This is a genomic window from Actinocorallia aurantiaca, assembly GCF_039533685.1.
Lineage (GTDB): Bacteria > Actinomycetota > Actinomycetes > Streptosporangiales > Streptosporangiaceae > Actinocorallia > Actinocorallia aurantiaca.
The window spans coordinates 158,717-214,091 of sequence record NZ_BAAATZ010000025.1 but is presented as its reverse complement, the minus strand read 5'-3'; the positions used below and the strand labels follow the sequence as shown (position 1 = coordinate 214,091).

Annotated in this window: 56 protein-coding genes (1 of these 56 only partly in view); 39 read left to right on the top strand and 17 right to left on the bottom strand. The window is 71.6% G+C overall.

The window, feature by feature from the left end:
• Nucleotides 1–832 carry the 3' portion of a glycosyltransferase family 2 protein gene (locus ABD327_RS27050; protein ID WP_344454141.1) on the top strand. 86 nt of this gene lie to the left of the window's left edge, so 832 of the gene's 918 nt are visible here — the last part of the coding sequence; the start codon falls outside the window, past its left edge; the stop codon is at nucleotides 830–832.
• Complete coding sequence (locus ABD327_RS27045) at nucleotides 829–1,899, top strand: glycosyltransferase family 4 protein (protein WP_344454139.1); 1,071 nt, start codon at nucleotides 829–831, stop codon at nucleotides 1,897–1,899. The genes ABD327_RS27050 and ABD327_RS27045 overlap by 4 nt, the downstream gene beginning before the upstream one ends.
• Here ABD327_RS27045 and trxA read toward each other — a convergent pair.
• Nucleotides 1,880–2,203: a thioredoxin gene (gene trxA / locus ABD327_RS27040; RefSeq protein WP_344454137.1), complete on the bottom strand. Its 324-nt coding sequence runs from the start codon at nucleotides 2,201–2,203 to the stop codon at nucleotides 1,880–1,882. The two genes, ABD327_RS27045 and trxA, sit on opposite strands and share 20 nt — an antisense overlap.
• Nucleotides 2,200–3,141: a lysylphosphatidylglycerol synthase transmembrane domain-containing protein gene (locus ABD327_RS27035; protein WP_344454135.1), complete on the bottom strand. Its 942-nt coding sequence runs from the start codon at nucleotides 3,139–3,141 to the stop codon at nucleotides 2,200–2,202. The genes trxA and ABD327_RS27035 overlap by 4 nt, the downstream gene beginning before the upstream one ends.
• A 57-nt stretch (nucleotides 3,142–3,198) precedes the next feature.
• Between ABD327_RS27035 and manB the strand changes: the two genes are divergently transcribed.
• From manB to ABD327_RS27020, 3 genes are all read left to right on the top strand, one after another.
• Nucleotides 3,199–4,296 carry a mannose-1-phosphate guanylyltransferase gene (gene manB / locus ABD327_RS27030; protein WP_425547227.1) on the top strand — a complete coding sequence of 366 codons (1,098 nt, stop codon included), beginning with the start codon at nucleotides 3,199–3,201 and terminating at the stop codon, nucleotides 4,294–4,296.
• A gap of 16 nt (nucleotides 4,297–4,312) precedes the next feature.
• Nucleotides 4,313–4,741: a GNAT family N-acetyltransferase gene (locus tag ABD327_RS27025; protein WP_344454130.1), complete on the top strand. Its 429-nt coding sequence runs from the start codon at nucleotides 4,313–4,315 to the stop codon at nucleotides 4,739–4,741.
• Between the two features lie 98 nt (nucleotides 4,742–4,839).
• The gene (locus ABD327_RS27020; protein ID WP_344454127.1) at nucleotides 4,840–7,383 is read left to right on the top strand and encodes a bifunctional FO biosynthesis protein CofGH; all 2,544 of its coding nucleotides are present in this window, start codon (nucleotides 4,840–4,842) and stop codon (nucleotides 7,381–7,383) included.
• Nucleotides 7,384–7,617: 234 nt separating this feature from the next.
• On the opposite strand, the gene ABD327_RS27015 is transcribed toward ABD327_RS27020, so the two are convergent.
• Entirely contained in the window at nucleotides 7,618–8,466 is an 849-nt protein-coding gene (locus ABD327_RS27015) for a hypothetical protein (RefSeq protein WP_344454125.1), read from the bottom strand.
• A 245-nt stretch (nucleotides 8,467–8,711) separates the two neighbouring features.
• On the opposite strand from ABD327_RS27015, the gene ABD327_RS27010 reads away from it, so the two are divergent.
• Nucleotides 8,712–9,203 (top strand): VOC family protein, encoded by a 492-nt coding sequence (locus ABD327_RS27010; protein ID WP_344454124.1) that lies wholly within the window; start codon nucleotides 8,712–8,714, stop codon nucleotides 9,201–9,203.
• A gap of 211 nt (nucleotides 9,204–9,414) precedes the next feature.
• Here the strand turns inward: ABD327_RS27010 and ABD327_RS27005 are convergent, their stop codons facing one another.
• Entirely contained in the window at nucleotides 9,415–10,077 is a 663-nt protein-coding gene (locus ABD327_RS27005; protein WP_344454122.1) for an HAD family hydrolase, read from the bottom strand.
• Nucleotides 10,078–10,516: 439 nt separating this feature from the next.
• Between ABD327_RS27005 and ABD327_RS27000 the strand changes: the two genes are divergently transcribed.
• The 3 genes from ABD327_RS27000 to ABD327_RS26990 all read left to right on the top strand — a co-directional run bounded on the left by ABD327_RS27000 (nucleotide 10,517) and on the right by ABD327_RS26990 (nucleotide 12,581).
• Nucleotides 10,517–11,101, top strand: coding sequence for a hypothetical protein (locus ABD327_RS27000; protein ID WP_344454120.1), 585 nt, complete (start codon nucleotides 10,517–10,519; stop codon nucleotides 11,099–11,101).
• The gene (locus ABD327_RS26995; protein ID WP_344454118.1) at nucleotides 11,085–11,441 is read left to right on the top strand and encodes a winged helix-turn-helix domain-containing protein; all 357 of its coding nucleotides are present in this window, start codon (nucleotides 11,085–11,087) and stop codon (nucleotides 11,439–11,441) included. The genes ABD327_RS27000 and ABD327_RS26995 overlap by 17 nt, the downstream gene beginning before the upstream one ends.
• Nucleotides 11,442–11,759: 318 nt before the next feature.
• Nucleotides 11,760–12,581 (top strand): MerR family transcriptional regulator, encoded by an 822-nt coding sequence (locus tag ABD327_RS26990; RefSeq protein ID WP_344454116.1) that lies wholly within the window; start codon nucleotides 11,760–11,762, stop codon nucleotides 12,579–12,581.
• An 11-nt stretch (nucleotides 12,582–12,592) separates the two neighbouring features.
• Here the strand turns inward: ABD327_RS26990 and ABD327_RS26985 are convergent, their stop codons facing one another.
• From ABD327_RS26985 to cofD, 3 genes are all read right to left on the bottom strand, one after another.
• Entirely contained in the window at nucleotides 12,593–12,991 is a 399-nt protein-coding gene (locus ABD327_RS26985; RefSeq protein ID WP_344454114.1) for a hypothetical protein, read from the bottom strand.
• A gap of 685 nt (nucleotides 12,992–13,676) precedes the next feature.
• A complete protein-coding gene (locus ABD327_RS26980) occupies nucleotides 13,677–14,945 on the bottom strand; it encodes a coenzyme F420-0:L-glutamate ligase (RefSeq protein WP_344454112.1) in 1,269 nt (422 codons plus the stop codon).
• Nucleotides 14,942–15,889 (bottom strand): 2-phospho-L-lactate transferase, encoded by a 948-nt coding sequence (gene cofD, locus ABD327_RS26975; RefSeq protein WP_344454109.1) that lies wholly within the window; start codon nucleotides 15,887–15,889, stop codon nucleotides 14,942–14,944. The genes ABD327_RS26980 and cofD overlap by 4 nt, the downstream gene beginning before the upstream one ends.
• A 138-nt stretch (nucleotides 15,890–16,027) precedes the next feature.
• Between cofD and ABD327_RS26970 the strand changes: the two genes are divergently transcribed.
• The 4 genes from ABD327_RS26970 (at nucleotide 16,028) to ABD327_RS26955 (ending at nucleotide 22,500) form a co-directional block, all read left to right on the top strand.
• Nucleotides 16,028–16,918: a hypothetical protein gene (locus ABD327_RS26970; protein ID WP_344454107.1), complete on the top strand. Its 891-nt coding sequence runs from the start codon at nucleotides 16,028–16,030 to the stop codon at nucleotides 16,916–16,918.
• A 193-nt stretch (nucleotides 16,919–17,111) separates the two neighbouring features.
• Nucleotides 17,112–17,378, top strand: a complete 267-nt coding sequence (locus ABD327_RS26965) for a WhiB family transcriptional regulator (RefSeq protein ID WP_344454104.1) — start codon at nucleotides 17,112–17,114, stop codon at nucleotides 17,376–17,378.
• A gap of 89 nt (nucleotides 17,379–17,467) precedes the next feature.
• Nucleotides 17,468–20,677 (top strand): glycosyltransferase, encoded by a 3,210-nt coding sequence (locus tag ABD327_RS26960; RefSeq protein ID WP_344454101.1) that lies wholly within the window; start codon nucleotides 17,468–17,470, stop codon nucleotides 20,675–20,677.
• The gene (locus tag ABD327_RS26955; RefSeq protein WP_344454099.1) at nucleotides 20,674–22,500 is read left to right on the top strand and encodes a DUF5719 family protein; all 1,827 of its coding nucleotides are present in this window, start codon (nucleotides 20,674–20,676) and stop codon (nucleotides 22,498–22,500) included. The genes ABD327_RS26960 and ABD327_RS26955 overlap by 4 nt, the downstream gene beginning before the upstream one ends.
• Here the strand turns inward: ABD327_RS26955 and ABD327_RS26950 are convergent.
• Nucleotides 22,497–22,895 carry a metallopeptidase family protein gene (locus tag ABD327_RS26950; RefSeq protein WP_344454097.1) on the bottom strand — a complete coding sequence of 133 codons (399 nt, stop codon included), beginning with the start codon at nucleotides 22,893–22,895 and terminating at the stop codon, nucleotides 22,497–22,499. The genes ABD327_RS26955 and ABD327_RS26950 overlap by 4 nt on opposite strands.
• A 300-nt stretch (nucleotides 22,896–23,195) precedes the next feature.
• Here ABD327_RS26950 and ABD327_RS26945 point away from each other — a divergent pair, with 300 nt between their 5' ends.
• The 7 genes from ABD327_RS26945 (at nucleotide 23,196) to ABD327_RS26915 (ending at nucleotide 29,694) form a co-directional block, all read left to right on the top strand.
• Entirely contained in the window at nucleotides 23,196–23,561 is a 366-nt protein-coding gene (locus ABD327_RS26945) for a DUF3499 domain-containing protein (RefSeq protein WP_344454095.1), read from the top strand.
• 122 nt (nucleotides 23,562–23,683) lie between these two features.
• Entirely contained in the window at nucleotides 23,684–25,042 is a 1,359-nt protein-coding gene (locus ABD327_RS26940) for a phosphomannomutase/phosphoglucomutase (RefSeq protein ID WP_344454093.1), read from the top strand.
• Nucleotides 25,039–25,212, top strand: a complete 174-nt coding sequence (locus ABD327_RS26935) for a Trm112 family protein (protein WP_344454091.1) — start codon at nucleotides 25,039–25,041, stop codon at nucleotides 25,210–25,212. Before ABD327_RS26940 ends, ABD327_RS26935 begins: the two co-directional genes overlap by 4 nt.
• Nucleotides 25,209–26,255: an SIS domain-containing protein gene (locus ABD327_RS26930; RefSeq protein ID WP_344454089.1), complete on the top strand. Its 1,047-nt coding sequence runs from the start codon at nucleotides 25,209–25,211 to the stop codon at nucleotides 26,253–26,255. Before ABD327_RS26935 ends, ABD327_RS26930 begins: the two co-directional genes overlap by 4 nt.
• A complete protein-coding gene (locus ABD327_RS26925) occupies nucleotides 26,256–27,239 on the top strand; it encodes a cation diffusion facilitator family transporter (protein ID WP_344454087.1) in 984 nt (327 codons plus the stop codon).
• Between the two features lie 284 nt (nucleotides 27,240–27,523).
• Entirely contained in the window at nucleotides 27,524–28,948 is a 1,425-nt protein-coding gene (locus ABD327_RS26920) for a sensor histidine kinase (RefSeq protein WP_344454084.1), read from the top strand.
• Nucleotides 28,949–29,007: 59 nt separating this feature from the next.
• Nucleotides 29,008–29,694 (top strand): response regulator, encoded by a 687-nt coding sequence (locus ABD327_RS26915; RefSeq protein ID WP_344454082.1) that lies wholly within the window; start codon nucleotides 29,008–29,010, stop codon nucleotides 29,692–29,694.
• On the opposite strand, the gene ABD327_RS26910 is transcribed toward ABD327_RS26915, so the two are convergent.
• The gene (locus ABD327_RS26910; protein ID WP_344454080.1) at nucleotides 29,674–30,003 is read right to left on the bottom strand and encodes a MerR family DNA-binding transcriptional regulator; all 330 of its coding nucleotides are present in this window, start codon (nucleotides 30,001–30,003) and stop codon (nucleotides 29,674–29,676) included. The genes ABD327_RS26915 and ABD327_RS26910 overlap by 21 nt on opposite strands.
• A 118-nt stretch (nucleotides 30,004–30,121) precedes the next feature.
• On the opposite strand from ABD327_RS26910, the gene ahcY (ABD327_RS26905) reads away from it, so the two are divergent.
• The 3 genes from ahcY (ABD327_RS26905) to ABD327_RS26895 are packed head-to-tail and all read left to right on the top strand — an operon-like array spanning nucleotide 30,122 to nucleotide 33,378.
• Nucleotides 30,122–31,552, top strand: a complete 1,431-nt coding sequence (ahcY, locus tag ABD327_RS26905; protein WP_344454078.1) for an adenosylhomocysteinase — start codon at nucleotides 30,122–30,124, stop codon at nucleotides 31,550–31,552.
• 16 nt (nucleotides 31,553–31,568) lie between these two features.
• Complete coding sequence (gene ahcY / locus ABD327_RS26900) at nucleotides 31,569–32,831, top strand: adenosylhomocysteinase (RefSeq protein WP_425547223.1); 1,263 nt, start codon at nucleotides 31,569–31,571, stop codon at nucleotides 32,829–32,831.
• Between the two features lies 1 nt (nucleotide 32,832).
• The gene (locus tag ABD327_RS26895) at nucleotides 32,833–33,378 is read left to right on the top strand and encodes a hypothetical protein (protein WP_344454075.1); all 546 of its coding nucleotides are present in this window, start codon (nucleotides 32,833–32,835) and stop codon (nucleotides 33,376–33,378) included.
• 111 nt (nucleotides 33,379–33,489) lie between these two features.
• Here the strand turns inward: ABD327_RS26895 and ABD327_RS26890 are convergent, their stop codons facing one another.
• A complete protein-coding gene (locus ABD327_RS26890) occupies nucleotides 33,490–34,095 on the bottom strand; it encodes a TetR/AcrR family transcriptional regulator (RefSeq protein ID WP_344454073.1) in 606 nt (201 codons plus the stop codon).
• 102 nt (nucleotides 34,096–34,197) lie between these two features.
• Here ABD327_RS26890 and ABD327_RS26885 point away from each other — a divergent pair, with 102 nt between their 5' ends.
• The 4 genes from ABD327_RS26885 to ABD327_RS26870 all read left to right on the top strand — a co-directional run bounded on the left by ABD327_RS26885 (nucleotide 34,198) and on the right by ABD327_RS26870 (nucleotide 39,120).
• The gene (locus ABD327_RS26885) at nucleotides 34,198–35,178 is read left to right on the top strand and encodes an NADP-dependent oxidoreductase (RefSeq protein ID WP_344454070.1); all 981 of its coding nucleotides are present in this window, start codon (nucleotides 34,198–34,200) and stop codon (nucleotides 35,176–35,178) included.
• Between the two features lie 108 nt (nucleotides 35,179–35,286).
• A complete protein-coding gene (locus ABD327_RS26880) occupies nucleotides 35,287–35,694 on the top strand; it encodes an ArsR/SmtB family transcription factor (RefSeq protein ID WP_344454068.1) in 408 nt (135 codons plus the stop codon).
• 1 nt (nucleotide 35,695) lies between these two features.
• Nucleotides 35,696–36,613, top strand: coding sequence for a cation diffusion facilitator family transporter (locus tag ABD327_RS26875; protein WP_344454066.1), 918 nt, complete (start codon nucleotides 35,696–35,698; stop codon nucleotides 36,611–36,613).
• Nucleotides 36,614–36,666: 53 nt separating this feature from the next.
• Nucleotides 36,667–39,120 (top strand): DUF3376 domain-containing protein, encoded by a 2,454-nt coding sequence (locus ABD327_RS26870; RefSeq protein WP_344454064.1) that lies wholly within the window; start codon nucleotides 36,667–36,669, stop codon nucleotides 39,118–39,120.
• Between the two features lie 6 nt (nucleotides 39,121–39,126).
• Here the strand turns inward: ABD327_RS26870 and ABD327_RS26865 are convergent, their stop codons facing one another.
• Complete coding sequence (locus ABD327_RS26865) at nucleotides 39,127–39,585, bottom strand: MarR family winged helix-turn-helix transcriptional regulator (protein WP_344454062.1); 459 nt, start codon at nucleotides 39,583–39,585, stop codon at nucleotides 39,127–39,129.
• Between the two features lie 78 nt (nucleotides 39,586–39,663).
• On the opposite strand from ABD327_RS26865, the gene ABD327_RS26860 reads away from it, so the two are divergent.
• Nucleotides 39,664–40,215: a VOC family protein gene (locus ABD327_RS26860; RefSeq protein ID WP_344454059.1), complete on the top strand. Its 552-nt coding sequence runs from the start codon at nucleotides 39,664–39,666 to the stop codon at nucleotides 40,213–40,215.
• Between the two features lie 57 nt (nucleotides 40,216–40,272).
• Nucleotides 40,273–41,559, top strand: a complete 1,287-nt coding sequence (locus tag ABD327_RS26855) for a YibE/F family protein (protein WP_344454057.1) — start codon at nucleotides 40,273–40,275, stop codon at nucleotides 41,557–41,559.
• Nucleotide 41,560: 1 nt separating this feature from the next.
• Here the strand turns inward: ABD327_RS26855 and ABD327_RS26850 are convergent, their stop codons facing one another.
• From ABD327_RS26850 to ABD327_RS26840, 3 genes are all read right to left on the bottom strand, one after another.
• Nucleotides 41,561–42,157: a TIGR03086 family metal-binding protein gene (locus tag ABD327_RS26850; protein ID WP_344454055.1), complete on the bottom strand. Its 597-nt coding sequence runs from the start codon at nucleotides 42,155–42,157 to the stop codon at nucleotides 41,561–41,563.
• Between the two features lie 199 nt (nucleotides 42,158–42,356).
• Entirely contained in the window at nucleotides 42,357–43,418 is a 1,062-nt protein-coding gene (locus ABD327_RS26845) for a DUF2804 domain-containing protein (protein WP_344454053.1), read from the bottom strand.
• Nucleotides 43,415–44,101 carry a TetR/AcrR family transcriptional regulator gene (locus ABD327_RS26840; protein WP_344454051.1) on the bottom strand — a complete coding sequence of 229 codons (687 nt, stop codon included), beginning with the start codon at nucleotides 44,099–44,101 and terminating at the stop codon, nucleotides 43,415–43,417. The genes ABD327_RS26845 and ABD327_RS26840 overlap by 4 nt, the downstream gene beginning before the upstream one ends.
• Before the next feature lie 78 nt (nucleotides 44,102–44,179).
• Here ABD327_RS26840 and ABD327_RS26835 point away from each other — a divergent pair, with 78 nt between their 5' ends.
• From ABD327_RS26835 to ABD327_RS26820, 4 genes are all read left to right on the top strand, one after another.
• The gene (locus ABD327_RS26835) at nucleotides 44,180–45,436 is read left to right on the top strand and encodes an MFS transporter (protein ID WP_344454049.1); all 1,257 of its coding nucleotides are present in this window, start codon (nucleotides 44,180–44,182) and stop codon (nucleotides 45,434–45,436) included.
• Nucleotides 45,426–47,177, top strand: a complete 1,752-nt coding sequence (locus tag ABD327_RS26830) for a glycoside hydrolase family 2 protein (RefSeq protein ID WP_344454047.1) — start codon at nucleotides 45,426–45,428, stop codon at nucleotides 47,175–47,177. Before ABD327_RS26835 ends, ABD327_RS26830 begins: the two co-directional genes overlap by 11 nt.
• 227 nt (nucleotides 47,178–47,404) lie before the next feature.
• Nucleotides 47,405–48,304 carry an oxygenase MpaB family protein gene (locus tag ABD327_RS26825; RefSeq protein ID WP_344454045.1) on the top strand — a complete coding sequence of 300 codons (900 nt, stop codon included), beginning with the start codon at nucleotides 47,405–47,407 and terminating at the stop codon, nucleotides 48,302–48,304.
• Nucleotides 48,305–48,528: 224 nt separating this feature from the next.
• Nucleotides 48,529–48,996, top strand: a complete 468-nt coding sequence (locus ABD327_RS26820; protein ID WP_344454043.1) for a YxiG-like protein — start codon at nucleotides 48,529–48,531, stop codon at nucleotides 48,994–48,996.
• 122 nt (nucleotides 48,997–49,118) lie between these two features.
• On the opposite strand, the gene ABD327_RS26815 is transcribed toward ABD327_RS26820, so the two are convergent.
• Nucleotides 49,119–49,322: a DUF397 domain-containing protein gene (locus tag ABD327_RS26815; RefSeq protein WP_344454041.1), complete on the bottom strand. Its 204-nt coding sequence runs from the start codon at nucleotides 49,320–49,322 to the stop codon at nucleotides 49,119–49,121.
• Nucleotides 49,279–50,136 carry a helix-turn-helix domain-containing protein gene (locus ABD327_RS26810; RefSeq protein ID WP_344454039.1) on the bottom strand — a complete coding sequence of 286 codons (858 nt, stop codon included), beginning with the start codon at nucleotides 50,134–50,136 and terminating at the stop codon, nucleotides 49,279–49,281. The genes ABD327_RS26815 and ABD327_RS26810 overlap by 44 nt, the downstream gene beginning before the upstream one ends.
• A 216-nt stretch (nucleotides 50,137–50,352) precedes the next feature.
• Here ABD327_RS26810 and ABD327_RS26805 point away from each other — a divergent pair, with 216 nt between their 5' ends.
• Nucleotides 50,353–50,796 (top strand): ATP-binding protein, encoded by a 444-nt coding sequence (locus tag ABD327_RS26805; RefSeq protein ID WP_344454037.1) that lies wholly within the window; start codon nucleotides 50,353–50,355, stop codon nucleotides 50,794–50,796.
• 121 nt (nucleotides 50,797–50,917) lie between these two features.
• Here ABD327_RS26805 and ABD327_RS26800 read toward each other — a convergent pair whose 3' ends face one another.
• Entirely contained in the window at nucleotides 50,918–51,430 is a 513-nt protein-coding gene (locus ABD327_RS26800; protein ID WP_344454035.1) for a GNAT family N-acetyltransferase, read from the bottom strand.
• Nucleotides 51,431–51,545: 115 nt separating this feature from the next.
• Here ABD327_RS26800 and ABD327_RS26795 point away from each other — a divergent pair, with 115 nt between their 5' ends.
• The 5 genes from ABD327_RS26795 to ABD327_RS26775 all read left to right on the top strand — a co-directional run bounded on the left by ABD327_RS26795 (nucleotide 51,546) and on the right by ABD327_RS26775 (nucleotide 55,243).
• On the top strand, nucleotides 51,546–52,655 hold the full coding sequence (locus ABD327_RS26795) for a serine hydrolase domain-containing protein (RefSeq protein ID WP_344454033.1): 1,110 nt from the start codon (nucleotides 51,546–51,548) through the stop codon (nucleotides 52,653–52,655).
• Nucleotides 52,656–52,728: 73 nt separating this feature from the next.
• Complete coding sequence (locus ABD327_RS26790) at nucleotides 52,729–53,487, top strand: enoyl-CoA hydratase/isomerase family protein (RefSeq protein WP_344454030.1); 759 nt, start codon at nucleotides 52,729–52,731, stop codon at nucleotides 53,485–53,487.
• A complete protein-coding gene (locus tag ABD327_RS26785) occupies nucleotides 53,484–54,014 on the top strand; it encodes a flavin reductase family protein (RefSeq protein WP_344454028.1) in 531 nt (176 codons plus the stop codon). The genes ABD327_RS26790 and ABD327_RS26785 overlap by 4 nt, the downstream gene beginning before the upstream one ends.
• A complete protein-coding gene (locus ABD327_RS26780; protein WP_344454026.1) occupies nucleotides 54,011–54,505 on the top strand; it encodes a MaoC family dehydratase in 495 nt (164 codons plus the stop codon). Before ABD327_RS26785 ends, ABD327_RS26780 begins: the two co-directional genes overlap by 4 nt.
• Nucleotides 54,506–54,604: 99 nt before the next feature.
• Nucleotides 54,605–55,243, top strand: coding sequence for a TetR-type transcription factor C-terminal domain-containing protein (locus ABD327_RS26775; protein ID WP_344454024.1), 639 nt, complete (start codon nucleotides 54,605–54,607; stop codon nucleotides 55,241–55,243).
• Nucleotides 55,244–55,375: the final 132 nt, after the last annotated feature.

The window sequence follows — 55,375 nt, the reverse complement described above, 5'->3', positions numbered from 1 at the left end:
GGTCGAGCGCATCTCCAAGGCCATGGACGCCAGCGGCCTGACCTACGAGCTGCTGGCCTACGACGACTGCTCCACGGACGACACGCTCCAGCGGCTGCGTGACGCCGAGCCGCTCTACCCGGCCCTGAAGGTCGTCTCCTTCCACCACAACAGCGGCTCGGGCACGATCCGCCGCATCGGCAGCCAGCAGGCGCGCGGCGACGTCGTGGTGTGGACCGACGCGGACATGACGTACCCGAACGAGCGCATCCCCGAGCTGGTGCGGATCCTGGACTCCGACCCCTCCGTCGACCAGGTGGTGGGGGCCCGGCTCACCGAGGAGGGCAGCCACAAGGTCCTGCGGGTGCCGGCCAAATGGGCGATCCGCAAGATAGCCGAGCGGCTGTCGGGCTCGAAGATCCCCGACCTGAACTCGGGGCTGCGGGCGTTCCGCAAGGACGTCGCCCGTCCCTACCTGCGGCTGCTTCCCCCCGGCTTCTCCTGCGTCACCACGATCACGCTGGCGTTCCTGTGCAACCAGCACCCGGTGATGTACCTGCCGATCGACTACTTCAAGCGGGCCGGGAAGTCGAAGTTCCACTTCACCAAGGACGCCTACCGCTACATCCTGCAGGTGCTGCGGATGGTCATGTACTTCAACCCGCTCAAGGTGCTGATGCCGCTCGCGCTGTGGCTGCTGGGCCTGGCCGTGCTGAAGGGCGTCGTCGACCAGTTCCGGCACAACCTCCTGTACTTCTCCAACAACACGATGCTCATGTTCATGAGCGGGCTGCTCATCGCGTCGCTGGCGCTGCTGGCGGACCTCATCGTGCGCTCCCGAGGCGACGAGTGAGGATCGCGCTGGTCGGCCCCGCCTTCCCCTACAAGGGGGGCGGGGCGCAGCACACGACGGAACTGGCCCACCGGCTCCGCGCGGCGGGGCACGAGGTGGTGCTGGAGTCGTGGAAGGAGCAGTACCCGAAGTTCCTGTACCCGGGGCAGCAGACGATCGACGTGCCCGAGGGGGAGGTGTTCCCCGGGACGCGCCGGGAGCTGTCATGGCGGCGTCCGGACGGGTGGTACCGGACGGGAAGGCGGCTGCGCTCCTGCGACCTCGTGGTGTTCGCGGTGCTGTCGTCCGTCCAGGTGCCGGCCTATCTGGGGCTGCTGCGCGGGATCGGAGGCCGGGCCAGGACCGTCGCCCTGTGCCACAACGTCCTGCCGCACGAGCCGAAGCCCTACGACCGGCCGCTGATGCGGGCGCTGCTCAAGCGGGTGGACGGGGTGCTGGTGCACTCGGAGCAGCAGGCGGAGCTCGCCCGGCTCCTGGGCGGGGCCCCGGTCGCGGTGGCCGACCTGCCCGCGCATCTCCCCGTGACGCGGCGGGCGGAGGCGCCTTCGCCGGAGGGGGTGCGCGGACGCCTGCTGTTCTTCGGGATCGTCCGCCCCTACAAGGGCCTGGACGTCCTGCTCCGCGCGCTGCCCGAAGGCGTGGGCCTGACCGTGGCGGGGGAGTTCTGGGGCGGCCTGGACGAGACCCGCGCGCTGATCGGGGAACTGGGACTGGCGGAGCGGGTGGAGCTCCTCCCCGGCTACGTCCCGGCCGAGCGGATCGGCGGGCTGTTCGCCGCCTGCGACGCCCTCGTGCTGCCCTACCGCTCGGCGACCGCGTCGCAGAACGTCCTCATGGCCTTCGAGCACGGCGTCCCGGTGATCGCCACCCGGGTCGGGAGCTTCCCGTCCCAGCTGCGCGAGGGAGTGGACGGGCTGCTGGCCGACCCCGGCGACGTCACGTCGCTGCGCGAGGCGATCACGGCCTTCTACCGGGACCCCGGGAGGCTGCGCGCCGAGGTGCGCAGCCCCGACCACGGGCCGGTGTGGGAGGCCTACCTGCGGGCCCTCAAAGGTGCGGGTCGATGACCTGGAGGATGGCGCGCTTGGGCTTGGCGCCCACGATCTGGGTGACGACCTCGCCGTCCTTGTAGAGGTTGAGGGTGGGGGCGCCCATGATGCCGTAGGCCCTGGCCGTCTCGGGGCTCTCGTCCAGGTCCACCTTGGCGATGCGCAGTCTGCCCTCGTACTCGGCGGCTATCTGGTCGAGGACCGGGGCGACCATCCGGCAGGGGCCGCACCAGGTGGCCCAGAAGTCGACCAGGACCGGGAGGTCGGACTTCAGGACCTCCTCCTCGAAGGTCGCGTCGGTCACGGGGAACGGTGCGCTCACGGGGACTCCTCCAACGGGCGTTGATCGTCATCGGGGACAAGCCGCTCATTGCCCGTTTCATTCCCACTTATAGGTGGTTTCGAGAGATTTCCGATTCCTGCCCACAGGAGGTCGGCGACGGTGAGCACCGCCCGCGAGGCCAGCGCGACGAGCAGCGCCTCGGCCTGGGAGAGCACCGGCGAGAGCGCCAGCACCAGCGCGGCCTCCCGCGCGCCCAGCCCGCCGGGGGCGAGGATGACGAGGAAGCCGACCACATAAGCCAGGGCGTAGGCGCCGCAGGCGAGCGCGGGGGAACCGGTCGGCAGCAGCAGCCAGGTGTGCAGTCCGAAACAGGCCCAACCCAGCAGCGTCCACAGGACGGCCGTGCTCATCTGGACGAACCCCATGGTCCCGGCCAGAGGCGGCCGACGGATCAGCCGCAGCGCGAGGTTCAGCGCCCAGGTGACGATCCGCGGGTGCAGGCAGGCCAGCATCACCGGGGCGAGCGCCAGCGCCCACCAGTAGTCGCGGGCGGCGTCCCCCGAGGTCAGCGGGAGGGTGAGCGCGGCGGTGACGCACCCCGTCGCGACCGTCGTCGCCATCGCCAGGAGCGTCGCGCTGCCCGACGCGACCCGGGCGACCCCGTACGGGCGGGCGAGCTCCACCTGGCCCAGCAGCGCCCACACCGACCCGGGGACGTACTTGCCGAGCTGGCCGAGGAACATGATCCTGGTGGTGGCCGGTACCGGCAGGGGGGCGCCGAACCCGGCCAGCAGCGTCCGCCAGCCCAGCATCCAGCAGCCCAGCCCCGCCATGCCCGCCAGCAGCGCCCCGCCGAGCTGGGGGAACGACAGCCGGGAGACCGCCTCCGCGAAGGCGCCCCACTGCGTCACCACGCCGTACGCGCAGAACCCCAGGGCGACGAGCACGAAGAGCAGGCGGGTCCAGCGTGAGGTCACCGGGACAGACTACGCGGGCGGGGGCCAAGTAGGCTCTGTGATCTACCGCGACCGGCGGTGGGGGTGACCGGGGCGAAAGGGCGAGGCGTGGAAGCGATTCTCTTGGTCGGTGGCAGGGGTACCAGGCTGAGGCCTTTGACGATCTCCACTCCCAAGCCGCTCCTGCCCACCGCGGGAGTGCCGTTCCTGGCCCACCAGCTGGCCAGGGCCGGCGCGGCGGGCATCACGCGCATCGTCTTCGCCACCTCCTACCGCGCGGAGATGTTCGAGGCGGCCTTCGGCGACGAGGCCTACGGGGTCGAGCTGGTCTATGTGGACGAGCCCCGGCCGCTGGGCACCGGCGGGGCGATCCGCAACGCCGCGCAGGCGCTGCGCGGCCGGGAGGACGACCCCGTCCTGGTCCTCAACGGCGACATCCTGTCGGGGCACTCGATCCCCGACCAGGTGGCGATGCACCTCAAGGCCGACGCGGCCGTCACGCTGCACCTCAGCGAGGTGGACGACCCGTCGAGGTTCGGCTGCGTGCCGACCGACGACGCCGGGCGCGTCACCGCCTTCCTGGAGAAGACCAACAACCCGGTCACCAACCGGATCAACGCCGGCTCGTACGTGTTCCGCCGGTCGGTGATCGACACGATCCCGTTCAACGAGGTCGTGTCGGTGGAACGCGAGACCTTCCCGGCGCTGATCGCGTCCGGGCAGACCGTCATGGGCTTCGTGGACCCGCAGTACTGGCTGGACGTGGGCACGCCGTCGGCGTTCGTCCGCGGCTCGTGCGACCTGGTGCTGGGCAGGCTGGACTCCCCGGCGCTGCCCGGCCCGACCGGCCCGGTGCTGGCGCTGGAGGGCGCGAACGTCTCCCCGCGCGCGGTCGTGACCGCGGGCACCGTCGTCGGCGCCGACGCCACGATCGAGGCGGGCTCGACGGTCTCGGGCAGCGTCCTGTTCGACGAGGCGGTCGTCGCCAAGGGCGCGTGGGTGCGCAACTCCGTGCTCGGCCGGGGCGCCCGCGTGGCGTCCGGCGCGATGCTGGACGGCGCGATCCTGGGCGACGGAGCGGTCGTCGGCCCCGGCAACGAGCTGGGCGACGGCCTGCGCCTGTGGCCGGGCATAGAGCTCCCGCCCACGGCGGTGCGCTTCTCCAGCGACGTGTAGGCGCCGGATGGAGGGCATGGAATTCACGTTCTCGGACGAGGTCAGCGGCGAGCTGGCCGACCTCGTCCTGGCGGAGTTGAAGGCCGAGAACCGGCGGAGGTCCCCCGAACTGCGCGCGGCCCTGGAGCGGCACGGCGAGGAGCAGCCGCTGCACGTCTACGCCCTGGAAGGCGGAAGGCCGGTCGGCGGGATGGTGGGCCGCACCTGGGTGGGCTGGCTGCACGTGGATCTGCTGTGGGTCCGCGAGCGGGGCCGGGGCCTGGGCTCGCGGCTGCTGGCGCGGGCGGAGGAGCTGGCCGCGGCCCGCGGCTGCGTCGGGGTGAGGGTGGAGACGTGGAGCTTCCAGGCTCCGGGCTTCTACCAGCGTCAGGGCTACCGGATCGCCGGAGAGGTGCCCGGCCACCCGCCGGGCGCCGTGGACTACACCCTGATCAAGGAGCTGTGAGGCGGAGCCCTCGCGGAATTTTTCGGGTGAGCACGTGCTTGTCTCGTACAGGGGTACTGCCCTGTCGCCATTATGACGCTTGGCATAGAGTGCGCCCTATGGAGAGCGCTGTGAGTGAATCGGGGCTGCGGCGAGCGCTCGCACGGGCCCGAGACGGCAAGACCCTCGACCAGGCCGAGGCGGCGATCCTGCTGCACGCCAGAGGCCCCCAGCTCGACGACCTGCTGACCTACGCCTCGCGGACGCGCGACGCCGGCCTCGACGCCGCCGGCCGTCCCGGAGTGATCACCTACAGCCGCAAGGTGTTCATCCCGTTGACGAGGCTCTGCCGCGACCGGTGCGGCTACTGTACTTTCGCCACCGCGCCGAACAGGCTCCCGGCCCCCTTCCTCAGTCCCGACGAGGTGCTGGAGATCGCGCGGCAGGGCGCCGCCCTCGGCTGCAAGGAGGCGCTCTTCACCCTCGGCGACCGGCCCGAGGACCGCTGGCACCAGGCCCGCGAATGGCTCGACGAGCAGGGCTACGACGACACGCTCTCCTACGTGCGGGCCATGGCGATCCGCGTGCTGGAGGAGACCGGGCTGCTGCCCCACCTCAACCCCGGCGTGCTGAGCTGGCGCGACTTCCAGCGGCTCAAGCCCGTCGCGCCGTCCATGGGCATGATGCTGGAGACCACCGCGACCCGGCTGTTCAGCGAGAAGGGCGGCCCGCACTACGGCTCGCCCGACAAGGACCCGGCCGTCCGGCTCCGGGTGCTGGAGGACGCCGGGCGCTGCAACGTCCCGTTCACCACAGGCATCCTCATCGGCATCGGCGAGACCATCGAGGAGCGTGCCGACGCGTTGTTCGCCATCCGGCGGACCATGCGCGAGTACGGGGCGATCCAGGAGGTCATCGTCCAGAACTTCCGCGCCAAGCCCGACACGGCGATGCGCGGCACCCCCGACGCCGAACTGGAGGAGCTGGCCGCGACGATCGCCGTCGCCAGGCTCGTCCTCGGCCCGAAGGCGCGCATCCAGGCGCCGCCGAACCTGGTGGACTCCGAGTACGCGCTGATGCTCCGCGCGGGCATCGACGACTGGGGCGGCGTCTCGCCGCTGACACCCGACCACGTCAACCCCGAACGCCCCTGGCCGCAGATCGACGAACTCGCCTCACGGACCGCCGAGTCCGGCTTCCGGCTGCGGGAACGGCTCACGATCTACCCCGAGTACGTCCGCAAGGGCGAACCCTGGCTGGACCCGAGGCTGCTCGCGCACGTCCGCGCCCTGGCCGGCGACGACGGCCTGGCGAACGAGGACGCCGTCGTGGAAGGACGCACCTGGCAGGAGCCCGACGGCGGCTTCTCCGCGTCCGGACGCACCGACCTGCACATCGAGATCGACACCGAGGGCCGCACGTCCGACCGCCGCGACGACTTCGACGAGGTCTACGGCGACTGGGACGCGCTGCGCGAACGCGTCAACGCTCCCCAGCGTTTCGACGCCGACGTGAAGGCCGCGCTCGCCGCCGCCGAGCAGAACCCCGGCGGCCTGTCGGACGAGCACGCCCTGGCCCTCCTCCACGCCGAGGGCCCCGAGCTGGAGGCCCTCGCGGCCCTCGCGGACGACCTGCGCAAGGAGGCCGTCGGCGACGACGTCACCTACGTCGTCACGAGGAACATCAACTTCACCAACGTCTGCTACACCGGCTGCCGCTTCTGCGCCTTCGCGCAGCGCCGCACCGACGCGGACGCCTACAACCTGTCCCTCTCCCAGGTCGGCGACCGCGTGGAGCAGGCGTGGGAGGCGGGCGCCACCGAGATCTGCATGCAGGGCGGCATCCACCCCGACCTCCCCGGCACCGCCTACTTCGACCTCGCCCGCGAGGTGAAGAAGCGCGCCCCCGAGATCCACCTGCACTCCTACAGCCCGATGGAGGTCATCAACGGCGTCTCCCGCACGGGCCTGTCCCTGCGCGAGTGGCTGATCGCGGCGAAGGAGGCGGGCGTCGACTCCCTGCCCGGCACGGCCGCCGAGATCCTCGACGACGACGTCCGCTGGGTCCTGACGAAGGGCAAGCTCCCCACCTCGGCGTGGGTGGACGTGGTGACGACCGCCCACGAGGTCGGCCTGCCCACGACGTCGACGATGATGTACGGCCACGTCGACACCCCCGCCCACTGGGTCGGACACCTGAAGCTGCTGCGCTCCATCCAGGAGCGAACGGGCGGCTTCACGGAGTTCGTCCTGCTCCCGTTCGTCCACCACAACGCCCCCATCTACCTGGCCGGCCTGGCCCGCCCCGGACCCACCGTCCGCGAGAACCGCGCCGTCCACGCCCTGGCCCGCATCCTGCTGCACGGCGCCATCCCCAACATCCAGACGTCCTGGGTGAAGCTCTCGGACGACCTGTGCACCGAGGTCCTCCAGGGCGGCGTCAACGACCTCGGCGGCACCCTGATGGAGGAGACCATCTCCCGCATGGCCGGCTCCGACAACGGCAGCTTCAAGACGATCTCGTCCCTGGAGGAGATCGCCGCCCGAGCCGGCCGCCCCGCCGTCCAGCGCACCACCGGCTACGGCCGCCCCACCGCCGAACGCATCGAGGCGGCCCGCAAGACCGACGGGGTGGGGCACTTCCTTCCCCTGGCGGTCAAGTAGGAACCCCCGCACGACGAGCAGGTCCCCGTCCGCGAAGGCGGGCGGGGACCGAAGAACAGAGCGGTCGGCGGCGGTCATCCCCCGCGCGGAGCGACCGCGTGAGCGCGTGGAACGCGGCTTTGCGGACAGGTCCATCGCCTTCACCTCGCCGTACACGAGCCGCTGGAGCGGCTGCTCGGCCGTGATGCCGGTCTCGAACGCGCGCCGAACGCCGAGCCGGCGGGATCGTCTGCGTCACCATTCGCCTTCGAAGAAGGCGAGGAGTGCCGGTGCCGGGTCCGCCGCGGTGGCCGTGTTCGCCACGGCGACGACGATCATGGCCGGTGACAGCAGCGCCGAGAGGACGCCGAACGACCCCAGTACGCGCCTGGCCGGCCTGCCGGACGGCTCCGTTCTCGCGAACCTCCTCCACAGCGCCACGCTGACGCCGATGAGGACGATCGCCACGATCGCGGCGATCACGGCCATCGCCACGTGGTACCGGTAGAAGTCGCTGATCATCACTTCGAGGGCCGGCGAGGCGTGGCCGCTCGTGCCCGGGTAGACGGCCAGTTCCCGCCGAACCTGATCGAGCGTGCCGGTGAGCCGCGTGCCGGTCGCGTCGGCCGTCAGCATCGGCAGCAGCGAGGCGAAGGGCGCGACCGTGCCCTGGACGTTGGCCATCACCGCCAGCAGCGAGACCAGTGCGAGCATCGTGACGAGGGCGCCGGCCGTGGCGAGGGCGGCCCTCTTTCCCGTCTTGGGACCGCCGGCGCTCAGGAACGCCTTCCAGAGGCGAACGCCGAGCGCGACGAGCACGATCAGCAGGATCGCGGCGATCGTGGCCTTGGCCAGGTGGTAGCGGAACCAGTAGTCGACGACCCTCTCCAGATCCGGGGACGACTCCCGGTCGCCGGAACCCCAGTACCCGGTGAACGACCCGCGGAGGGCTTCCACGAGGTCGCGCTGCCCGGCGAAGCCGCCGCCCGCCAGCATGCCCGGGGCCGCGACGAAGGCGGCGGCGAGAGCGGCGGCGAGGGCGGCGAGAGCGGCGAGGGCGCGACCGGGGACGCCTGCGGACGGCAGGACTGCGGGAGCGGACATGGGGATCCCTTCGGCTGAGAGCGAGGACTCAGTGGAGGATGCAGCTTCGGAGAGGTGATCCACATCGGCCTCCGGCGTGATCCGCGCATCGCTCTCCGGCATGATCCGGCCCGGCTCCCTTCCACCCCGCCTTGGACGACCGGACCGCCGCCTCGGAGAGCCGGCAGGCGCGCACGTCGGAGCCGTACGGCTCGGCGGGCGCCCGGGGTTGACCCTGACGCGGCGGGAGGCCGGAGGGTCGGGGCATGAACACCTACACCAGCCCGGTTCCCATGCCGGCACTCGACGCGACCGCTCCCGAGATCTACCGGGAGATCTACGGGATGCCGATGTTCGTTATCACGCCCACCCTCGATCTCGAGGCCTCGAAGGACTTCTGGATCCGCGGACTGGGGTTCGTCGACCTCTTCTCCATTCCGGGTCAGCTGACCCACCTGCGGCGGTGGGCCTTCCAGGACGTTCTCCTCGTGCTCGGAGAGCGGATGGGCGAGGCTCCGGCGATGAGCGTCAATTTCTCGTGCGTCCTCAGCGAGATCGAGGCGACCGCCGCCCGCTGCGAAGAACTCGTGCCGGGGTGCGCCAGTGAACCGAGGGAGATGCCCTGGAACTCCGTCGAGCTGACGGTCGTGACGCCGGAGAACACGCGGGTCGTGCTGACGGCCGCCCGGCCGATCGATCTGGACGGCCCGCAGGCGGCGGCCCTCCGGGAGCAGGGTTTCCACTTCCTCAAGAAATGAGCGTCCCGCAGTTCCGCCTCCGGGAGGCGGCTCCGCGCCCCGGCGGGACGGGCGACACTGGGCCGATGACGAAGGGCGAGGCCACTGGCATGCGGTTGACCCCGGAGGACTGGGAAGAGACCGCGGCCGACACTCACGCCTTGGACGCCGACCTCTCCTGTGCGAAACACGCGGATTCGTCTGAGAGTCCGCTCCTCAGGGACGAGGACGGTCAGCGCCGCTCCCTTTCGCCGATGAGCAGTTCGATCGCCGCAGCTCCGTCGGAGACGACGAAGTCGGGTCGAGGGGCGTCGGGGGAAAGAGGGCGGCCGCGGTCGATCCAGATGGTGCGCAGGCCCGCTTCACGTCCTCCGCGCACGTCGGCCGCCAGGCTGTCGCCCACCATCCAGGCTCCGGGGGTCAGCGCTGCTCCGCACCGTTCGGCGGCCAGTTCGAACAGGCGCCGTGCGGGTTTGCGGACACCCTCGGCTCCTGAGATGGCCGATCCGTCGACGCGCTCGGCCAGTCCGCCGGCGATGATCGTGGCGAGTTGTACGTCGGCTTCCCCGTTGGTCACCAGGCCGATCCGCCATCCTCGTGCGCGCAGCCGCTCCAGACCGTCAAGGACGCCGGGGCACGGTGGGATCAGCGCGGGCTTCCGCGTCCGGTACTCGTCGCACAGCGAGGCCACCGGTTCCTGGATCCCGAACCGCTTCCGCACCCTGTCGAAGAAGACCTCCTTGGGAGTCAGCCCGTCCCCGTCCGCCTCCTCCAGCCACGGAACCTGGTCGGCGTCGAGTCTCCACCGCGAGCAGAACTCCAGCGCCCACCGCCGGAATCCCTCCGCGCGGTCGACGAGCGTGTTGTCCACGTCGAAGAGCACCAAGGGGCGCACGCCGTTTCCTTTCTGACGACCGGGCCGCTGCTCATCGAGGTCGACCTGCGGGTCGAGGCATTGGCGGAGGGGAGGGGCAACGGCCCCTGCGAACTACTCAAGAACATCAGAGCCGAACCTGGTCTGCCAGTCCCCGCCTCTGGCAAGGAGATCGCCGTCTTCCGCCTGACGCTCCCGACGAACCTGGGAATGAAGCGGGGCATGGAAAAGACCGGCTTCATCCAGAGGGCCGAGGGCGGGTCGGACGGAAACCTCCGGAATCCGGAACGCCTCCGTCCTTCCTGTGGCGTTCCTTCGTGAACGGCCAGGTACGGAGGTCGGGAGGCCCGGGGCGGAGGAGGCCTCCTTCGGTCCGGATTAGGTTTGTAGCGCAGACTGGTTGGCAAGTAGGGATCGGCTATGTATGTTTGCGGTACAAACCAGTTTGGGAGGTGAGGATTTGGAGCGTGGAAAGCTGGAGGCGGTGGCGGCGGGCTACACCTACCTGCGAGGGCTGTTCCTGATTCCGGCGGGTGTCGTGATCGTCCTGTCAGGGCTCACGAACATGGAGTGGGTTCCTTCTCTTCGCGGCTGGCTCTTCGTGGGCGCCGTGTCGCTGGCCGGTCTGGCGTCCTGGGGCATCGCCCGTTACTACGCCAGGACTTACGGGCGAGTCGTCCCCCTGAGGGTGGCGTCGGTGAGGGTCGCCCTGGTGACGGTGGCCGGGGCGCTGGTGGTCGTCGGCGGGGTGCAACTGGACTGGTCCCTTGATCTGCCGGTCGGCGGGACCGTTGCCGCATTCGCCCTGGTCATGCTGGTCAGCTGTGTGCTCACCCTAGGGGTGAGGGCGCACCAGGTGATCATCTGGGGGGTCCTGCTGGCCGTCGCGCTCCTGCCCCTGTGGGGCGGGGCGAGCGGGGACGTCAAGATCAATGCCGGTCTCGTGCTCGTGGGAGTGACGACCGCCCTGGCGGGGATCTTCGACCACAGGGCATTGGGCCGCGCCTTCGAATCCCTCGGGAGCGGTCATGCCGGAAGCGGGTGACGGGCCGGTCCTCGACCGGCTGATCCATGAACCGGCACGGTTGGCGATCATGACATTGCTGTCGTCGGTGGAAGCGGCGGACTTCGTCTTCCTGCAACGCGCGACCGGGCTCACCAAGGGGAACCTCTCCAGCCATCTGACGAAACTGGAGGAAGCCGGCCTGTTGGAGATCGAGAAGAGGTTCATCGGCAAGAAGCCGAACACCAGCGCCGCCCTGACCGAGGCCGGCAGGGAGCGCATCGCCCGCCACTGGGACCAGCTGGAACGCTTGAAGAACCTCTCGACCAGGACCGTTCCGGAATGGGACGACGCCCGGCGAGAACGGAATACCGTCGAGTAGACGAGAGGACTGCGGCTTTTCAGAACAGAGGCGTTGCGGACTCGCCGAGTCGGGAGGACTCGGCGGAGTCGGCCTGGACGTGGCGGTGAGTGAGGGCGGTCGGGGTTGACCCTGACGCGGCGGGAGGCTGGAGAGTCGGGGCATGGACACCTACACCAGCCCTGTTCCCATGCCGGCGCTCGACGCGATCGATCTGGACGGCCCGCAGGCGGCGGTCCTCCGGGAGCAGGGTTTCCACTTCCTCAAGAAATGAGCGTCCCGCAGTTCCGCCTCCGGGAGGCGGCTCCGCGCCCCGGAGGGATGGGCGACACTGGGCCGATGGGGAAGGACGACCACGAGTGGGAAACGGCCGGCCTCGACGGCCTCACCGTCGGGCGGGCCGCCGCGCTCGTCGGGGTCAGCGTGCGGACGCTGCACCACTGGGACGCGGTAGGCCTCGTGCGGCCGAGCGGGCGCACCTGGGGCGGATACCGGCTGTATTCGGGCGACGACGTGGCCCGGATCCACCGGGTCCTCGTCTACCGGGAGCTCGGGTTCCCGCTCGCCGAGATCGCCAGACTTCTCGACGACCCGGGCACCGGTGTGCGCGCCCACCTGCGTCGGCAGCGGTCTCAGCTCCTGGAGCGCATCTCCCGCCTGCAGAGGACGCTCGGCGCGGTCGACCGCATGCTGGAGGCGGAGGCCACCGGCATGCGGTTGACCCCGGAGGAGCAGGTCGAGATCTTCGGCGACGACTGGCAGCCCGCCTGGATCGAGGAGGCCGAAGAACGCTGGGGCGACAGCGCGCAGTGGGCGCAGTACGCCGAACGGGCCGCGGGGAGGACCCCGGAGGACTGGAAGGAGCTCACGGCCGAGACCCACGCCCTGGACGCCGACCTCGCCGCCGCGAAACGCGACGGCGTCCCTCCCGGCTCCGAGGAGGCGAACGCCCTCGCCGAACGGCACCGCGTGCTGCTCTCGACGTACTTCGACTGCACGCACGGGATGCAGGTGTGCATCGGCCGGACGTTCGTCGACGATCCGGGATTCGCCGCGCACTACGACGCGATCGCGCCCGGCCTGTCCGTGTGGTTCCGCGACGTGATCTCCGCGAACGCCGAGGCCCACGGCGTCGACCCGGAGACCGCGACCTGGGAGTGACCGCGCCGGTGCTACGGGTTGGCGCCGCCGGTCCTGAAATAGACGATGGGGGAAGCAGGAGCGATGTTGTATTCGTCGGTCCAGGTCACTTTGAAGTAGATCTGGCGCCCTTCCACCATCTCGACGTTGATGACGCGCGGGCTCTGGTCATGGAATACCGTGCCGACGTTCTTCCAGCTGTCATCGATGTCCTTGTAGTTCCAGGATACGAAGGCGCGGCCTCCGGCGACGTTGTTCCAGACCTTGAAGTTGTCGCCGTAAGGGTAGAAGACGACGCCCGCGTAGTTTCCGGCGACCTGTGTCGAGTTCTTGTAGACGTACGTTTCGGCGTGGGCGGGAAGTGCGGACAGAGGCACGATCACTGCCGTCGCGACGGCGGAAAATGCGAGCATTCTCGTCTTGGCGCGCAATTACATTCCCTTCTCCGGGTCGCGTTTCTGGCGGTGTCCCCCTGGTCCACGCGGCCGCATGGGCAACTTGGTTGCAGAGTCAAAGTCAGTGCGAGGGGGATGTCAATGTCAAGCCGGGTCCTGAAGATCAACGAATGTCCGGACCCGGACGGAAGATTTTTTGATTCAGCGGGTCCGCTTCGGGGGGAGGGTCCGAGGAATTCGAGGTGGGGTCTGTGGTGAAGCCTGATGCGCCGTGGCGGACGAGTTGATGACAATTAAATGAACGGGTCGACGATGCGGCCGGATTCCGCCACCGAAATCTCCGCCGAAGGCGGGATTCGGCTTGATCGTTCTTGTCTCGGCTCTGGGAAACGCAGGAGCGCATCTGCCGGACGTTCATTGACGGATCAGGGATTCACCGCGCACTACGACGCGATCACGCCCGGTCTGTCCGTGTGGTTCCGTGGCGTGATCTCCGCGAACGCCGAGGCCCACGGCGTCGACCCGAGACCGCGACCTGGAGATGACCACGCCGACGGTGGCCGGCTCTCCCTGCTCCACCGGCGTGCCCCGGCCTCAGGCCTGAGCCCGACGATGTGATCTTCCAGGACGGCCGGAGCGGAGCCCGGGCGCGGGCAGTGGCCGCGTCGGGGCGAAACTCGGCCTCTTCACCGTTTGACGGCGGCGCCCGAAACCGGGTGGGTCAGCGGACCTCGATGAAGGCGTCCGGGGTGCGGGGGGCGCGGTCCCGGGGCGGGGCGGCGGGGTGGCCCACGCCGATGGTGCCCATGGGGTCCCAGTCGGCGGGGAGGTCCAGGACGCGGCGGACCGTCTCGCGGCAGAACATGGTGCTGGAGACCCAGCAGGAGCCGAGGTTCTCGACCGTGAGCCCTATCAGGAGGTTCTGGACGGCGGCGCCCGTGGACACCAGGAACATCTCGCGTTCGGCGGCGGCGCGGCGCTCGTCGGGGTAGGTGTGGGCGCCGGCCGTGGTGACCAGGCAGGGGATGATCAGGTAGGGGGCGCGGCGGAGGACGTCGCCTCGGCGTAGGCGCTTGGTGACGGACTCCTCGGTGAAGCCGTCGCGTTCCAGGTCGGCGCGCCAGGCGTCGCGCATCGCGTCGAGGAGGCGGGTGCGGATCTCCTCGGTCTCCAGGAGGACGAAGCGCCACGGGGTGGTGTGGTGGGGGGCGGGGGCCGTGATCGCGGCGGCGACGGCGCGGCGGACGGCCTCGCCGTCGACCGGTTCGTCGGTGAACTCGCGGATGGTGCGGCGGGCGTGGACGACCTCGGCGGAGCCCCAGCGGAACAGGTCCTCCGAGGGGGCGCGGACGAGGGCGCGGGCGCCGGGGCCGTCGGTGTCGACGACCAGGTGGGACAGGCCGCGGACGATCGCGACGGGGACGCCGTCGAGCTTGCCCTTCACCAGTTCGGCGGCGGCGGCGATCTCGTCGGCGACCGCGGTGACGGTGGCCTCCAGGAGGTTGCCGTAGGCGTCGGTGCGGCCGCGGAAGTCGTCGACGGGCAGGACGCCGGAGGCGCCGATGGCGATGTCGGTCTGGCCGGAGCGCCAGGGGCGGCCGAAGGTGTCGGAGAGGATCACGCCGACCCTGGCGGGCAGGGCGGCGCGCAGCGCCGAGGCGGAGGCGTCGGGGTCCTCCGGCAGGAGCAGGACGGTGCCCGGTTCGGTGTTGGAGGCGTCGACGCCGGCGGCGGCCATCACCAGCCCCTGGCGGGTCTCGACGATACGGGTCCTGCCCTTGCGGGCGACGACGCGCACGGTCTCGGCGTCGATGGCCTTCTCGCGGTCGTCGGCCTGGAGGATCCGGCCCTCGGCCTTGCTGACGATCTTCGAGGTGACGACGAGGACGTCGCCGTCGCGCAGGCCGGGGGCGGCCGCGGTGATGAGGGCGGCCAGGTCGTCGCCGGGGCGGACCTCCGGCAGGCCGGGCACGGGAATGATCTCGATCATGAGAGCTCCAGCGCCAGGTCCACGGCGGCCTTCGCGAGGGCGCGGGTGGCCTCGGGGTCGGACATCAGCAGCGGGTGGGCCCGTACGGTCATCGGCTCCAGGCCGGGCGAGACGAAGTGCGGGGCGTCCTCGGGCGCGACCAGCCACCCGTTCACCAGTTCGGGCCCGTAGAAGGAGGCGACTCCGGCGGCGGACGTCTCCACCCCGATCGCGGTGAGGCAGGCGTCGGCCATGCCCCGGACGGGCGCGCCGCCGATGATGGGGGAGACCCCCACGACGGTCTTGGCCTTCAGCGCGTCCCTGATCCCGGGGATGGAGAGGATCGTCCCGACGCTGACCACCGGGTTCGACGGCGGGAACAGCACGAAGTCGGCCTCTTCTATGGCCTTCAGGACACCCGGCGCGGGTTTGGCCTCGTCCGCTCCCACGGGGGTGATGGCCAGGGCGGGCAGGGAGGCCCGCAGCCGGACCCACCACTCCTGGAAGTGGATCGCGCGCTTGCCGCCCTCGTCCTCGATCACCACGTGCGTCTCGACGCGCTCGTCGGTCATCGGCAGCAGCCGGACCCCGGGCTCCCAGCGGGCGCACAGGGCCTCGGTCACCTGGGAGAGGGGGTATCCGGCGTCGAGCATCTGGGTGCGGACGATGTGGGTGGCGAAGTCCCGGTCGCCCAGGCCGAACCAGGTGGGCTCCATGCCGTAGGCGGCGAGCTCCTCCTTGACGACGAAGGTCTCGTCCAGCCGGCCCCAGCCCTGCTCCTCGTTGATGCCCCCGCCGAGGGTGTACATCACAGTGTCCAGATCGGGACAGACCTTGAGCCCGAACAGGTAGATGTCGTCTCCGGTGTTGCCGACGACCGTCACTTCGGCGTCCGGCGCCGCCGCCTTGAGGCCGCGCAGAAAGCGCGCCCCACCGATCCCTCCGGCCAGAACCACGATTCTCACACGGGCAAGTCTTCCATCCCCGCTGTGATGATCTGCTGGCGCCTGACGCTGAGGGAAGTATGTGCGAAGCTGTCGTTGACAAACGGTAGTCTTCCCGCCCCGGACAGACCGCAATCCCCCGCATGGAGTGATTCTCCCGTGAACACCGAAGCGCTGCAGAAGCTGCGCGAACCAGCTGCCTTCGCCCTGCTCGGGGCCGCCGGTCTCCAGTTGCTGGCCGGGCTCATCAGACTCTTCTCCTCGGGCGGGTTCACGTCCAACGCCTACGTCGAGTCCGCCGGCTACGGATTGTTCACCAACCTCACCCTGGCGCTCGTCGTGGCCGGATCCGTGATCTTGGTCACGGTGGGGCAGGCGACGCCGCAGGCGCGCAACGTGGTGACCGCGGCCCTGGCCGTGGCGGGCGTGGCGCTGCTGTTCGGCCTGCTCTCGCTGCTGGCGGGCCTGGTGGCCGACATCGGCGGCGGCGCGGACAAGGCCTCGATGTTCTTCGCGGGCGTGAGCAAGCTGGTCGTGTGCGGAGCGGCGGGGTACTTCGCCTTCCTCTACTTCCAGTCGATGAAGCCGGCCCGCCCGGCGGCGATGCCCGGCGCGGGCGGCCAGGTGTACGGGCAGCAGTACGGCGCCCAGGACCCCTACGGCCAGCAGCCCCAGTACGGGCAGCAGTACCCGCAGGACGGCGGCTACCAGCAGTACGGCCAGCCGGGACAGCCGGGACAGCCGGGACAGCCCCAGTACGGCGCCCAGGACCCCTACGGCCAGCAGCCCCAGTACGGGCAGCCGCAGCAGGGCCAGCCGGACTACGGCCAGCAGCCGGGCCAGCCCCAGCCGGACTACGGCCAGGGCCAGCCGCAGCAGGGTCAGCCCGACTACGGCCAGCAGCAGTACGGCCAGCCGGGACAGCAGTACGGTCAGCCGCAGCAGCAGGCCGACCAGGGCCAGTGGACCCGCCAGTTCGGCGAGGAGCAGTCGTCCCAGCCCCAGCAGAACGACCAGAACTGGTATCGCGGCGATCAAGGACCGCAATAATCCCCTTCCCCAGGCCCCTGCTTTCGTCAGGTAAGGCCCCAGTCCATCCCGCTTTACTCCTGGAGTGCTTGACGCGCAAGGGACTACACACGTGTAATTTCTCGTGTGTAGTTCTGACGTCATTCCCCGTGGCCGAGCACTCTCGGGGGAGGCGGTTGTCCGGGGGCTCCACGGGGGCGGCTAGGAGGTGCGCGTGAGCGAGGTCGTGATCCCGCTGGCGCACGGCACAGATGACGGCGAAGAGTTGGGTTGGCAGGAGCGCGCCCTGTGCGCTCAGACGGATCCGGAGGCGTTCTTTCCGGAGAAGGGCGGCTCGACCCGCGAGGCCAAGAAGGTGTGCCGGGCTTGCGAGGTGCGTGCGGAATGTCTGGAGTATGCGCTCCAGCATGACGAGCGGTTCGGTATCTGGGGTGGGCTGTCGGAACGGGAGCGGCGCAAACTGAAGCGCGCGGCCGTATAGAGGCCCCCCGCAGTACTTGTGAGTAGAGTGGTCAGCCGCGCGGACCCCCGCGCGGCTGATCCGTTCTCCCCGCCCCCTGCGAGTTCCCCGTGGCGCTCAATCTCGACCGGCATGTGGTCACCGCCGTACTCGTGGCCCATGACGGGGCCCGGTGGCTGCCGGAGACCCTGAAGGCCCTGCTCACCCAGACCCGCCGGATCCAGCGCCTCGTCGTCGTGGACACCGGCAGCACCGACAAGGGCCCCGCCGTCATCGGCGGCGTCGTCGGCCCCGGCAACCTGCTCACCCTGGAACGGGACGTCCCGTTCGCGGAGGCCGTCGCCCGCGCGCTGGAGCAGCCCGCCGCGAACATCCCGATCACCCCGCTCGACCCGGCGGATCCCGACGCCCCCGAGACCGTCGAGTGGATCTGGATCCTGCACGACGACTCCGCGCCCGCCCCCCGCGCCCTGGAGAACCTTCTCGCCGAGGCCGACACCGACCCGCGCATCGGGCTCCTCGGCCCCAAGCTGCGCGACTGGGAGGACCGCCGGAGGCTGCTGGAGGTCGGCGTCACCCTGGACGGCCAGGGCAGGCGCGAGACCGGCGTGGACCGCGACGAGTTCGACCAGGGCCAGCACGACGGCGTCCCCGACGTGCTGGGCGTCAGCACCGCCGGGATGCTGATCCGCCGCGACGTCTGGAACCGGACCGGCGGCCTCGACCCGCGGTTCGGCCTGTTCCGCGACGACGTCGACCTCGGGTGGCGGGTGCACGCCTCGGGCCACCGGGTGGTGGCCACCAGCGACGCCGTGGTCTTCCACGCCGAGGCCTCCGCGCGCGGCCTGCGCGAGCAGCCCGTCTCGCACCGCAGGCTGGACCGCCGCAACGCGATGTACGTGCTGCTGGCCAACCAGCCGCTGCGCCCGGCCCTGGTGACCCTCGCCCGGCTGCTGTTCGGCTCCCTGGTCCGGGTGGTCGGGCTGCTGATCGCCAAGAAGCCGCTGGCGCTGCGCGACGAGCTCAACGCGGTCAAGGACGTGCTCCTGCACCCGGGCACGCTGAGATCCCTGCGCGCGGCGCGGGCGCAGAACAGGGCGAAGGTCTACCGCTCGGTCCGCCAGTTCCAGCCCCGCCTGGTCACCCTGCGCAAGCTGGCCGACCGCCTCGCGTCGATGATCGCGCCCAACGAGTACGGACTCGACCTGGGGGCGGAGGACGACGAGCCGCCGCCGGACCGGGGACTGAGCCTGGGCCTGGGCGTCGTCCGCCGGGTCCTGGCGCACCCCAGCGCGGTCGTCCTGCTGGTGCTGTCGGCGGTGGCGTTCCTGGCCGAGAGGTCGCTGCTGGCGGCCGGCGGGCGGCTGGGAGGAGGGGCGCTCGTCCCGGTCACGCAGAGCGCGGGCGAGCTGTGGGCCTCCTACACGTCCGGCTGGCACCCGTCGGGGCTCGGCTCGGCCGACGCCTCCCCGCCGTGGACGGCGGTCCTGTCCGGCCTGTCGGTGTTCACGCTCGGGCGGCCCTCCCTGGTGGTGACCGGCCTGCTGCTGGGCTGCGTGCCGCTGTCGGGGCTCACCGCCTACCTGGTCGCCAAGCGGCTGGTGCCGGTGGGGCTTCCGGTCGGGCGCCGCGCGGCGAGGCTCATCGGCCGCCGCCGGGTCCCGGCGAGCGCGATCCGCGCCTGGACCGCGGTCGCCTACGCGCTGCTGCCCGTGGTCAGCGGGGCGATCGCGTCCGGCCGGTTCGGCACCTGCGCGGTGTACGTGCTGCTGCCGCTGATCGGCCTGGCGGGCGCCCGGGTGCTGCGGCTGCCGGAGGGCCGGGTGGACGCCCGGCACGCCAGGCGCGCGGCCTGGGCGCTGGCGGCGCTGCTGACGGTCGCGATGGCGTTCGTGCCGCTGACCTGGCTGATGCTGGCGGTCCTCGGCTGCCTGGCGCTGTGGTGGCCGGGCACGGCCCGGATCTCCGACGTGGCGATCGCGCTGGCGGTCCCGCCGCTGCTGTTGCTCCCGACGACGATCGGCCTGGTGCTGCACCCGTCCCGGCTCCTGCTGGAGGCCGGGCTGCACCGGCCGGAACTGGTGGACCGCGACCTGTCCGCGCTGTCCGTCCTCACCCTCGACCCCGGCGGCCCCGGCACCGATCTGGGCTGGGCGACCGCGGGGCTGCTGGCGCTGGCCGTCGCCGCGCTGCCGCTGCGCTCCCGCCGCACCGCGGTGCTGGGCGGGTGGGCCCTCATCCTCCTGGGCTTCCTCACCGCGGTCGCCGTCTCGGCGATCACCGTCACCGAGGCGGCGGGGGAGGGCGCTCCCGCCTGGCCGGGCGTCCCGCTGGCGGTCGCGGCCGGCGGGCTCATCCTCACCGCGGGCGCGGCGCTGCAGCGGGCCGTCGAACTCTGGTCGGGCCGGGACTGGATGTACCGCGTCGGCGGCGTCTGCTCGGTGCTGATCGCGGTGAGCACGCCCGCGCTGGCGGGAGTGGTCTGGATCGGCTCCGGGGTGCGCGGCCCGGTCGGCGAGGTGGAGGGCGGCCCGCTGCCGGCGTTCGTCTCCGCCTCCGCCTCCGTCGACGGGAGCCGGGCCCGCACGCTCGTCCTGGGCCTGCGGGAGGACGGCGGGGTCGCCTACGCGCTGCTGCGCGGCGCCTCCCCCCGGGCGGGCGAGGAGGAGCTGCGGCCCTCCGACGCGGCTCGCGAACGCCTCGACGGGCTGGTCGCCCGGCTGGCGGCGGGGCAGGGCGCGGACGGGCTGGGGCGCATGGGCGTGCACCACCTGGTGGTCCGCGTGCCGGAGCGCCAGGCGTCCCTGCTGGCCGTGCTCGACGCCGTCCCCGAACTGGTGCGGCTGAGCCGGGGCGCGGACTTCGCGGTGTGGCGGCTGGCGGAGCCCGGCGGCCGGCTGATGCTGGCGGACGGCGCGGAGATCACCCCGCTGGAGTCCGGCGAGGTCTCCGCGAGGGTGCGGATCCCGGCGGGCGAGGAGGGCCGGGAACTCCTGCTGGCCGAGCCCGCGGGCGGCTGGACGGCCAGGTTCGACGGGGTCGCCGCCGAGGCGGAGACCGCGGACGGCTGGGCCGCCTCCTGGAAGGTCCCGGCGGGCGGAGGCACCTTCACGCTGGAGCGGGAGGACCGCGTCTGGCCCAAGTGGGTCATCGTCCAGGGCGTGGCGTTCCTGCTCGTGGTGGTGCTGGCGCTGCCCGGCGGCGAGCTGCCCGCCAGGCGCCCGGACCGGCCCCGGCGCGGGCCCGGGCGGCGCCGGGCGACGGAACCGCCGCCCGAGACGCCCGCTGAGACGACCGAACCCGCGGAGCTTCCGGCATGAACGACGACCAGCGCGACATCGAGTTCGGCAGGCCGGCGCGGCCGCCCCGGCGGCGGCGCGCCGAGCCCCCCGAGGAGCCCTTGACCGGCCCCTACGCGGCCCTGGAGCAGTCCGACGAGACGGGCGCGTGGGCGCGGGTGTTCCCCGCCCCGCCGCAGGCGAACGAGTCCTTCACCTCTTTCGGCGAGCCTTCCCCCGAGCCCTTGGAGACGCTCGTCGACGGGTCCTCCACGGGCCCCTTTTCGGAAGCGCCGGAAGCGCCGGAGGCCCCGGAGGCTCTGGAGGCCCCGGAGGCTCTGGGAGCGGAGCGGCGGGAAGAGGCCGCGCAGCGCGCGCACGGGCGCCGCTCCCGCAGGGCCCGCGAGCGGACGGAACCGGCGCTGGGCGGGGCGCTGCAGTCCTTCGGGAGGTTCGCCTCCCACCGGTACGGGACGGCCGCGTTGATCCTGCTGGCGGCGGCCGCCCTCTACGGAGTGGCCGAGATCTCCCGGCCCGGCCCCGCGCCCGCGCACCTGGGCGAGGTCGTCCCCGTGGAGGAGGCGCTGGTCGTCTGCCCCGACGCCGCCAAGGCGAAGCTGGTCGTGGCCTCCTCCGGCGAGGGAGCCGGAGAGGCCGTCCTGCGCGACCCGGTGGGCAAGGCCATGACGACCCTCGACGATCCCGGCACGGTCTGGTCCTCCACCCCGGCCCAGACGGCCAAGCGCAAGGGCCCCCTCGTCGTCGACGCGACGGGCGCGCACGCCGCCGGGCTCTCGGCCGTCCAGACGACCAGGGAGAAGCGCTCCCTGACCGGGGCGGGCTGCTCCGCGCCGGGCACCGACCACTGGTTCGTCACGCCGGGCCCCGGCGAGGGCACCGTCGACCTGTACCTGGCCAACGCCGACGAGGAGCCCGCGACGGTGGACGTCCACGCGATCTCCGACGAGGGGTCGCTGGCCACCACGGACGGGAAGTCCCTGGAGGTGCCCGGCCAGGCGAGCCGGGTGGTGAAGATCGGGCGCAGCCGCGACGGGCTGGGCTCCATCGCCTCGACGACCGGGGCGATCGCGCTCCGCGTGACGGCCTCCGGGGGCCGGGTGGCGGCCGCGGTGCGGACGGGCCTGGGCTCCCGGGGCGCGGACTGGGTGCCCGCGACCGCGGGGCCGTCGCGCGAGGTCGTCCTGCCGGGCGTGCCCTCGGGCAGCGGCCGGCGCACCCTCTACGTGGGCGTCCCGGGGGAGGTCGACGCCGAGGTCCGGATCAAGGTGATCACCGAGGACGGGGTCTTCGCGCCCGAGGGCCAGGACACGCTGGACGTCCCCGCCGGCACCGTCGTCTCGCTGGACCTGGAGACGTCGCTGGGCGGCCGGGCCGCCGCGGTCGTGCTGGCCTCCGGGCAGGAGCTCGTCGCGGGCCTCCAGGCGGGCGGGGACGACGTCAGCTTCGCCGCCGCGACGCGGCCGCTGGGGTCGGGCACCACCGTGGCGGACGCCAGGAAGGGCTCCACGCTGCTGCTGACGGCCCCGGAGACCGCCGCGCGGGTTCGGGTCACCCCCCTGGGCGCGACGGGCGCTGAGGCGCCTCAGGAGGTCCGCCTTGAGGCGGGCCGGACGGTCGAGGTGCCGGTGGCCGCGGAGGCCGTGCGGATCGAGCCGCTGCCGGGCTCGGGACCGGTGCACGGGGCGAGGTTCCTCACCGTGAGGTCCGGCGGGTTCCGGACGGCCACCCTGCTGGCGCTGGGCCCCGCCCCCGGAAGCATCCGGCTCCCGGCCGTCGGCGGATCCCTGACCGCGGTGGTCTCCGATCCGGGCTCCCCGGACTCCGCGCCCCGCGAGCGCCCTTAGGGCTCCACGTCCTCGGGCGGCATCCCGAGGAGGGTCGAGACCTCCTCGACGACCAGGTCGTGGATCAGCCTGGTCAGCTCGCGCTCGCCCTGGCCGGAGGAGCCGGCCCGGCTCTCCACCGGGCGGCGGAAGATCACGACCCGCGAGGTGCCGCCGATCTCGCGGGTGGCGCTCAGCGGGACCCTGGTCTCGTCGGGGTCGGGCGACGGGACGTCCTCGACCGCGAACTCCACGCCCGCCAGGCGCTCTGTCCAAGGGGCGACGACCCGCTGGACCTCCTCGCGCACCAGGTCGTCGAACTTCTCCGAGCGGGTGAGCGAGATGGGCACCTCGGGCGGGGCCAGCGGGCCGCGCAGCCCCCGGCCGTGCCGGTCGCGACGCTTGGCTCTGCTCACCCGACGAGTGTACGCGCCCGCGCCCGGGAGGACGGGCCCTGGAAGACGAGCGAAGACCGACAGAACCTCGTACGCGCCCGCGCCCGGGAGGACGGGGGTCCTTTGGCGCGGTGGTGCGCATCGGGACCGCGCCCGCGCCCGCGCCCGGGGCGGGGCCGGAGAGCGGTGCGGGAGGGCCCCCGGACCAATTCCAGATCCCGGACGAAAGGCCGCCCGAATCATGCCCCTTAGGTAGGAAACGCGAGACACGATCACTCGGATACTGGCGGCGCGGCCCGGAAAGGCGTACGTTCAGCCATCGTGAGCTCCGTTCGACTCTGTTCCCGCACCGCGTGCAAGGCGCCCGCGGTGTTCACGCTCACGTACGTCTATCGCGACTCCACCGCGGTCCTGGGTCCGCTGGCCGCGTACGTGGAGCCGCACTGCTACGACCTCTGCGCCGACCACGCCGACCGCCTCACCGCCCCGATGGGATGGGAGCTGCTGCGCCTGCCCGCCGAGGAGGGCGCGGAGCAGCCCAGCACCGACGACCTGGAGGCCCTCGCCGACGCCGTGCGCGAGGCCGCGAGACCCGCCGGACCGTCGGTCGAGCCCGTGGGCCAGGGCACCGAGGTGGGCCGCCGCGGCCACCTGCGGGTGCTGCGGTCGGACCAGCCGCGCCAGTAGGGGCCGCCCCCCGACGACCCCCCGGGCACCCCCGGCACCCCCCGGCGACCTGAGCATGGCCCGGCGGCCCCCCGGCGGTAGGCTCGAAGTTCAACCGAGCCGAGCTGGAGAGGGACTACCGAGTGGGCGATCTCGCCAAGATCTTCAAGGCCTATGACGTCCGGGGCGTCGTCCCCGACGAGTTCGACGAGGAGATCGCGGAGGCCACCGGAGCCGCCTTCGTCCGGGTCACCGGCGCGGCCCGCGTCGTCACCGCGCACGACATGCGCGCCTCCTCCGCTCCGCTGGCCGCCGCCTTCGCCAGGGGCGCCGCCTCCCAGGGCGCCGACGTGCTGGAGGCGGGACTCGGCTCCACCGACCTGCTGTACTACGCCAGCGGCAGCCTGGACCTGCCCGGCGTCATGTTCACCGCCAGCCACAACCCGGCCCGCTACAACGGCATGAAGATGTGCCGCGAGGGCGCCCGACCGATCAGCCAGGACACCGGCCTGCGCGAGATCCGCGACCTCGTGGCCGAGGGCGTGCCCGCCCACGACGGCCCCGCGGGGACGGTCGAGAGGCGGGACCTGCTCCAGGGCTACGCCGACCACCTGAAGACCCTCGTGAACCTGGAGGGCCTCCGGCCACTCAAAGTGGTCGTGGACGCGGGCAACGGCATGGGAGGGCACACGGTCCCGGCGGTCTTCGCCGGGCTGCCGCTGGAGGTCGTCCCGCTCTACTTCGAGCTGGACGGCACCTTCCCCAACCACGAGGCCAACCCGATCGAGCCGGAGAACCTCCGGGACCTCCAGGCTGCGGTGCTGGAGCACGGCGCCGACCTCGGCCTGGCCTTCGACGGCGACGCCGACCGCTGCTTCGCCGTCGACGAGGCGGGCCGGATCGTCTCCCCGTCCGCGATCACCGCGCTGGTGGCCGAGCGGGAGCTGGCCAAGCACCCCGGCGCGAACGTCGTGCACAACCTGATCACCTCCCGGGCGGTGCCGGAGATCATCCGCGAGAACGGCGGCGTGCCGGTCCGCACCCGGGTCGGGCACTCGTTCATCAAGAAGACGATGGCCGACACCGGGGCCGTCTTCGGCGGCGAGCACTCGGCGCACTTCTACTTCCGCGACTTCTGGTTCGCCGACTCGGGCATGCTCGCCGCGCTGCACGTCCTGGCCGCGCTCGGCGAGCAGGACGGCCCCCTGTCGGCGCTGCTGAAGTCCTACGACAGGTACACCGCCTCGGGGGAGATCAACAGCGAGGTCGCCGACCAGGCCGCCGCGGTGGCCCGGGTCGCGGAGGCCTTCGCCGGACGCCCCGGGGTCGAGGTCGACGAGCTCGACGGCACCACGTTCACCGGCGACGGCTGGTGGTTCAACCTGCGCGCGTCCAACACCGAACCGCTGCTCCGCCTCAACGCCGAGGCCGGGGACGAGCACACGATGGCGGCGATCAGGGACGAGGTCCTGTCGATCGTCCGCCGCGAGGAGGAAAAGTGAAGATCGACGCCTGGCTGCTGGACATCCTCGCCTGCCCGAACTGCCGGGGGCCGCTGCGCCCCGACGAGGAGGACCTCGCCTGTGCCGGGGAGTGCGGGAAGATCTACCCGGTGACGGCCGAGGGCGTCCCGGTCCTGCTCGTCGACGAGGCGAGGGCCCCCAAGGCATGATCCCGGCGGGTTCGCTGGAGGACGCCGAGGCGCTGGAGGCCGGGGATCCGGGCGGGATGCTGAGGCTGGTCGCCTCGGGCGCCGCCCACGTGCGCCGGTCCGCCGGGGAGGCGGAGGAGGCCGGTCTGGCCGAGGCGCTGCGCGGCGCGGGCCGGCCCAGGTCGGTGGTGGTGGCCGGGCCGGGCAGCGCCGGCGAGGTGGTGGCCGCGGTGTGCGGTCCGGGCTGCCCGGTGCCGGTGCTGACCGTCGCCGGAGGGCGGCTGCCGGGCTGGGTGGGCGTCGCGGACCTGGTGTTCGCGCTCGGCGACGAGGCGTTCGGCCTGGCCGAGGAGGCCGTCCGGCGGGGCGCCTCGGTGGTGGGCGTGGGCCCGGCCGAGGCCAGGCTGGCCCAGCTGGCCGTGCAGAGCAGGTCGCTGTACCTGCCGGTGCCGCCGGGCGGTCCGGTCCGCGCGCTGCTGTGGGCGCAGGTCGTGCCGATGCTGCTGGTGCTGCGCGGGCTGCGGCTGGTCTCGCTGCCCGACGAGGCGCTGGAGTCCACGGCGCTGCTGATGGAGGACCTCATCCACCGCTGCCGCCCGTCGGGGGAGCCGTTCCTCAATCCCGGCAAGCAGCCGGCCCTGGAGCTGGCGGGCGCCCTGCCGATGCCGTGGGGGGACACCCCGCTGGAGCTGGCCGCGGCCCGCCGGTTCGCCGCCCAGCTGGGGGACAACGCCAAGGTCCCCAGCGCCGGTCCGCAGCTCGGCGCGCTGGACCGGGCCGTGCGGGCCGATCCGGACGACTTCTTCCGCGATCGGGGGGACGACGAGGAGCCGGGAGTGCACCTGGTGGTCTTCGCCGAGGAGCGCCCCTCGCCGGTCGCCGAGGTGGCCAGGGCACGGGGGATCCCGGTGACGCAGATCAAGGCGGAAGGCGGACATTCGCTGGAGCGCGTCGCCTCACTGATCGTGGTATGCGACTATGTCTCCGTTTATCTGGCACTGGCTCTGGGCGTGGACCCGACCCCGGTGCCTGCCCGTGCAGAGCTCACAGCAAGGATCCTTTAGATGTCAGCAGACGGCGGTACCAAGGCGATCGTCGCCGCTTTGGGCGCCAACCTCGGGATCGCGGTCTCGAAGTTCGTCGCATTCGTGTTCACCGGCTCCTCCTCGATGCTGGCCGAGTCCATTCACTCGATCGCCGACTCGGGCAACCAGGCCCTGCTCCTGCTGGGCAAGAAGCGCTCGCAACGGGGACGCACCGCCGAGCATCCGTTCGGGTTCGGGCGCGAGCGGTACTTCTACGCCTTCATCGTCGCCCTGGTGCTGTTCACCGTGGGCGCGGTGTTCTCGCTCTACGAGGGAATCCACAAGATCCAGCACGCGCTCGCCCACCCCGAGGAGAAGCTCGACTCACCCGCCTGGGCGTTCGGGGTGCTGAGCATGGCGATCGTCCTGGAGTGCTTCTCCTTCCGGACCGCGATCGTGGAGTCCAACCGCGTCCGGGGCGAGCAGACTTGGACGCAGTTCATCCGCAAGTCCAAGTCCCCCGAACTGCCCGTGGTGCTGCTGGAGGACCTCGGCGCGCTGGTCGGCCTGATCCTGGCGCTGGCCGGCGTCACCCTGGCCGTGGTCACCGAGGACGTCGTCTGGGACGGCATCGGCACCGTGTGCATCGGCGTGCTGCTCGCCCTGATCGCGGTCGTCCTGGCCTTCGAGACCAAGAGCCTGCTGCTCGGCGAAGGCGCCGGACCCGAGGTCGAGAAGGGCATGATCGAGGCGCTGGAGTCGGTGCCCGAGGTGGACCGGGTGATCCACCTGCGCACCCAGTACATCGGCCCGGAGGAGCTGCTGGTCGCCGCCAAGATCGCGGTGGACCACGACGACACCGCCGCGGAGATCGCCAAGGGCATCGACGCCGCCGAGGCGAAGATCCGCGGGATGCTGCCGGTGGCCACGCTGATCTACCTGGAGCCCGACCTGTACCGGGAGCCGGCGCCCGTGGCGGAACCCGCGTCCGCGGCCGCCGAGGACGCCGCGGTCAAGGACTGACACCGGCCCGCGGACGCGAAGAAGCCCCCCGTACCCCGGATCCCCTCATCCGTTCGTACGGGGGGCTTCTTCAAAGGAGACCCCCATCTCCGGCTCTGCCGCGACGGCGACGGGTCCGGTTGCGACCTCGTCGTCCTCGCTACCCCTGTAACGATACGGAACGCGGATCCATTCCCGCTTCCCTCGCAGGGACCGAACCCGTCTCATCCTCTGGACGGACCCCGCCTTCCGGTATCGCACCCTGAGATGAGGGAATTCTCCGGAACTGCGGCGAGGATGGAGCGATGAGCGGCGAGAAGACCCTGGGAAGCGGAGCGGCGGAACACGTGTGGCGGCTCTCCGGCCGGGTCGTGGCCGGGGTGGGCCAGCTGCTGCTGTGGGTGCTGGCCGGGCTCGGCCGGCTGCTGAAGCCCGCCCAGGACAAGATCATGGCCCGGCTGTACGGGGCGCAGGGACGCCCGGACCCTCAGGCGCACGGCCGGTACGGGCCGTACGGCACGATGATCGCGCCGAGCCCCGCGGAGAGCGGCCCGGTGCCCCGGTCGCTGGCGCTGTGGCGCCGGTTCACCGCGTCCTGGGTGTACGCGCCGGTGACCGGCCTGCTGCTGGCGCTGGCCGCCCTGTACGAGGTGGGCGAGGCGAACCAGGACCTGTTCAGCGTGCCCGCCGGGTTCGCGCTGGCCGCGACCGTGCCGATGGTGTGGCGCAAGGAGGTGCTGCGGCCCGTCGCGGCGATCGTGCTGAGCGCCACGGCCGCCGCGCTGCTGTCGGGCCAGGCGCTGCTGATCACCACCCTGCTGTCGGCGCTGTGGGTGCTCTATCTGCTGGCCCAGCAGCTGCCCCGGGCCTCGGCGGGCCTCCTGGCGTGCAGCACCCTCGCGGTGATCGGGGTCGTCTACCTGGCGGCGTCGGGCCTGGACGAGGTGCCGTGGCCCGCGGTGGTCGTCGCGGTGGTCGGCGCGATCGGCCTGGGCGACTCCCGCCGGACGGTCGCCGTCACCGAGGCCGAGGCGCGGGAGCAGAACACCGAGAACCTCGTCCGGCTGGACGCCGCCCAGCGGGAGCAGGCGGTCATGCGGGAGCGGGCCAGGATCGCCCGGGAACTGCACGACGTCGTCGCCCACTCCGTCTCGATGATCGCGGTCCAGGCCGAGACCGCCCCGTACACGATGAGCACCCTGTCGGACGAGGCCAAGCGGGGCTACGCGGAGATCGCGCACACCGCCCGCGACGCCCTGGTCGAGATGCGCCGCCTCCTGGGCGTGCTGCGCTCGGACGCCGCCACCGAGCGCGAGGTGACCCCGCAGCCGCGCCTGGACCGGCTGAACGAGCTGATCGACCAGCACCGCGGCGCGGGCGGCGCGGCGGGCCTGTCGGTCAGGGGGGAGGAGCACCCGCTCTCGGCGACCCTGGAGCTGTCGGCCTACCGGATCGTCCAGGAGGCCCTGACGAACGTGCGCCGCCACGCGCCCGGCGCCCCCGTCCAGGTGGAACTCGTCTACCAGCCCGACCGGCTGCGGGTCCGTGTCCACAACCAGCCCCCCGACCTGGCCCGCACCCGCGTCGACGGCTTCCCCGCCCCGGCGTCCGGGGGGCACGGCCTGATCGGCATGCAGGAGCGCGCGGCGATGCTGGGCGGGCGCTTCCAGGCCGGGCCCGCCCCGGACGGCGGCTTCGACGTGGAGGCCGAACTTCCCTTCGGCTCCTGAATCTCGCCCTCCGGTCGGCGAACCTGAGAGAATCGGCGGACCTTCGAGGACGGAGCACCATGATCCGGGTGATCATCGCGGATGACCAGACGATCGTGCGGGCGGGGTTCGCGGCGCTGCTGGGAGCGCAGGAGGACATCACCGTAGTCGGGCAGGCCGGGGACGGCACCGAGGCGGTGCACCTGGCGCAGCGGCACCGGCCGGACGTCGTCGTCATGGACATCCGGATGCCGCGGATGGACGGGATCGAGGCGACCCGCCGCATCCTGGCCCAGCCGGGGGCCGAGGGGCTGCGGGTGCTGATCCTCACCACCTTCGACGCGGACGAGCTGGTCTACGACGCGCTGTCCGCGGGGGCGTCCGGGTTCCTGCTGAAGGACGCCACCGCCGAGGAGCTGGTGTCGGCCGTGCGGATCGTGGCGCGCGGGGACGCGCTGCTGGCCCCGCAGGTGACGGGGCGGCTGGTGCGGGAGTTCGCGCGCCAGCGGCGGACGCGGGTGCGCCCGCCCGCGGCGCTGGCCACGCTGACCGCGCGGGAGCGGGAGGTGCTCGTCCTCATCTCGGGCGGGCTGTCCAACGCCGAGATCGCGGCGCGGCTCTTCGTCAGCGAGCACACGGTGAAGACGCACGTGGCGCGGGTCTTCACCAAGCTGGGGCTGCGGGACCGCGCCCAGGCCGTGGTGCTGGCGTACGAGTCGGGCCTGGTGGTGCCGGGCGCGGCGGGGTCAGCGGCGGAGGAGGCGTAGCGCCTTCTGCTTCTCGAAGTCCAGGGCGCGGGACGGCTGCGGGGTGAGCCTGCCGACGCGCTCGCCGAGTTCCTGGACGCGGGCGCGGGTCCCCGGCTCGGCCAGGACGCGCAGCGCGAAGGCCAGCTCGGACGGGCCGATGTCGTAGCGCTGCTCCAGGGCCAGGGCCAGGGCGACCGCGCGCAGCTCCGGCTCGCCGTACCGGCGGTGGGCCCCGCCGGAGCGCGGAGGCAGGAGGCCCAGCCGCTCGCGGTACCGCAGCATCCTCGGGGAGGTGCCGAGCCGCTGCGCCGCCTCGGTGATCCGCATCCGGGCCTCCTCCTTCTGGAATCTGACAATTCTATGTCAGATTCAGCCCCCTGAGTGTGCCCCGGCCCGTGTCCTGCGCCTAGACTTCCCACCGAGCCACTCAGAGGAGACACCCAAGATGGACTTTAAGGTCGCAGACCTTTCGCTGGCCGCCTTCGGCCGCAAGGAGATCCAGCTCGCCGAGCACGAGATGCCCGGACTGATGTCGGTGCGCGAGGAGTACGCCGCGGCCCAGCCGCTGCGCGGCGCCAAGATCATGGGCTCGCTGCACATGACCATCCAGACCGCGGTGCTGATCGAGACGCTGGTCGCCCTCGGCGCGGACGTCCGCTGGGTGAGCTGCAACATCTTCTCCACCCAGGACCACGCCGCCGCCGCGGTCGTCGTCGGCCCCGAGGGCACCGCGGAGGACCCCAAGGGCGTCCCGGTCTTCGCCTGGAAGGGCGAGACCCTCGAAGAGTACTGGTGGTGCACCGACCAGGCCCTGCGCTGGCCCGACGGCACCCCGCCCAACATGATCCTGGACGACGGCGGCGACGCCACCCTGCTCGTCCACAAGGGCGCCGAGTACGAGAAGGCCGGAGCCGTCCCCTCCGCGACCGAGGCGGACCCGGACGAGTGGCACATCATCATCGACACCCTCAAGCGGACCATCGCCGAGACCCCCGGCCGCTGGACCGAGACCGCCGCGGCGATCAAGGGCGTCACCGAGGAGACCACCACCGGCGTGCACCGCCTCTACGAGATGCACAAGGCCGGCACGCTCGCCTTCCCGGCGATCAACGTCAACGACTCGGTCACCAAGTCGAAGTTCGACAACAAGTACGGCTGCCGCCACTCGGTCATCGACGGCCTCAACCGCGCCACCGACGTGCTGATCGGCGGCAAGGTCGCCCTCGTCGCCGGCTACGGCGACGTCGGCAAGGGCTGCGCCGACGCGCTGCGCGGCCAGGGCGCCCGCGTCATCGTCACCGAGGTCGACCCCATCTGCGCGCTGCAGGCCGCGATGGACGGCTTCCAGGTCGCCACCCTGGACGACGTCGTCGGAAGCGTCGACATCTTCGTCACCACCACCGGCAACTTCAACATCATCACCGCCGAGCACATGGCGAAGATGAAGCACCAGGCGATCGTGTCCAACATCGGGCACTTCGACAACGAGATCGACATGGCCGGCCTGGCCAGGATCCCCGGCATCGTCAAGGACGAGGTCAAGCCGCAGGTCGCGACCTGGACCTTCCCCGACGGCCACAACATCATCGTGCTGGCCGAGGGCCGGCTGATGAACCTGGGCTGCGCCACCGGCCACCCCTCGTTCGTCATGTCGAACTCCTTCACCAACCAGGTGATCGCGCAGATCGAGCTGTTCACCAAGACCGAGGAGTACCCGGTCGGCGTCTACGTGCTGCCCAAGCACCTGGACGAGAAGGTCGCGCGCCTGCACCTCGACGCGCTGGGCGTCAAGCTCACCACCCTCACCAAGGAGCAGGCCGAGTACATCGGCGTGAACGTGGAGGGCCCCTACAAGCCGGACCACTACCGGTACTGAGTTCTCGACGTCCCTGATGCCTCCGACTCACGACATCGCGGACCCCGGCCTCTCCGAGGCCGGGGTCCGGCGTATCGGCTGGGCCGACAGGTCCATGCCGGTGCTGCGCTCCATCCGCGAGCGGTTCACCGCCGAACGCCCCCTGGAAGGGCTGCGGATCGCGGCGTGCATGCACGTCACGACCGAGACGGCGAACCTCCTGCGGACGCTCCAGGCGGGCGGCGCGTCCGTCGCCGTCGCGTCGTCCAACCCGCTGTCCACCCAGGACGACACGGCCGCCGCGCTGGTCGTCGAGTACGGGGTGTCGGTGTTCGCGCGGGCCGGGGTGGACATGGAGACGTACTACCGGCACATCCACGCGGCGCTGGACGTCTCGCCGCAGCTCGTCGTGGACGACGGATGCGACCTGGTGAACATCCTGCACACCGAGCGGCTGGACCTGCTGCCCTCGGTGCTGGGCGGCTGCGAGGAGACGACGACGGGCGTCATCCGGCTGCACCAGATGGCACGCGAAGGCGCCCTGGAGTTCCCCGTCGTCGCCGTGAACGACACCGCCACCAAACGGCTCTTCGACAACCGTTACGGCACCGGGCAGTCGACGCTGGACGGCATCATGCGGGCCACCAACACGCTGCTCGCGGGCAAGACCGTCGTGATCGCGGGCTTCGGGTCCTGCGGACACGGGCTGGCCGAACGCGCACGGGGTCTCGGAGCACGCGTCGTCGTCACCGAGATCGACCCGGTGAAGGCGCTGGACGCGCTCCTCCAGGGCCACCGCGTCGAACCCATGGAGTCGGCGGCACGCCACGGGGACGTGTTCATCACCGCCACCGGCAACCGCGACGTGATCCGCGCCTCGCACTTCGAGGCCATGAAGGACGGCGCGATCCTCGCGAACTCCGGCCACTTCGACGTCGAGGTCGACGTCCGGGCGCTGCAGGAGCTCGCCGTGGACGTCCAGCGCGTCCGCCCCCAGGCCGACGAGTACGTCCTGGCCGACGGCCGCCGCCTGGTCCTGCTGTGCGAGGGCCGCCTGGTCAACCTCGCCGCCGCCGAGGGCCACCCCGCCGCCGTCATGGACATGTCCTTCGCCGGCCAGGCCCTCACCTGCGAGTGGCTGGCCCGCACCCACGCCTGTCTGGAACCGGGCGTCCACCAGGTCCCCGAGGAGCTCGACTCGGAGATCGCCCGCCTGAAACTGGCCTCCATGTCCGCCGCGGTCGACGTCCTCACCCCCGAGCAGGAGGAGTACCTGTCCTCCTGGAGATCGGGCTCCTGAGATGCCCCGCGGCTCCTACCTCCACCTGGCCACGGGCGTGGCCGAGGAGTTCCAGTGCGCCCCCGGCCCGGCCGGCTGGCGCTACGTGGCGTCCGGCGTCGACCTGACCGTCGACAGCCGCTGGCGCCCCGCCCGCCTCCAGCTGACGACGTCCTCCTGGACCCTGCGCGGCGGCTCCGCGGGCCGCGAGCTCCTGTGGGTCCGCGGCGACCGCGAGCACTCCGCCGAGGCCCTGGCCTTCCTGGGCGACTCCCCGGCCTTCCTGATCGCCGTGGCCCGCTCCCTGCGCCTGGCCCCCGGAGAGTCCGCCACCGCCCCCCTGGTCCAGATCACCGGCGACTCCCTGGCCACCCGCACCGTCACCCAGCGCTGGACCCTCGTCTCCGCGGAGCCCCACCCCACCGACCTGGGCCCCCTCCCCGTCGAGACCTGGCAGGCCACCGACCTCGAGACCGCCGAGACCACCGAGTTCCACCTCGCCGGCGACGTCGTCCTGTCCGCCCCCGGTCTGGAACTCACCCGTCTGGACTCCCCGCCCAACCTCTGACGGACTCCGGCAGATCGTCCACGCGGGTCGCGGCGGATCGACCACGTCATCGCTTCTGGCCGAGCCCGGCCGTCGGGAATTTCGTGCTCGCACGCGCGGCGGGGCAGACGCTCAGGCGGGGTCTTCGCGCCCGGGCGTCTCGGGAGCTTCGGTCAGGCTGAGGCCGTCCAGGACCAGGGCGAGGAGATGGTCGCGGCGGGCGGCGGTGGCGGGGGACTGGCCGGAGACCCAGCTGACGGCGGCGGCGAGGGAGAAGATGTCGAGTCCGTCGACGTCGGGGCGGACGTGCCCGGCTCGTTGGGCGTCCTCCAGCAGGCGGGCTCCCGCCCGGCGCATGGCCAGGCAGGAGGCGTGCAGGGGGGAGGACTCGTCGTTCAGGGCCTCGGTCAGCGAGGCGGACAGCCCGTGGTGGGCGGTCGCCCGGAGGGTGAAGTCGCGCAGCCAGGCGCGGAGGGCCTCGTCCGGCGGGCCGGCGGCGGCGAGGTCGTCGGCCCGGGCGGCGAGGTCGTCGAACCCCCGGCCCAGAAGCGTCTCCAGCAGCGCGTCCCGGGTGGGGAAGTGGCGGTAGAGGGTGCCGAGGCCGACGCCGGCCCGCCGGGCGACGTCCCGGAGCGAGGCCTGGGTCCCCTGCTCGTCGACGACCGCCCTGGCCGCCTCGAGGATGCGGTCGCGGTTGCGCTGCGCGTCGGCGCGCCGGGCGCGGGGCGGAGTGGCCATGAGCGGAGTTTAGGGGTTGACATATGGAGCACCGCTCCGCTTATTATCCGGAGCACTGCTCCGCTATGGGTGCGGGGCGTCGAAGCCCTTGAGGAGAAGGCGATGCCGGAGACGATGAAGGCCGTCCGCGTGCACGAGCACGGAGGGCCCGAGGTCCTGAGGTACGAGGAGGTGCCGGCGCCGCGGGCGGGGCTCGGCGAGGTCCTGGTGCGCGTCCACGCCGCCTGCCTCAACCCGCCGGACTGGTACGTCCGGTCCGGGTTCCCCCTGATCCCCGAGGAGCTCCGGCCGAAGGTCGACCTGCCGCTCATCCCCGGTTCGGACGTCTCCGGCGTCGTCGCCGAGGTGGGGCCGGCGGTCAGCGGCTGGGAGGTGGGGGACGAGGTGTTCGGGCTCGTGCGCTTTCCCCGGCGCGGAGACGGGGGCCGCGCCTACGCCGAGTACACGACCGCCCCGGCCTACCATCTGGCGCGCAAGCCTCGGAACCTGAGCCACGTGGAGGCGGCGGGCGTGCCGATGGCCGGGCTCACCGCCCACCAGTTCCTCTTCGACCACATCCGGCTCGAAGAGGGGCGCACCGTGCTCGTCAACGGCGCGGCCGGAGGCGTCGGGCACTTCGCCGTCCAGCTCGCCAAGACCAGGGGCGCCCACGTGATCGCCGTCGCCTCGGGCCGTCACGAGGAGTTCCTGCGCGGCCTGGGCGCCGACGAGTTCTACGACTACACCACGACCGACGTCACCGAGAAGGTGAAGGGCGTCGACCACCTCGTCGACAGCGTCGGAGGCCCCCGCGGGTACCGCTTCCTGCCCGTCCTCAAGCCCGGGGGGACCATCAGCCCGGTTTATTTCGGCGACTACCACGCCGAACACGCCGCCGAGCTGGGCATCTCCTTCCGGCCCGGCCAGGTGCACTCCGACGGGCGTCAGATGGGTGAGCTGGCGGCCCTCCTCGGGGAGGGCGCGCTGCGCGTCGGGATCGACTCCGTCTTCCCTCTGGCGGAGGCGGCGAAGGCGCACGAGCGGGCCGAGCGGGGCCACATCCAGGGCAAGATCGTCCTGAGCGTCGTCGAAGACCGCCCCTGAGGCGGCGACGTCGCCCAGTCCTCCTTTGAAGATCCCGGCCTCCCCTCGAGGCGCCCGCTTCCGGTCGGTCCCTTGACAGGCGGGAGCCGGAGGCGCTGGAATTCATATGTGAACAGTTCTTCAGATGAGCGGGTGGCCGAGCCGGACGGGTGCGCGGTCCGGGTCGTGGACGCCGAGCGGGTGGCCTCGGTGCGGGAGAGGATGCCCGCGGAGCGGGACCTCGCGGACACGGCCGAGGTGTTCGGGCTGCTGGCGGATCCGGGGCGGCTGCGGCTGCTGCTGGGGCTGCTGGAGGGGGAACTGTGCGTCTGTGATCTCGCGGCGGTCAGCGGGATGAGCGAGTCGGCGGTCTCGCACGCGCTGCGGCTGCTTCGGGCGCACCGGGTGGTGAAGGCCCGCAGGTCCGGGCGGATGGCGTACTACCGGCTGGACGACGCGCATGTGCGGATGCTGCTGGACCTGGCGGTGGCGCACATCGAGCACAGCGAGGTCACGCACCCGGAGCGGGGGGCCTGAGATGGGGCACGGACACGGGCACGGGCACGGCCACGCGCACGGGCACGCGGGCGGGCGGCACCGGTGGAGGCTGTGGCTGTCGTTCGTGCTGACGGCGGCCTTCTTCGTCGTCGAGCTGGTCTACGGGCTGGTGTCGGGGTCGCTGGCGCTGCTGTCGGACGCGGGGCACATGGCGGGGGACGTCTTGGCGCTGGGCGTCGCGCTGGTGGCCACGAAGATCGCGACCCGGCCCGACCTGACGGGGCGGCGCACCTACGGGTCCTACCGGGCCGAGGTGTTCGCGTCCGGGTTCGCGGTGCTGGTGATGCTGGGCACCGCCGCCTACATCGTGGTGGAGGCGCTCGGGCGGATCGGGGAGCGGGCCGAGGTCGAGGCGGGGCCGATGCTGGTCGTCGGCGTGCTCGGGCTGGCGGTCAACCTCGTCGCGCTGGTCCTGCTGCGGGCGGGGGCGGCCGAGAGCCTGAACGTGCGGGGCGCCTATCTGGAGGTGCTCGCCGACGCCGCCGGATCCGTGGGGGTGATCGCGGCCGGCGTCCTGGTCGCCTCCACCGGGCAGGCGCTCTTCGACACCGTCATCGCGCTGGCGATCGCGGTGTTCGTGGTGGTCAGGGCGGTGGCGCTCGGCCGCCAGGTGCTGGCGGTGCTGGGGCAGCACGCGCCCGAGGACGTCGACGTCGCGGCGCTGACGAGGGACCTGGCGGACGTCGAGGGCGTGCGGGAGGTGCACGACCTGCACGTGTGGACGCTGACGTCCGGGATGCACGTGGTGACGGCGCACCTGGTGACGGGTGAGGGCGCCGACGGGCACGCCGTGCTGGACCGCGCCAGGGATCTGCTGCGCGACGGCTACGCCATCCCGCACGCCACCCTCCAGGTGGAGCCGTCCGACCACCGGGGCTGCGAGGAGGTCGGCTGGTGATCGTTTAACCGATACGGGGCGTATCGGGTGCGGCTCCGGGGGATGTCGGCGCTGTGGAGGAGGGTGCGGGGGACGCGGAGGAGATCCGGCTCGCCCTGGTGATGAACGGGGGAGTCGGCCTCGCCGTGTGGACGGGCGGGGTCGTCCACGAGCTGGACCTGCTGCGCCGAGCCTCGCGGGGGGATCCGGAGGAGGGCGTCAAGAAGAGCGACCTGCCCGTCTTCCGGTTCTGGCGGAGGCTCACGGCGGAGGGCGCGGAGCCCCGGCGGGTGCGCGTCGACATCATCTCCGGCACGTCGGCGGCCGGGCTGAACGGGATGATGCTGGCCACCGCGATCGGACGGGACGCGGGCCTGCCCGGCCTCAAGGAGATGTGGCAGAAGTCGGCGGCGCTGGACCGGCTGCTGGCCGAGCCGTCCGAGCGCAGCCTCTTCAACGGCGAGTACTTCGAGGAACGGCTCAGAGATGCGGTCGAGAAGGTTCCCCACGGGGACGCCCGCCCCGGGGGGTCCGACGCGGTGACGCTGTTCCTGACGGCCACCGCCCTCGACGGGCGGTCCCGCTCCTTCACCGACAGTTTCGGCAACCGCTTCGACGTCCGGGACCACCGGAGGCTGTACCGCTTCGAGCGGTACGGCGAGGAGGACGCCGTCGTCTACACCCCCGAGGACGGGGTGTGGAAGATCAGGAAGAGCCGCCCCCGGAACGACTTCGCGGTGGCCGGCACCGACCTCCTCGTCCGGGCGGCGCGGGCGACCGCCGGTTTCCCCGCCGTGTTCCCGCCCGTCAGCGAACTGCCGCTGCTGGAACGCCGGGAGCTGCCGAAGAGGGTGTACGACGACCCGGCCGGCTGCGTGATGGACGGGGGGATCCTCGACAACGAGCCCTTCGGCCCGGTGCTGGAGGCGATCACCAGGCGCCCGCTGGACCGGAAGGTGAAACGGGTCGTCGTCTACGTCGTCCCGTCCGGCGGGCGGCTGCCGGAGGAGAAGGCCAAGGACAGGGCCTGCGAGGAGATCTCGGCCGGGACCGCGGGTTTCGGCGCGCTCGGATTCCCGCAGGAGGCGAACTTCCGGATCGGCGCGGAGGAGCTCGCCGCGCGGCTGCGCACCAGCGGCCGCCCGACCGGGGAGGAGCTCTTCGCCCGGCTCCACGAGGCCCGGACGGGGGAGGAGCCGTACGTCCTGCCCGACTTCCTCGCCCTGGCCCGGGGCGTGTTCCAGGAGTACCGCTTCAACCGGGCCCGCGGCGTCATCCTGGAGGCGCGGGACCTTCTGGCCGCCGCCGACAGCGTCACCTCGCTGGTCTTCCCGCCGCAGGTGGAGACCGCGGAAATCCACGAGTTCCTGGCCCGGCGGCCGGGGTTCCGCTGGATCCCCCCGGACGACCCGGAGTGCTTCACCGACTGGGACCGGGTGTGGCGGTGGGGCCTCCTGCCGGCGGAACGGGTCCTGCAGACGCTCAGCGGCCACCTGCAGGAGCTCGCCGGCGCCGGGGACGGGCCGCCCGCCGTCCGGGCCAGGCTGATCGAGGGCGCGAAGGCCCTCAACGGCGAGGTGCGCAAGGTCCTAGCCGTGAAGGACGCCGTCGTCGGGCGGCTCCAGCGGTCGTTCCCCCGCTCCGGCGGGTTCTCCGACCGGCAGGCCGCCCAGCTGCTCGACGAGGTCTTCGCGAAGCTGGGCGTCGCCGAGGCCGTCGCGGAGTTCGTCCGGAACGGGAACGACCACTACACGAGGACCGTCGCGGATGTGGAGGGGCGCTGGAGCGGCGCCTGGGACGTGGTGACGGACTGCCTGGTCATCGAGGTCCTCACCCGGGCGTTCGTGCCCCCTTCGGGGGTGACCGAGACGCTCACCCCGCGTTTCGACCTCCTGCGCCTGGGCCCGGACACGATGAGCCGCCTGTTCCACGACGACCGCTTCGGCGACCTGGGGGAGCGCAAGCTGTACGGGGTGCGCTTCCAGCATTTCGGCGCGTTCGTCGAGCCCGGCTGGCGCACCTCCGACTTCGTCTGGGGCCGCCTCGACGCAGCCCACCACCTGCTGCCCCTCCTCGTCTCCTCGGCGGAGGAGGCGCGGGCGGCCGAGACGGAGCTGCACCGGCTGATCCTCAACGCCGAACTCGGCTCGGACGGCCTCGAATGGATGCGGGAGCACCTGACCGTCCTGAAGCGGAGCGGCGCGGACCTGGACCTGCTGCCGACCCTTCCCCGGACCTACGAGACCCTGCGGACGAGGGACGCGGTGAGCGGCGCGGTCTTCCGCGTCGTCGACAAGGCCGCCGGGAGCAGGCTCAGGCCGCGGATCGTCCGCACCTGGCTGCGCCGGGAGACGGGGTACGTGCTGGACGAGTTCTGGCGGGCCTCGCAGGGCGACGATCCCCGCAGCGCCCCTCGGGCGGCGCTGGACGCCCTCCGGCACGTCCTCACCCGTGTCGTCGTCCGTCTGGCGATGCTCGCCGTCGTCCTGCTGGTGCTGGGTTTCGTGCTCGGGGCCCTGTTCGGCTGAGCCGGGTCAGAGGGGGTCGAGTCCGTCGAGGACGGCCTGGCAGATCTCCTTGAGCTGGGTGACCTGTTCGGGGGTGAGGCGGTCGAAGACGCGGGAGCGGACCTCCTCGACGTGGCCGGGGGCGCTGTCGACCAGGATCTCCATGCCCTCGGGGGTGAGGGAGGCCAGGAGGCTGCGGCCGTCGGACGGGCAGCGGTCGCGGGTGACCCAGCCGCGGCGCTCCATGCTGGTGACGGCGTGGGTGAGGCGGCTCTGGGAGTAGCGGAGGCGGCGGGCGAGGTCGCTCATGCGGAGCGTGCGCTCGGGGGCCTCGGAGAGCGCGACGAGGATCCAGTAGTAGGCGTGGGGCATGCCGGCGTCCCGCTGGAGCTGCCGGTCGAGCGCTTCGTCGAGCAGCTGGTTGGAGAGCAGGTACGCCCGCCAGGCGGCTTGTTCTTCCGGGTCGAGCCAGCGTGGGGAGGCCATGCCCTCATCCTACGGGTAGTTGAGAGTTCAATTAAATTGAACTACCGTGGAGGTCTTCCACCCGCCGAGGAGCCGAGAATGTCGATCACCCGCCTCAACCACGCCGTTCTCTACGTCCGCGACGTGGAACGGAGCCGCGACTTCTACGAGAACGTCCTGGGCTTCCGCACCCTGATCTTCATCCCGGGGCAGGCCGCCTTCTTCCAGGCGTCCGGCTCCACCAACGACCACGACCTCGGCCTGTTCCAGATCGGCTCCGGAGCGGGTCCCTCCCCGGCCGGCCGCACCAGCGTCGGCATGTACCACCTGGCCTGGGAGGTCGACACCCTCACCGAACTCGACCGCCTGCGCGCCGTCCTTCTGGAGGCCGGAGCGCTCGTCGGCGCGTCCGACCACGTCCTCACCAAGTCCCTGTACGCCCAGGACCCCGACGGCCTGGAGTTCGAGGTCTGCTGGATCATCCCCGCCGCGCTCGTCACCGAGGCCGACCGCGAACGCGCCGCCTCCGACCTGCGGCCCCGCCCCCTGGACCTGGACGCCGAGATCGCCCGCTACGGCGCCGAGACCAAGGGCGGGATCGGGGTTTCCATCCCGGCCTTCCCGGATCTCCCGGCGACCGTCGCGGAGTAAGGCTCCTTCCGCCAGTAGCATCGAGCGACTTTTCGGTACGAGGCGGGAGGACCGACTGTGGGATCCGGGCACCACCACGGACACGGCGAAGAGGGGCCCGCTCCCCGCGGAGTGGTGCTGGCGACCCTCGCGGTGCTCGTCCCGCTCGCCGTGGCGACCCTCGCCGGGCTGGTCTGGTTGTGGCCCTCGGGCTCCGGCCAGGACGGCGGGGACGGGGTGGAGATGGGACGGATCACGGGGACCATCACCTCCGTCGTGCTCAAGCCGTGCCCGCAGGGCGAGCCCAGCGGCGAGACACCGCTGGACGTGAGCGGGCTCGGCGGGGAGACGGAGACCGACCCCCGGCGGTGCGGGACGGCCACCGTCCGGCTGACGTCCGGGGACTGGCCGGGGACGTCCGTCAAGGTGGAACTGCCCAGCGGCCCCGGAAGCCAGATCTTCGCCGCGGGGGACGACGTGATCCTCCTCGACATGCCGGGCGGCAGCCTCAGCGGCGGCCGCTACCAGCTGTCCGACCACGACAGGTCCGACCCGCTGTGGATCGTCGCCGCCGCGTTCGTGCTCGCCGTCGTCGCCTTCGGGCGCTGGCGCGGGCTGACGGCCCTGCTCGGCCTGGCCGTCACCTTCGCACTGCTGGCGACGTTCCTGCTCCCGGCGATCCTGGAGGGAAGCCCGCCCCTGCTCGCGGCCATCGTCTGCGCCGCCGCGATCATCCTCGCCGTCCTGTACCTGACACACGGCCTCACGGTGACGACGTCCCTGGCGGTCGTCGGGACGCTGGCCAGCCTCACCCTCACCGGCCTGCTCGCCACCGCCGCCCTCGACCTGGCGCACCTCACCGGCATCACCGACGACAGCTCCCTCTACCTGGGCCTCAACTACCAGATCAACACCCAGGGCCTGCTGCTGGCGAGCATCATCATCGGCTCCCTGGGCGTGCTCGACGACGTCACCGTCACCCAGGCCGCGACCGTCCGCGAACTGGCCCGCGCCAACCCCGACCACGGCTTCGCCGCCCTCTACCGCGCCGCCGCCCGCGTCGGCCGCGCCCACATCGCCTCGGTCGTCAACACGATCGTCCTGGCCTACGCGGGCGCGTCCCTGCCGTTGCTGCTGCTGTTCCGCATCGGCCAGCAGGGCACCCACCAGGTGCTCACCAACCCCGTGGTCGCCCAGGAGATCGTCCGCAGCGCCGTCGGAACCCTCGGGCTCATCGCCGCGGTGCCCCTCACCACGGCCCTGGCGGCCTTCGCCGCCACGAAGACCGCCCGGCGCACGGCCGCCGATCCGGAGACCCCGCCCCGGACGCCCCACCGCCGCGTCGCGGAGAGCGGCCAGGTCTGAGTCAGGCCCTCGGCGACCAGGAGGGGTCCCGTCCCGCCAGCCCCAGCGCACGGTCGAACGCCGGCGCGCTCGGCGGCACGGGAACCTCCGGCCCGAACACGCCGTGCTTCCTGGCCATCTCGGCCTTGACGGCGACGTTCTCGTACAACGCCGCCGCGACCTCGTCGTCGACGTCGAGCTTCTGCCCGGTCGCCGCGGCGAGGTCCCAGCCGTGCAGCAGCCACTCGCCGAACACGATCCCGCCGGCGAACGCGGCCGGCATCGTCCCCGCCCCGGTCAGCGAGGCCTCCCCGTCCCACGCCTCGGGCTCGCTCCAGACCGCGGCGGTCGCCGCCGCCCGCGCGGCGTACTCCTCGGCCCACCCGGCCTCGGCGGTGAAGTCATGCCCTTCCTCCGCGCCGCCCGTACGCTCCTCCGCCGACCGCTTGAGCCCCGCCGGATACCCCTGCACCACGGTCCAGAAGATCATGTGGTTCGCCAGCGCCCTGACGTCCAGCCCCTGGCATGGCGTGGGCAGCCCGAGCTGCTCCGGCCCGATCCCGCGCACCACCCCGACGGCCGCCTCAGCGGCCCGGCCCATCACCGTTCTCAGTTCCATGCTTTCTTTCTTCCCCTCAGGCATCAGAGCACGGTAAGCGGAACGGCGGCTCCCCGTATTGAACAAAGACGACGACATCGAATCGTTCCGGGGAGCGTGCGGGCCGAGTTTTCGAACCGGCAGTGCTGGAGGATCGGGATCGGGCTCGTCGGCCTGGAGAACATCGTCGGCACGGATCCGACGCGGGCCCATGAGCGGCTCACCAGCGCATGCGGACCTCTTCGGCCCAGCCCAGGAGGCGGTCGATGTGGACGACGTCGCCCGCGTCGGTTCTGATGCGGCCGGAGTAGTGGCCGAAGCACTGGTCCGTCCGGTTCGCCAGCAGTACGGCCTCGGTGCGGGTGCGGCGGTCGTGGAACGGAGTGAACGTCAGGTCGACCTGGTCGGAGTTCTGGGTGCGCAGAGTCCAGGGGCGCATGAAGTCGGCGGGGTCGTAGTGCCAGTCGATCTGGTCGCCGATCTTGCTGAGGCGGCCGTCGACGCACAGGGCGTTCTCGGTCGCGCCTGTGCCGTCCGTCCATTTGCCGCCGAACTGGAGTCCCACGGTATGGCCGTCCGTGGTGCCGGAGGCGGCGCCCCAGTTCCAGGTGATGGCGCGGGGCCAGCGGCCCCGGCCGTGGTCCAGGGTCGCCCAGGCGTCGTCGGCGAAGGGCAGTGTCCGGTCGCCGATGCGCAGGCTTCCGGATGCCGGGAGTGCGGTGTGCTTGGAGGTGAACTGGAACCGCTTCTCGCTCCAGGGGACCACGACGCTGAGGGTCTCGTGGCCCTCGGGCAGCGCGGCGAGGACGTCGAGTTCGACGGGGAGGCCGTCGGGGCTCACCGCGCGTGCCCGTAGCCGGGTGCCGCCGGGCTCGTGGGCGAGCGAGACCCGCACCTGGCCTCTGATGGGCTTCTCGGGGCCGACCGTCACGTCGCCGCCGTGGGGGCCGCCGCTGCCCGCGATGCCCTCCGGCAGTTCGACCCCGCGCCCGAAGGGCACCAGCGCGGTGCGTTCGAACTCGACGGCGGGTCTTCCTTCCCGTGCGTACTCCAGGACGTAGACGGTGTTGAGGGACAGGAAGTCGATGTCGCTGACGGTCACCGAGACCAGGTGGGTCGGGGAGGTGACGCACCAGTACTCCCAGCGCTTCGTCCGGCCCCAGCCGCGCAGGTTGGCGCGGTGCAGCGGGGTCCGCGACCAGCCCGCCGCGGCGGGGTTCAACCGGCCGTCGGGGCCGCACAGGTCGACGGCGGCGGTGATCTCCGGTTCGTGTGTGGTCACTGGCCACCGTCCCGTTCGGTGAGGGCCGGGCCCTCACGGCCCGGCGGATCGGCGCGCGAACGCCGGGCGGCGTCGGCGAAGTAGGCGGCGAGCAGGCGTCTGGTCTGCTCGATCATGGCGGTGTCGCCCTCCCGGGAGGTCCGGAAGGCGAGTTCCAGGCCGGCGGCTGCGGCCTGGATCGCGAGGCTGGTCACGCGGTAGGGGTCGGCCAGCGGGGGCAGCCCGGCCTCGTCGACCGCGAACCGGTAGAGCCGTTCGGCCAGGATGTCGCCACCGGCCTCGGTGGTGCCCTCGGGCAGGTACTTCTCGCCGCCGGGGCGTGCCTCGCCGAAGTCGACGACGGTGAACCCCGGGATCAGCCGGCGCATCTGCACCGTCTCGTCGATGACGATCTCTCCCGCGTGCGGCCAGGTCAGCCCGGGTTCCCCCGCGGCCCGGGCGCGCAACCGCCCGATCAGGACGTCCAGGTGGCGCAGGGCCAGCTGGCGCAGCAGGCCGAGCCTGCCCTCGAAGAACTGGTACACGGTGCCGGTGGGGACCCCGGCGCGGCGGGCGACCTCGGTGATGGTCAGGTCGTCGGAGCCGACCTCGTCGAGAAGCTCGGCGCAGGCGTCGAGGATGCGCTCGACGCGTTCGCGGCTGCGCTGCTGCACCGGCGTGCGGCGTACCCCTTGACTCTCCACGGCACAGTCATAACATGGCGACCCGTCATGTTCTAACATGGCGCCCCCTCACGTTTTAGGTAAGGACAGGTGACGGCCGTGACGGAGCTGACCGAGCCCGCGGCCCGCGACGGCGAACGCCTCCCGAACGTCTCGCTGCGCTGGATGTCCCTCCTGGCCATGGTCCAGCTCGGGGTGATCATGGCCTCGAACGCGTCGACGCAGATCCTGCTGCCCTCGCACGTCGAGCGCATCGACGCGGCCCACAAGGAGGCGTCGCTGGCCGTCGTCTTCGCGGTCGGCGCGATCGTCACCGCGGTCGCCAACCCGCTGGCCGGGGCCCTTTCGGACCGCACCCGCACCCGCTTCGGGCGGCGGCGGCCGTGGGTGGTCGCCGGTTCCCTCGCGGCCGCGGCCTCCCTGGGGTTCCTGGGCGCGCAGCACTCGATCGCCGGCCTCGTCCTCGGCTGGTCGCTGGCGCAGCTGGCCTTCACGCTGGTGCTGGCCACGGCGGTCGCCGCGGTGCCGGACCAGGTCCCGGTCGGCCAGCGCGGCCGGGCCTCGGCGCTGGCCGGAGTGGCCGTCCTGATCGGCCCGCTGATCGGCGGCGCCGTGGTGACCTTCGCGGTCAAGGACCTGCTGGCCGGCTACCTGGCCATGGGCGTGCTGCTGCTGGTGGTCGCCCTGCCGTTCCCGCTGCGCTACCGCGAGCCCGAACTGCCGCCGCCGGGCCCGCGCCGGCCGGTCTGGTCCGGGCTCTGGGTCAGCCCGAGGCGGCATCCGGACTTCGCCTGGGCCTGGCTCAGCCGGTTCCTGGTGAATCTGGCGCTCTCGATGGGCATCGGCTACCTCCTGTACTACCTGCGGGATTCGGTGCACTACGAGGACCTCTTCCCCGGCTCCACGAACCAGCAGGGCGTGCTGATCATGGTGACGGTCTTCTCGCTGAGCAGCGTCCTCCCCGGCCTCGCGGCGGGCTGGTGGTCGGACCGCAGCGGCCGGACCCGCGTCGTGGTCTTCACCGGCGGCGCCGTGATGGCCCTCGCCGCCCTCGCCCTCGCCTTCGGCGGCAGCTGGACCACGGCCCTGATCGCGGCCGGGCTGCTGGGAGCCGGAACGGGCATCTTCATCTCCGTCGACCAGGCCATGGTGACCCGGCTGCTGCCCGCCGACGCCGACCGCGGCAAGGACCTGGGCGTGGTGAGCCTGGCGACCTCGCTCGGTTTCGTCCTCGGCCCGGTCGTGGCCGCGCCGCTGGTTACCTCGTCCGGCGGCTACCCCCTGATGTTCGGCGTCGCGGCGCTCGCCGCGCTGACCGGAGCCGGACTGGTCTGGAGGATCAAGGGTGTCCGCTGAAGACTCGGCCGTCCACGGGGAGTACCCGCGGCCGCAACTCGTCCGCGACAGCCACCTGAACCTCAACGGCCGGTGGGAGTACGCCATCACCGACGCGGGTGCCGCCGAGCCGACGGCGTACGACGGCGAGATCCTCGTGCCCTACTCCCCGGAAGCCCCGCTCTCCGGCGTCGAACGAACGCTGACTCCGCAACAGGCGCTCTGGTACCGGCGCACCGTCGTCCTGCCCGAGGGTTTCGTCCGGGATCGTGTGCTGCTCCACTTCGGCGCGGTGGACCAGAGTTGCGAGGTGCTGCTCAACGGCGTCGCGGTGGGCGGCCACGTGGGTGGCTACCTCCCGTTCGTCCTGGACGTCACCGAAGCGCTGGTTCGCGGGGAGAACACCCTGGTGGTGAAGGTGCGGGACGTGACGGACACCGCCCACCACGCGCGCGGCAAGCAGCGCGGCAGGCACGGCGGGATCTGGTACACCCCGCAGTCGGGAATCTGGCAGACCGTCTGGGCCGAGTCCGTGCCGACGGCCCACGTCCAGGGGCTGGTCATCGTCCCGCGCCTCGCGGAGGCGTGCGTGGAGATTACCGTGCGCGCGGAAGCGGCCGAGGGACGGTCCGCCCGCGTCGACGTGCTGCGGGACGGGGCCGTGATCGCGACCGCGGAGACCTCGGCGGGCGAACCGGTCCGCCTGCCGGTCGAGGACGTCCGGCCGTGGACGCCCGAGGACCCGTTCCTGTACGACGTCGAGGTCCGCCTCGGTGAGGACCGGGTGCGCGGCTACTTCGGCATGCGCTCGTTCGGCGTCGGCCCGGACGAGTCCGGCCTGCCCAGGCTCCTGCTCAACGGGCGGCCGTACTTCCACGCCGGAGTGCTCGACCAGGGCTACTGGGACGGCGGCCTGTACACGCCGCCGTCCGACGAGGCGATGGTGCGCGACATCCAGGCCGTGAAGGACCTCGGTTTCACCATGCTGCGCAAGCACATCAAGATCGAACCGCTGCGCTGGTACCACCACTGCGACCGGCTCGGCATGCTGGTCTGGCAGGACCTGGTCAACGGCGGCGAGCACTACCACCCGGCGGTCGTGACGCTCCCGGCGGTCGCCCCGTTCGTACGGGTGCGCGACGACCGGGCCGGTGCGCTCCGCGGCATGGGCCGCGCCGACGCCGCCGGACGCACGGAGTTCGAACACGAACTGCGCGCCACTGTCGAGCATCTGCGCAACGTGGTCGGACTCGCCGTCTGGGTGCCGTTCAACGAGGGCTGGGGCCAGTTCGACGCGGTGCGGATCGCGGCCGAACTGGCCGAACTCGACCCGACCCGGACCGTCGACCACGCCAGCGGCTGGCACGACCAGGGCGGCGGCGACCTCCGCAGCCTGCACGTCTACTTCCGCCGCTTCCGGGTCCCCCGCCAACGCTCCCTCTTCCGGAGGCGACGGGACCGCCGGGTGCTCGCACTGACGGAGTACGGGGGCTACAGCCTGGCCGTCGAGGGGCACCGCAGCAGCGAACGGCTCTTCGGCTACCGCCGCTACCGCTCTTCCGGCGACCTGACCCGGGCCTTCGTCCGCCTGCACGAGGAGCAGATCATCCCGGCGATCTCGCGCGGTCTGAGCGCCACCGTGTACACCCAGCTGAGCGACGTGCAGGACGAGATGAACGGCCTGCTCACGCAGGACCGCGAGGTCGTCAAACTGCACGGTGAAGCCGTCCGCGCCGTGACCTCGCGGCTCCGCTACGAGTGACCCGCCGGAGCCGTCAGGCCTCGGGCGGCCGGGTCAGAAGGCGCAGTCCGTCACGGACGGCCGCGCGGATGCTCTGTCGGCCGGCGAGTTCTGCCACCGCGTTCGTGTCGAGGAAGGAGACCGCTGGCCACTCGCGGCGTCGTCGATCCGCGTCCCTGCCGACGCCTGGACAGGTGAGACATATTTATGTCACTGTTTCAGCCGGGTGGAGCGGAGAAGGAACTGCCATGGCGACGGCTCAGCCGGCTGAAGGCGATCGCGGAGAGCGGGCGGGCGCGCCGCTCGGGCCGGACTCGCTGCTGTGGCGGGTCGCGGGAGATCTGCGCGCGGCCGCTCCAGGCGGAGCGACGGGGCTGCTGCAGTTGATGTATCCGCCGTTGGGGACGGCGGTGGCGGAGCAGTCGGGGTTCCTCGACGACCCGTTCGGGCGGATCTGGCGGTCGGTCCCGCAGATCTGGGCGACCATCTTCGAAGCCGACGGACCCGAGCGTGCCCGTCGCATCCGTGACCTGCACCGGGACATCAAGGGCGTCGACTCCACAGGACGCCGTTTCCACGCCCTGGACCCGGAGACGTTCTGGTGGGCGCACGCCACGTTCACCTGGCACATGTTCCGCACCGTGGAGTTGTTCTATCCGGAGGGCCTGCTGGACGATGCCGACCGGGAGCGCCTGTACGCCGAGACCGTCACCTGGTACGCCGGTTACGGGGTGACGATGCGGCCGGTGCCGGCCGACTACGCCGCCTTCCAGGAGGCCTTCGAGGCGTTCTGCGACCGGAAGCTGGAACTGACCGTCCCGGCCGAGCGGTCGATCCGCATCGCCCGTACCGTGGGAATCGGAAAGGTGCCGTTCGTCCCGTCCGTACTTATACGACTGCAACGGCCGCTGCTACGCCCTTTCGGCACGCTCATCGCCGTCGGCTGCCTGCCCGAGCGGGTCAGGACGCGTCTCGGGATCGCATGGAGCGACGCCGAGCAGCGCCGGTTCGAACGCCTGGCGGCGGTCGTCCGGACCCTGACCCCGCTCATCCCGCCCCGGCTCAACCGGTGGTCGCTGCTGACCACGATGCGGCTGATCGGGATCAAGACCCGCAAAGAACGCTACCGGCCCGCACCGCACCCCTGACCTGGGAGCTCCGTCCTCGCCGGGCGAGGTGACGCCAGGCCCGGACGGTTCTCTCAAGCCCTCCTCGTCAGGCCTCCGGCCTGCTCGCTCTGCGCAGGCCGGTTCGACCCGATGTGAGACGACGCGCGGACCTCCGCTCACGTATGGCTCGGAGGATCATGCGGGGAGCAGTGCCTCGAAGGGCACCAAGGCCGGAAGCACGGTCATAGCGGTAAGACTGAGCTGTGGACGTCTCCGAACTCCAGCGGGCTCTGGACGAGATCTTCGACGGCGCCGTCACCCGTCACGGCTTCGTGGACTACATGCGCGACTACGAGATGATCGTGCATGTCACGGCCGACCCGTCGACCGGCATCCCTCCCGCGGACCTGCGCTACCTGTTCCGGTACTGCGTCCACGCGCGATGCGAGACGACCGTGCCACCCGGTATCTGGTCCGGTTCTCTGGACGACCGGCTCACCGACTACGCGACCGGCGTCGACCTGGACGGATACGTCTGGGGAGTCAAGTGGCACGCCCTCTACCCCGGAGCGACGATCGTCGTCGAATCACCCGTGGCCCGGCGATGGGCCACCGCTCTCGGCATCGACTTCCACGAAGTCCGCATCCAGACGAACGCCCATGACCTGGCACTGGTGTTCTCCGAGCTGCACGTCGAAGAGCTCGAGCAGGGCGATGTCCCGGAAGGATGAGAACTCCGACGTAGCGGGCGGCATATGTTGCGCCCGCGTCGTAGTCCGAGAGCGGCCTGTCCGGCAGGATCGTGAACGCCGTGCTCAGTTCCTTCCAGGCCCATATCGCTCAGCGTGTGCGGCTAGCTCAGGTCGTACGGCCTGGAACGGATCTGCTGGGTGAACGAGAGGAACACCGAATGGCTGAATGTGAGCCTGGGTCCGTTCGGGTTCTTGGAGTCGCGTATGGCGATTGCCGTGGGAAGGTCTGCGACTTCGACACAGCTGCCGCCTTGATGATCGCTATGGCTGCTCTTGCGCCACCGAGTCGGTTCCAAGCCGTTCATAGCTCTCCATTGCTTCTTTGAGCATTGTCCGGGACTCGTGCACCGGGAGCGCGTAACCCCGGAGCAAGTCATACCGTACCCCCAGATCGGAGACGCCGGATGGCTGCTCGACCAGGACTCCCACGCCTGCGGACTCCGTGTAGCCGATGCTCGGGCCGTCCTCGAACCCCAAGAGGGTCAGGCTTCCTCCGAGGCCTTCGTGGTAGCCCACGGCATACGGGACGATCTGCAGCATGAATCTCGGTTGCTGAGAGAGTTCATAGAGATAGCGGAGTTGTTCGAACATCACTCTCGGACTGCCGATAACGCGTCGGATGACTCCTTCGTCCATGATGAACCAGACGTGAGGAGGGTATTCGCGCTCGAAGATCAGCTTTCGGTCCAGTCGCTTCGAAATCAGATCTTCGGTGTTGCTCGTGCCAAGGACTCCCATGATGGTCCGTGCGTATCCCTCGGCCTGGAAGAGGCCCTCCACGAGAAGCGCGGAGTAGATCCGCAGTTCGGCGGCTTGCGATTCGCGGGTGAGGTAGTCGGCGAAGCCCGGGGGAAGGGCCGCGACGTTCCTGGTGTCGTTGATGTTCTCCCACAGGCGGGGGAACACGCCGTCGGTCTTGAAGAAGGTCTCCAGGTCCTCGGCGACCTTGCGGGACGGCACGTTCTTGCAGGCTTCGAGCTGGCCGATGAACTGGGCGGTGTAGCCGAGGAGGGCGGCCAGGTCGGCCTTGTTGTGTCCGGCCATCTCTCGTCGTGCCGTGAGTTCGTTGGCGAAAGCCCGGATCGCCGGGGAGGCGTGCGGATCGCTTCGTGCGGGCATGGGGACGCTCCAAGGACGAAACCGGGAAGGGTTTGACGGGGCCGGTCAGGGGTGTGGCGAGGGGTCTTCGAGGGTTTGTAGCACAGAGTGACCGTCAGTGTGATCGTGGTCACTGAAATCGTCGATGAGTCACGAGGGGGCCGACATGGATGTTCGAGCAATCGGAGGGACGCGGGGGGCGGCTTCCGCATCGTCCGTCGTGAGGACGGTGGTCTCATGACTTCCGGCCTCAAGGCCTCGGGGGAGCTGCGGATGGGGATGGCGGCGTCGCCTGCGAGTGCCGGGCTGGCGTGGACGCTGGTCGGGCAGCGGCTGCTGTCGTGGGGGTTGGGGGAAGACGCGAGGTACGACGCGCATCTGATCCTGGCCGAACTCGTGGCCAACGCCGTCGCGGTCACGCCCGTCGGAGGGAGCATCACCCTGCACTGCCGCCGGGACGCGGACGGCGTGGTTCTCGGGATAGCGGATTCCTGTCCCGGGCTTCCGCGGGATCCGCCGCCGGTCGTCGAACTGGAACTCGAGGATCTGGACCTGAGCGAGGAGAGCTTCGACGACAACGGCGGGTGGGGGCTGACGCTCGTCGCGGCGCTCTCCGCCGATTGCGGCGTCACGCCGTTGGACTCGGGCGGCAAGGTCGTCTGGGCGAGGCTCAGAAGTTGAACCGCTGGCTCGGCTCGGTCAGGGTCCGGTGGTCGTCGCAGGAGACCTGCCGAAATCCGTCGCGCGGACCGGCTGCCGAGGCGAGTGCTCATGTGCGGGTGGCTCGCGGGAGGCGGGGTGCTCAGGAAGCGGGTGTGAGGTCGATCCAGTAGCGGTCCTCGCCCTGAGCCCGCCCGTCGAAGACGCCGCCGTTGGTGAGGATGACGCGGCGGGAAGGGGCGTTGTCCTCGTCGCAGGTGAGGAGGACCCGGTCGAGGCCCAGGCGGCGGCATTCGGTCAGGCCGGCGGCGAGCATGCGGGTGGCGTGGCCCTGGCGGCGCCAGGGGGCGACCACGTGGTAGCCGACGTGGCCGCCGGATATGGCCAACTCCGGAGTGAGGCGGTGGCGGATGACGAGGGTGCCCAGATAGTGCTCGCCTGAGACGTACCAGTAGAAGTCGGACGGGACGTCCCAGCGGGTGTGGGTGGTGGCGCGTTCGGCGACGAAGGCGTCGAAGTCTTCGGCGGCCTTGTCCAGCCAGTCTGCGGAGCTGCCGGGCACGAGGATGGGGTCCGCTCGTTCGCCGGTCAGGTAGGAGTCTCGGAACGCGGACGTCGGGCGGATCAGGCGCGGGGGGTGGGTGAGGGGCTCCATCTGGTCGAGTCTTCCCCGGGGAAGTTGTGAAAATTGGGCATTGTGGCGTGCGTCACTCTGATTTAACGTCCGGTTAGGACATTCGGCGCCCACCCCCCATGCTCCGGGAGCCCTCATGCGTCGCAGATCCCTGTCCCTGACCGTCACGGCCGCCCTGATGGTCGGTCTCGTCACCTCCGCGCCCGCTCCGGCTCCGGCCGCCGCGTCGACACCGGCGGATTCCGGTGTCTGGCCCTATTCGGTACTGCCTGGATTCGATCCGCTTCAGGCGTCGGGCGATCCGGTCGCGTTGGCGAGCGCGCCGCGCGAACTCGACGTCACCTACGCCTTCGAAGGCGAGACCCGCACCCTGCAGGACTACCTGCGGCGGACCGCGCAGGGGTTCGTGGTGCTGGACGGCGAGAAGATCGTGAAGGAGTGGTACGCGTCGGGCTTCACCGAGAAGTCGCTGTTCCAGTCCTGGTCCGTCGGGAAGTCGTTCACCTCAAGCGCGGTGGGCGTCGCGCTGGACGAAGGGAAGATCAGGTCTCTGGACGACACCGTCGGCGACTACGTGCCGGAGCTGGCCGGGAGCGCCTACGGGGCGGTGACGTTGCGGAACCTCCTGCGGATGGCGTCGGGCGTCCAGTGGGAGGAGACGCCCGACGACGTTCCCCTGCACGTGTCCGTCAGCATGGGCTGGCAGTCGACCCTGCAGTTCGCGGCGACCCGCAAGAAGGCCGGCGAGCAGGGGAGCACGTTCAACTACAGCAGCATGAACTCGGCCGTCCTGGCGCTCGTCGTCCAGAAGGCCACCGGGATGCCGTTCTACCGGTACATGCAGGAGAAGGTCTGGGGTCCGTCCGGCATGGCCTCGACCGCCTACGTCGGGAACGACTCGCACGGCAACGGGCTGGGCTACTGCTGCATCTACGCCACCGCCCGCGACTTCGCCCGCTACGGGAAGATGATGCTCGACGGAGGCGTCGTGAAGGGACGTCGGGTCGTGCCCGCATCCTGGGTCTCCCAGGCCACCGCGCCGTCGGGCGTGAACTCCCGGTACGGGCTGCACTGGTGGATCGACCCGGGTGAGGGCTTCCAGGCCACGGGCTTCGGCGACCAGAAGATCTATGTGTCCACCAGGCACAACGTGGTCATCGTCCGGAACACCTTCCTCCAGCTCGACTCCAGCGAGACGATGCCCGCTCTGCGCGCCGTGGCCGCGGAAGTGGCCCGCACCCGCTGACGAAGGGGGCGAGGACCGGCCGCCTTGAAGGGGGATCTTTTTTTAATACCGGCCGGTTGGTATTATATCGGACATGGTCTCCCAGAAGGTGCTTGTCAGGCGAGGCGGTGCGGTGGCCGAGGTCACCCTCAACCGGCCGTCTCGCGGGAACGCCGTCGACACCGAGATGCTTCAGCTGCTGGTCACGTCGGTGAAGGACGTCGCGAACGACCCGGAGTGCGCCGTGGTGGTGATCCGCTCGGCCGGCGACCACTTCTGCTCCGGCTGGGACACGGCCGGGTTCGCCGAACTCGGGCGGCGGTCCGCCGAGGAGTTGGCGGCGGAGCTGTGCGACGTCCACCGGCTCCTCGAGGAGCTGTGGGCGGTTCCGGCGGTCACGGTGGCGGGCGTGCAGGGCATGGCCGCCGGATTCGGGCTCGGACTGCTCGCCCATGTCCATGTGGCGGTCGCGGCGGCCGACGCGCGGTTCGCGCTGCCGGAGGTGAGGCACGGCATCGCGCCCGCGGGCGTGCTCGTGGACCTGGCGCGTGCGCTCCCGGCCAAGGCGGTGCTCGATCTGACGCTCACGGGGGAGCCCGTGACGGCGGAACGCGCCCGTGAGCTGGGCCTGGTCTCCAGGGTCGTCGGGCCGGACGCGCTCGGGGCCGAGGTGGAACGTCTCGCCGGAGTGATCGCAGGGCATCCGGTCTCGGGGGTGACGCGCGCTCTGGAGAGTTACCGCCGGATCACCGCGGCGCCGTCGGGCGGCGCTCTGGAGGCGGCCGCGGCGTCCGCCGCGTTCAGCGTGAAGCAGGCGATGGCCGCGCGGCGGCCGGAAGGGAACACCAAATGAAGACGACGAACCGTGTCGGCGCCGCCGAGTTCCGGCAGGCGTGCTCGCAGTTCGCCACGGGGGTGACCGCCGTGACGGCGGTGGACGCCTCGGGGGCGGTGGCCGCGCTGGCGGTGAACTCGTTCACCTCCGTGTCCCTCGACCCGGCGCAGGTGCTCGTCTGCATCGGCGTCGGAACCTCCAGCTACCCCGTCCTGTCGAGGGCGGAGCGGCTCGCGGTGCACGTGCTGGCGGCCGAACAGGGGGAGCTGGCCCGGCGGCTGGCCACTTCCGGGCTCTCCGGGGAGGAACGGCTCGCGGGCGTCCCGTGGGTGGCGGGGGAGGGCGGTGAGCCGCTGCTGCCGGGGGCCGCCGCGTGCTTCGCCGGGCCCATCACGCAGCGAGTGCCCAGCGGCGACCATCTCATCTTCATCGTCGAGGTCGATCACGTGGAGAACGGAGACGCCGGCTCCGGCGCGCTGACGTACCACCGGGGATCGTTCTCGGTGATCCCGGCCCAGGACCGTGCGAAGGGAGAAGGACGATGAACCGGACCACAGAGGAGCCGGCCGCGGACGACGGGCCCGCCACCACCACGGTCGCGGTCCGGGACATCCTCGGGCTGCGGGGCGCGGAGCTGGGCAGGTCCGCCTGGCGGGTGGTGACCCAGGACGACGTCGACCTGTTCGCCCGGGTCACGGGCGACCACCAGTGGATCCACGTCGATCCGGAGCGCGCCGCGTCGGGGCCGTTCGGCGGGACGATCGCCCACGGGCATCTGACGCTCTCGCTGATCCCGGTACTGCTGTCGGAGATCCTCGTGGTGGAGGGGGCCCGGCTGGGCATCAACTACGGGATGAACCGGGTCCGGTTCCCTGCTCCGCTGCGGGCGGGCTCGCGGGTCCGGGCGACGGCGTCCCTGGCCGGGGCGGAGCCCGTCGAGGGCGGAGTCCAGGCGGTGGCGGCGGTGACCGTGTCGGCCGACGGCACGCCGAGGCCGGTGTGCGTCGCGGAGATCGTCTTCCGTTATCTGGAGTGACGGCGGGACACGTGTCCCACGAAGATCCGCATGTTCCTACCGTTCGGTCGGTATGCTGTGCCTCCGAAAAGCCGATCCACGGCGACCGGGAGGAAGAGCATGGCGGAGACCACGCCCGCACGTCGACGCCGCTGGCCGGACGGCTACGACCCCGAGGCCACGCGTACCTCGCTGATGGACAGCGCGCTGAGCCTCTTCCAGGCCCAGGGGTTCGACGGGACGTCCATCCGGGAGATCGTGGACCGGGCGAACCTCACCAAAGGTGCGTTCTACCACCACTTCTCGACCAAGGAAGAGCTGCTCTGGGAGATCCAGAACGTCTACATCGAGGCGCAGCTCTCCGCGATCGGCGAGATCATGGAGGCCACGGACGACCCCCGGGTCCGGCTCAGGGAGCTGGTGCGGGTCAGCCTGACCAGCATCACGCAGTACCACGCCCACGTGACGATCTTCTACCAGGAGCGCCGGCACCTGAACGGGCCGCGGTTCGTCGAGGTGGCCGGCAAGCGCGACGAGGTGGAGCGGGCGTTCGCCGGGGTGATCCGCGACGGCGTGGAGAAGGGCTTCTTCCGTCGCGACCTCGACCCGAAGATCGCGACCTTCGGGCTGGTGGGCATGTGCGCGTGGACCTACCAGTGGTTCAGCCCCGCCGGCGCGTTCGGCCCGGAGGAGATCGCCCGCCAGTTCAGCACGATGGTGCTCGACGGCGTCCTGATCCCCGGGGCGGACGCCGACTGACCCTGTGAGGACGCCCCGCCGGGGCGTCCTCCGCCGTGCCGTGGCACGGCTCGTTTCCGACGGCCTCGCGTGCCGTGTCACCGCCGGGAGGGAACCGGCGGCCTTTCCCGCGCCCCGGTGATCGAGACCGCA

Excerpts from the sequence above, each read along its gene's own strand:
- ABD327_RS26775 (WP_344454024.1), top strand. The coding sequence starts at position 54,605 with ATGGCGGAGACCACGCCCGCACGTCGACGCCGCTGGCCGGACGGCTAC.
- ABD327_RS26815 (WP_344454041.1), bottom strand. The coding sequence starts at position 49,322 with ATGAACGGCTTGGAACCGACTCGGTGGCGCAAGAGCAGCCATAGCGAT.
- ABD327_RS26810 (WP_344454039.1), bottom strand. The coding sequence starts at position 50,136 with ATGCCCGCACGAAGCGATCCGCACGCCTCCCCGGCGATCCGGGCTTTC.
- ABD327_RS26885 (WP_344454070.1), top strand. The coding sequence starts at position 34,198 with ATGCCGGAGACGATGAAGGCCGTCCGCGTGCACGAGCACGGAGGGCCC.
- ABD327_RS27020 (WP_344454127.1), top strand. The coding sequence starts at position 4,840 with ATGGAGAGCGCTGTGAGTGAATCGGGGCTGCGGCGAGCGCTCGCACGG.
- ABD327_RS26890 (WP_344454073.1), bottom strand. The coding sequence starts at position 34,095 with ATGGCCACTCCGCCCCGCGCCCGGCGCGCCGACGCGCAGCGCAACCGC.
- ABD327_RS27010 (WP_344454124.1), top strand. The coding sequence starts at position 8,712 with ATGAACACCTACACCAGCCCGGTTCCCATGCCGGCACTCGACGCGACC.
- ABD327_RS26865 (WP_344454062.1), bottom strand. The coding sequence starts at position 39,585 with ATGGCCTCCCCACGCTGGCTCGACCCGGAAGAACAAGCCGCCTGGCGG.
- ABD327_RS26850 (WP_344454055.1), bottom strand. The coding sequence starts at position 42,157 with ATGGAACTGAGAACGGTGATGGGCCGGGCCGCTGAGGCGGCCGTCGGG.
- ABD327_RS26805 (WP_344454037.1), top strand. The coding sequence starts at position 50,353 with ATGACTTCCGGCCTCAAGGCCTCGGGGGAGCTGCGGATGGGGATGGCG.
- ABD327_RS26915 (WP_344454082.1), top strand. The coding sequence starts at position 29,008 with ATGATCCGGGTGATCATCGCGGATGACCAGACGATCGTGCGGGCGGGG.
- ahcY (WP_425547223.1), top strand. The coding sequence starts at position 31,569 with ATGCCTCCGACTCACGACATCGCGGACCCCGGCCTCTCCGAGGCCGGG.
- ABD327_RS26895 (WP_344454075.1), top strand. The coding sequence starts at position 32,833 with ATGCCCCGCGGCTCCTACCTCCACCTGGCCACGGGCGTGGCCGAGGAG.
- ahcY (WP_344454078.1), top strand. The coding sequence starts at position 30,122 with ATGGACTTTAAGGTCGCAGACCTTTCGCTGGCCGCCTTCGGCCGCAAG.
- ABD327_RS26910 (WP_344454080.1), bottom strand. The coding sequence starts at position 30,003 with ATGCGGATCACCGAGGCGGCGCAGCGGCTCGGCACCTCCCCGAGGATG.
- ABD327_RS26925 (WP_344454087.1), top strand. The coding sequence starts at position 26,256 with ATGTCAGCAGACGGCGGTACCAAGGCGATCGTCGCCGCTTTGGGCGCC.
- ABD327_RS26875 (WP_344454066.1), top strand. The coding sequence starts at position 35,696 with ATGGGGCACGGACACGGGCACGGGCACGGCCACGCGCACGGGCACGCG.
- ABD327_RS27015 (WP_344454125.1), bottom strand. The coding sequence starts at position 8,466 with ATGTCCGCTCCCGCAGTCCTGCCGTCCGCAGGCGTCCCCGGTCGCGCC.
- ABD327_RS26980 (WP_344454112.1), bottom strand. The coding sequence starts at position 14,945 with ATGATCGAGATCATTCCCGTGCCCGGCCTGCCGGAGGTCCGCCCCGGC.
- ABD327_RS26990 (WP_344454116.1), top strand. The coding sequence starts at position 11,760 with ATGGGGAAGGACGACCACGAGTGGGAAACGGCCGGCCTCGACGGCCTC.
- ABD327_RS26800 (WP_344454035.1), bottom strand. The coding sequence starts at position 51,430 with ATGGAGCCCCTCACCCACCCCCCGCGCCTGATCCGCCCGACGTCCGCG.
- ABD327_RS26795 (WP_344454033.1), top strand. The coding sequence starts at position 51,546 with ATGCGTCGCAGATCCCTGTCCCTGACCGTCACGGCCGCCCTGATGGTC.
- ABD327_RS26930 (WP_344454089.1), top strand. The coding sequence starts at position 25,209 with ATGATCCCGGCGGGTTCGCTGGAGGACGCCGAGGCGCTGGAGGCCGGG.
- ABD327_RS27025 (WP_344454130.1), top strand. The coding sequence starts at position 4,313 with ATGGAATTCACGTTCTCGGACGAGGTCAGCGGCGAGCTGGCCGACCTC.
- ABD327_RS26785 (WP_344454028.1), top strand. The coding sequence starts at position 53,484 with ATGAAGACGACGAACCGTGTCGGCGCCGCCGAGTTCCGGCAGGCGTGC.
- ABD327_RS26920 (WP_344454084.1), top strand. The coding sequence starts at position 27,524 with ATGAGCGGCGAGAAGACCCTGGGAAGCGGAGCGGCGGAACACGTGTGG.
- ABD327_RS26780 (WP_344454026.1), top strand. The coding sequence starts at position 54,011 with ATGAACCGGACCACAGAGGAGCCGGCCGCGGACGACGGGCCCGCCACC.
- ABD327_RS26955 (WP_344454099.1), top strand. The coding sequence starts at position 20,674 with ATGAACGACGACCAGCGCGACATCGAGTTCGGCAGGCCGGCGCGGCCG.
- ABD327_RS26860 (WP_344454059.1), top strand. The coding sequence starts at position 39,664 with ATGTCGATCACCCGCCTCAACCACGCCGTTCTCTACGTCCGCGACGTG.
- ABD327_RS26790 (WP_344454030.1), top strand. The coding sequence starts at position 52,729 with ATGGTCTCCCAGAAGGTGCTTGTCAGGCGAGGCGGTGCGGTGGCCGAG.
- ABD327_RS26995 (WP_344454118.1), top strand. The coding sequence starts at position 11,085 with ATGCCGGAAGCGGGTGACGGGCCGGTCCTCGACCGGCTGATCCATGAA.
- ABD327_RS26825 (WP_344454045.1), top strand. The coding sequence starts at position 47,405 with ATGGCGACGGCTCAGCCGGCTGAAGGCGATCGCGGAGAGCGGGCGGGC.